This is a genomic window from Shewanella sp. 4t3-1-2LB, from assembly GCF_017368415.1.
In the GTDB taxonomy this organism is placed as follows: Bacteria; Pseudomonadota; Gammaproteobacteria; order Enterobacterales; family Shewanellaceae; genus Shewanella; species Shewanella fodinae.
Genome location: NZ_JAFNJD010000012.1, coordinates 1 through 57,671 on the forward strand (window position 1 = coordinate 1; position 57,671 = coordinate 57,671).

General features: G+C 50.3%; 40 protein-coding genes and 2 pseudogenes (1 of these 42 running past the window's edge). 16 read left to right on the forward strand and 26 right to left on the reverse strand.

Annotation, left to right across the window (positions count from 1 at the left end; genetic code table 11):
- The 4 genes from J3L11_RS06355 to J3L11_RS06370 form a co-directional block, all read right to left on the reverse strand.
- Positions 1 to 2,432, reverse strand: a 2,432-nt coding sequence (locus J3L11_RS06355; protein WP_207570514.1) for an ExeM/NucH family extracellular endonuclease, incomplete at its 3' end; no start/stop codon positions are given.
- Positions 2,433 to 2,824: 392 nt separating this feature from the next.
- Positions 2,825 to 4,513, reverse strand: a complete 1,689-nt coding sequence (locus J3L11_RS06360; protein ID WP_207570515.1) for an NAD-dependent malic enzyme — start codon at positions 4,511 to 4,513, stop codon at positions 2,825 to 2,827.
- A gap of 492 nt (positions 4,514 to 5,005) precedes the next feature.
- A complete protein-coding gene (locus J3L11_RS06365; protein ID WP_207570516.1) occupies positions 5,006 to 5,995 on the reverse strand; it encodes an LLM class flavin-dependent oxidoreductase in 990 nt (329 codons plus the stop codon).
- 109 nt (positions 5,996 to 6,104) lie between these two features.
- Positions 6,105 to 7,109, reverse strand: coding sequence for an aldo/keto reductase (locus J3L11_RS06370; protein WP_207570517.1), 1,005 nt, complete (start codon positions 7,107 to 7,109; stop codon positions 6,105 to 6,107).
- Positions 7,110 to 7,207: 98 nt separating this feature from the next.
- Here J3L11_RS06370 and J3L11_RS06375 point away from each other — a divergent pair, with 98 nt between their 5' ends.
- Entirely contained in the window at positions 7,208 to 8,125 is a 918-nt protein-coding gene (locus J3L11_RS06375) for a LysR family transcriptional regulator (protein ID WP_207570518.1), read from the forward strand.
- A 107-nt stretch (positions 8,126 to 8,232) separates the two neighbouring features.
- Here the strand turns inward: J3L11_RS06375 and J3L11_RS06380 are convergent, their stop codons facing one another.
- Positions 8,233 to 10,062, reverse strand: coding sequence for a diguanylate cyclase (locus J3L11_RS06380; RefSeq protein ID WP_207570519.1), 1,830 nt, complete (start codon positions 10,060 to 10,062; stop codon positions 8,233 to 8,235).
- A 367-nt stretch (positions 10,063 to 10,429) separates the two neighbouring features.
- Here J3L11_RS06380 and J3L11_RS06385 point away from each other — a divergent pair, with 367 nt between their 5' ends.
- On the forward strand, positions 10,430 to 12,712 hold the full coding sequence (locus J3L11_RS06385) for a DPP IV N-terminal domain-containing protein (RefSeq protein ID WP_133039261.1): 2,283 nt from the start codon (positions 10,430 to 10,432) through the stop codon (positions 12,710 to 12,712).
- Positions 12,713 to 12,785: 73 nt separating this feature from the next.
- On the opposite strand, the gene J3L11_RS06390 is transcribed toward J3L11_RS06385, so the two are convergent.
- The 4 genes from J3L11_RS06390 to J3L11_RS06405 form a co-directional block, all read right to left on the reverse strand.
- Positions 12,786 to 13,952 (reverse strand): DUF4340 domain-containing protein, encoded by a 1,167-nt coding sequence (locus J3L11_RS06390; RefSeq protein WP_133039260.1) that lies wholly within the window; start codon positions 13,950 to 13,952, stop codon positions 12,786 to 12,788.
- A 4-nt stretch (positions 13,953 to 13,956) separates the two neighbouring features.
- Positions 13,957 to 16,818, reverse strand: coding sequence for a Gldg family protein (locus J3L11_RS06395; RefSeq protein WP_207570520.1), 2,862 nt, complete (start codon positions 16,816 to 16,818; stop codon positions 13,957 to 13,959).
- Positions 16,811 to 17,725 carry an ABC transporter ATP-binding protein gene (locus J3L11_RS06400; protein WP_207570521.1) on the reverse strand — a complete coding sequence of 305 codons (915 nt, stop codon included), beginning with the start codon at positions 17,723 to 17,725 and terminating at the stop codon, positions 16,811 to 16,813. The genes J3L11_RS06395 and J3L11_RS06400 overlap by 8 nt, the downstream gene beginning before the upstream one ends.
- 540 nt (positions 17,726 to 18,265) lie before the next feature.
- A complete protein-coding gene (locus J3L11_RS06405) occupies positions 18,266 to 19,330 on the reverse strand; it encodes a GGDEF domain-containing protein (protein ID WP_133039257.1) in 1,065 nt (354 codons plus the stop codon).
- Between the two features lie 324 nt (positions 19,331 to 19,654).
- Here J3L11_RS06405 and J3L11_RS06410 point away from each other — a divergent pair.
- Positions 19,655 to 20,179 (forward strand): annotated as a pseudogene (locus J3L11_RS06410) (hypothetical protein); the annotation flags it as partial.
- Positions 20,180 to 20,200: 21 nt separating this feature from the next.
- A complete protein-coding gene (locus tag J3L11_RS06415) occupies positions 20,201 to 20,689 on the forward strand; it encodes a GGDEF domain-containing protein (RefSeq protein WP_347566503.1) in 489 nt (162 codons plus the stop codon).
- Positions 20,690 to 20,712: 23 nt separating this feature from the next.
- Here the strand turns inward: J3L11_RS06415 and J3L11_RS06420 are convergent, their stop codons facing one another.
- The 4 genes from J3L11_RS06420 to J3L11_RS06435 all read right to left on the reverse strand — a co-directional run bounded on the left by J3L11_RS06420 (position 20,713) and on the right by J3L11_RS06435 (position 27,495).
- Positions 20,713 to 22,611, reverse strand: coding sequence for a methyl-accepting chemotaxis protein (locus J3L11_RS06420; RefSeq protein ID WP_133039254.1), 1,899 nt, complete (start codon positions 22,609 to 22,611; stop codon positions 20,713 to 20,715).
- A gap of 275 nt (positions 22,612 to 22,886) precedes the next feature.
- Positions 22,887 to 24,275, reverse strand: a complete 1,389-nt coding sequence (locus J3L11_RS06425) for an efflux transporter outer membrane subunit (protein ID WP_133039253.1) — start codon at positions 24,273 to 24,275, stop codon at positions 22,887 to 22,889.
- Between the two features lie 4 nt (positions 24,276 to 24,279).
- Positions 24,280 to 26,223, reverse strand: coding sequence for a MacB family efflux pump subunit (locus tag J3L11_RS06430; protein ID WP_207570522.1), 1,944 nt, complete (start codon positions 26,221 to 26,223; stop codon positions 24,280 to 24,282).
- Positions 26,224 to 26,226: 3 nt separating this feature from the next.
- Positions 26,227 to 27,495: an efflux RND transporter periplasmic adaptor subunit gene (locus J3L11_RS06435; RefSeq protein ID WP_189618727.1), complete on the reverse strand. Its 1,269-nt coding sequence runs from the start codon at positions 27,493 to 27,495 to the stop codon at positions 26,227 to 26,229.
- 307 nt (positions 27,496 to 27,802) lie between these two features.
- On the opposite strand from J3L11_RS06435, the gene J3L11_RS06440 reads away from it, so the two are divergent.
- Both J3L11_RS06440 and J3L11_RS06445 read left to right on the forward strand, forming a co-directional pair.
- The gene (locus J3L11_RS06440) at positions 27,803 to 29,731 is read left to right on the forward strand and encodes a methyl-accepting chemotaxis protein (RefSeq protein WP_207570523.1); all 1,929 of its coding nucleotides are present in this window, start codon (positions 27,803 to 27,805) and stop codon (positions 29,729 to 29,731) included.
- Positions 29,732 to 29,856: 125 nt separating this feature from the next.
- Positions 29,857 to 32,304, forward strand: a complete 2,448-nt coding sequence (locus tag J3L11_RS06445; RefSeq protein ID WP_207570524.1) for a PepSY domain-containing protein — start codon at positions 29,857 to 29,859, stop codon at positions 32,302 to 32,304.
- A 396-nt stretch (positions 32,305 to 32,700) separates the two neighbouring features.
- Here the strand turns inward: J3L11_RS06445 and J3L11_RS19520 are convergent, their stop codons facing one another.
- On the reverse strand, positions 32,701 to 32,823 hold the full coding sequence (locus J3L11_RS19520) for a hypothetical protein (protein ID WP_278250717.1): 123 nt from the start codon (positions 32,821 to 32,823) through the stop codon (positions 32,701 to 32,703).
- 83 nt (positions 32,824 to 32,906) lie between these two features.
- Here J3L11_RS19520 and glyA point away from each other — a divergent pair, with 83 nt between their 5' ends.
- The 9 genes from glyA to J3L11_RS06490 all read left to right on the forward strand — a co-directional run bounded on the left by glyA (position 32,907) and on the right by J3L11_RS06490 (position 40,285).
- Entirely contained in the window at positions 32,907 to 34,160 is a 1,254-nt protein-coding gene (gene glyA / locus J3L11_RS06450; RefSeq protein WP_207570525.1) for a serine hydroxymethyltransferase, read from the forward strand.
- 105 nt (positions 34,161 to 34,265) lie between these two features.
- On the forward strand, positions 34,266 to 34,718 hold the full coding sequence (nrdR, locus tag J3L11_RS06455) for a transcriptional regulator NrdR (RefSeq protein ID WP_133039304.1): 453 nt from the start codon (positions 34,266 to 34,268) through the stop codon (positions 34,716 to 34,718).
- A gap of 2 nt (positions 34,719 to 34,720) precedes the next feature.
- A complete protein-coding gene (gene ribD, locus J3L11_RS06460) occupies positions 34,721 to 35,845 on the forward strand; it encodes a bifunctional diaminohydroxyphosphoribosylaminopyrimidine deaminase/5-amino-6-(5-phosphoribosylamino)uracil reductase RibD (RefSeq protein WP_133039246.1) in 1,125 nt (374 codons plus the stop codon).
- Between the two features lie 2 nt (positions 35,846 to 35,847).
- The gene (locus J3L11_RS06465; RefSeq protein WP_207570526.1) at positions 35,848 to 36,504 is read left to right on the forward strand and encodes a riboflavin synthase; all 657 of its coding nucleotides are present in this window, start codon (positions 35,848 to 35,850) and stop codon (positions 36,502 to 36,504) included.
- A 135-nt stretch (positions 36,505 to 36,639) separates the two neighbouring features.
- The gene (gene ribBA, locus J3L11_RS06470; protein WP_207570527.1) at positions 36,640 to 37,758 is read left to right on the forward strand and encodes a bifunctional 3,4-dihydroxy-2-butanone-4-phosphate synthase/GTP cyclohydrolase II; all 1,119 of its coding nucleotides are present in this window, start codon (positions 36,640 to 36,642) and stop codon (positions 37,756 to 37,758) included.
- A gap of 103 nt (positions 37,759 to 37,861) precedes the next feature.
- Entirely contained in the window at positions 37,862 to 38,338 is a 477-nt protein-coding gene (gene ribE, locus J3L11_RS06475) for a 6,7-dimethyl-8-ribityllumazine synthase (RefSeq protein WP_133039243.1), read from the forward strand.
- Positions 38,339 to 38,349: 11 nt separating this feature from the next.
- On the forward strand, positions 38,350 to 38,757 hold the full coding sequence (nusB, locus tag J3L11_RS06480; RefSeq protein WP_133039242.1) for a transcription antitermination factor NusB: 408 nt from the start codon (positions 38,350 to 38,352) through the stop codon (positions 38,755 to 38,757).
- Positions 38,758 to 38,837: 80 nt separating this feature from the next.
- Complete coding sequence (gene thiL, locus J3L11_RS06485; protein WP_207570528.1) at positions 38,838 to 39,797, forward strand: thiamine-phosphate kinase; 960 nt, start codon at positions 38,838 to 38,840, stop codon at positions 39,795 to 39,797.
- Complete coding sequence (locus J3L11_RS06490) at positions 39,794 to 40,285, forward strand: phosphatidylglycerophosphatase A (RefSeq protein ID WP_133039240.1); 492 nt, start codon at positions 39,794 to 39,796, stop codon at positions 40,283 to 40,285. Before thiL ends, J3L11_RS06490 begins: the two co-directional genes overlap by 4 nt.
- Before the next feature lie 133 nt (positions 40,286 to 40,418).
- On the opposite strand, the gene J3L11_RS06495 is transcribed toward J3L11_RS06490, so the two are convergent.
- From J3L11_RS06495 to nadK, 6 genes are all read right to left on the reverse strand, one after another.
- A complete protein-coding gene (locus tag J3L11_RS06495) occupies positions 40,419 to 40,988 on the reverse strand; it encodes an LUD domain-containing protein (RefSeq protein WP_133039239.1) in 570 nt (189 codons plus the stop codon).
- Position 40,989: 1 nt separating this feature from the next.
- The gene (locus J3L11_RS06500; RefSeq protein WP_207570529.1) at positions 40,990 to 42,369 is read right to left on the reverse strand and encodes a lactate utilization protein B; all 1,380 of its coding nucleotides are present in this window, start codon (positions 42,367 to 42,369) and stop codon (positions 40,990 to 40,992) included.
- 11 nt (positions 42,370 to 42,380) lie between these two features.
- Positions 42,381 to 43,124 carry a (Fe-S)-binding protein gene (locus J3L11_RS06505; RefSeq protein WP_133039237.1) on the reverse strand — a complete coding sequence of 248 codons (744 nt, stop codon included), beginning with the start codon at positions 43,122 to 43,124 and terminating at the stop codon, positions 42,381 to 42,383.
- A 301-nt stretch (positions 43,125 to 43,425) separates the two neighbouring features.
- A complete protein-coding gene (locus J3L11_RS06510; protein ID WP_133039236.1) occupies positions 43,426 to 46,230 on the reverse strand; it encodes an FAD-binding and (Fe-S)-binding domain-containing protein in 2,805 nt (934 codons plus the stop codon).
- 82 nt (positions 46,231 to 46,312) lie between these two features.
- Positions 46,313 to 47,953 (reverse strand): L-lactate permease, encoded by a 1,641-nt coding sequence (locus J3L11_RS06515; RefSeq protein WP_133039235.1) that lies wholly within the window; start codon positions 47,951 to 47,953, stop codon positions 46,313 to 46,315.
- Between the two features lie 582 nt (positions 47,954 to 48,535).
- Positions 48,536 to 49,417, reverse strand: a complete 882-nt coding sequence (gene nadK / locus J3L11_RS06520) for an NAD(+) kinase (RefSeq protein WP_133040606.1) — start codon at positions 49,415 to 49,417, stop codon at positions 48,536 to 48,538.
- Positions 49,418 to 49,518: 101 nt separating this feature from the next.
- On the opposite strand from nadK, the gene grpE reads away from it, so the two are divergent.
- Entirely contained in the window at positions 49,519 to 50,136 is a 618-nt protein-coding gene (grpE, locus tag J3L11_RS06525) for a nucleotide exchange factor GrpE (protein WP_133040607.1), read from the forward strand.
- 105 nt (positions 50,137 to 50,241) lie between these two features.
- Here the strand turns inward: grpE and J3L11_RS06530 are convergent, their stop codons facing one another.
- From J3L11_RS06530 to J3L11_RS06560, 6 genes and pseudogenes are all read right to left on the reverse strand, one after another.
- Positions 50,242 to 51,954 (reverse strand): proline--tRNA ligase, encoded by a 1,713-nt coding sequence (locus J3L11_RS06530; RefSeq protein ID WP_207570530.1) that lies wholly within the window; start codon positions 51,952 to 51,954, stop codon positions 50,242 to 50,244.
- A 96-nt stretch (positions 51,955 to 52,050) separates the two neighbouring features.
- Positions 52,051 to 52,706 (reverse strand): annotated as a pseudogene (locus tag J3L11_RS06540) (acyltransferase).
- The gene (tsaA, locus tag J3L11_RS06545) at positions 52,693 to 53,439 is read right to left on the reverse strand and encodes a tRNA (N6-threonylcarbamoyladenosine(37)-N6)-methyltransferase TrmO (RefSeq protein ID WP_207570532.1); all 747 of its coding nucleotides are present in this window, start codon (positions 53,437 to 53,439) and stop codon (positions 52,693 to 52,695) included. Before tsaA ends, J3L11_RS06540 begins: the two are co-directional and overlap by 14 nt.
- Before the next feature lie 10 nt (positions 53,440 to 53,449).
- Positions 53,450 to 53,827: an Rcs stress response system protein RcsF gene (gene rcsF, locus J3L11_RS06550; protein WP_207570533.1), complete on the reverse strand. Its 378-nt coding sequence runs from the start codon at positions 53,825 to 53,827 to the stop codon at positions 53,450 to 53,452.
- A 64-nt stretch (positions 53,828 to 53,891) separates the two neighbouring features.
- A complete protein-coding gene (locus J3L11_RS06555) occupies positions 53,892 to 55,169 on the reverse strand; it encodes an amidohydrolase (RefSeq protein WP_347566502.1) in 1,278 nt (425 codons plus the stop codon).
- Positions 55,166 to 57,671: the 3' portion of an amidohydrolase family protein gene (locus J3L11_RS06560; protein WP_207570534.1), read on the reverse strand. It continues 545 nt past the right edge of the window; only the last 2,506 of its 3,051 coding nucleotides appear in the window; its start codon lies off the right edge, out of view — the gene reads right to left on this strand; it ends in the stop codon at positions 55,166 to 55,168. Before J3L11_RS06560 ends, J3L11_RS06555 begins: the two co-directional genes overlap by 4 nt.

The following is a 57,671-nucleotide window of genomic DNA, read 5'->3' on the forward strand; positions in this document are numbered from 1 at the left end:
CGGTCATCATCATGGTTGGGGTTGGGGCTGGAGCCATGGCTCCAGCCCCAGCTATAGCCATGGCTCCAGCCCCAACCCCAACCATGATGATGACCGTGCGGGTGATGACCTACGCCATGGGGTTTACGCAGATCCAGTTCCATCACCACAGGATCATGATCAGAAGAACGGAACAGGCTGTCATCGGCGTAGCTGTTATCATATTCCAGTGACGATGTTTCATCGGCGTTAATGTGCCATTCGGTTACCGCAACCACGGCATTGGCCAATTTGTCGTTGGCAAGTGCGTGGTCCAGCTGACCACTCAATCCATCAAATACATAACTGTAGCTGTCGCTGTTACCCACAATATCGTCCACTCGCTCAAAGCCGCTATCTTCCAGCGTCAGGATCGGGTCTTCCTTAGCGTAGGCGTTAAAGTCGCCCATTAATAGCACTGGTTGATCAGCGTAGTTATCGGCAACCCATTGCGCAATTGCTGTGGTTGCGCGGGTACGGGTGCCATTACAGGCTCCAGAGCCGCCAGGACTATTGTCATCATCACCAGCACCACAGCTACCACCTTTAGAACGCAGGTGGTTAATCACTGTAGTCAAGATGGCCTTTTCATGGTTGAGTTTGAAGGTCTGGCCTAGTGATGGCCGCATTTTGTCGCTGTTAAACAGCGGTATGTCGTTTTCATCTACTATGGAGTTAGTTTTATCCAGATATTTAGCGGCACCGACAGGCGTCACCACATCTGCGCGATAAATAAAGGCACTGGTAATCACATCTGTACCCAACTGCTCCACACCAGGATTGACATAGGCCCAATGCTGCCCGGTGGCTTCAGACAACGCTGCAGTCAGTTCAGCAATGGCAGATTGCTCGCCATAACCATCATTTTCGATTTCCAGCAAGCCGATGACGTCGGCTTGCATATTGCTGAGTGCGGCGACAATTTTAGCTTTCTGTTTCAGAAAATCTTCATAGGTGGATGCGCCACGCGAGGTTGGGAACCCGGCACCTGCACCGTCACCGTTAAAGAAGTTCAATACGTTAAACGAGGCAACCCGTAAATTGCCTTCACTCGACAGTTCGGGGTAATCGCTGCGTGGGTTAACACTGCTATCAAATGTGACCGTATTTATCGGTGATACATGATACTGGTTGAACGAGTAATAGAGTGGCCCGGTGATATTGCTGACGGTATCACCAACTCGTAATGAGTTATCGGCGGAGAAACCAGGATAAGGATAGGGTGGTGTTGTGCCATTAATTTTGCCTGATACCCCCTCATCCAGCACAATCGCGTTACGACGGTTTTCATCATAAATTGCGGCAGCAGCCTCACCGGATTCGGCAACCTGAGTCGGAGTCATACGCCGACCGTTGCTCAGTGTCACCTCGCCATAGTTAGCCAGATCATTGACATCATTAATAGTGAGACTGTCAAAATGCACCAGCATGCCTTCCAGCGCTTCTAGGGTCGATAAGTCGCTGACGGGCAACGTCACGTTTACTGCGGCAGGCAAACTCCCAGTGCCACATTGTTTCCAGTCAGGATTCTTTAGCTGAGTATTATCGTAATACTCAGCTGCGATGCCGCGAACCACGTATACATCACCTACGGTGACATTATCCATGGCTTTTGCGCCAGCATAGATAAAGATACCGTCAGAGGTGGTCGCATCCGCATCTCCGGCATCCTGCACATAAAATCCACTTAACCCTGGAAATACAGACGTTACCACCCCGGCGATTTCTACTTGTTGGTCTGCCAGCGGTGTGGTTAAGCCGTTACCCTGCACACTGCCAATGGCAACGGTGTCATCGTCACAGCTGAGTTCAACAACTGGAGTGTCTCCGTTATCGTTACCAGAACCATTGTCACTGCCATAAATCCCCAGATCTGAAAAATCATCTTTAGCAAAACTGAACCATTGGGCAGCTGGATCGTATTCATCAGTAGGATCGATATCGGTTATAGCGCTGGCGCGGCGCAAGTCGTGATCCAAGGTGGTGATATCACCACTGCCCCAAGCTTTACCGGGATCGTTGCCAACCTGACCAATGCTGTCGATAACGGTGTCACCCTGCTTGAGCAGTACCGCATCGTTGCCGTTGTAATTCAGTGACCCGCTGGTTAGATCGGCGCTGTCAGCAAAAACGGCAGCGGAGTTGGCAATCACATAAGTCTTGCCTGCAGCCAGCGTGCCGCTCAGTTTAATGGTGGAACTGGCACTGGTTTTACCGTTGGCATAGATTTCCACACGGTAGTTATCCAGTAGCAAACTGCTGCTGGTGTTGTTGTAGAGTTCCAGCGCCTTATTGTTGCTAGCGCCTTCAAGATATTCGGAAATAAACAGTGTAGGGACTTCTGCATGTGCGGCGACCGTATAAAGACTGGCTATAGACCAGGCAACGGCCGAAAGTGATTTATTGAGTTTCATCCTTGTTCCTTATTGGGTTTTGCTTATTAAGCAATCAAGCATGTTATTGACGCTTCATGACTCTAGCAAGGATATATTGTGAAATTATTGCAAAATTATTGACCAGTAAATTAACAAATTGGTGATAAGAATTCTGTCTACTGTTTTCTTTTTTATCTATTAAAAACAATATTTTGAGTGATTATAATAATGACTTATTTTTATTTAAAACAATTGATGTAGAAATGTTAACGACGAGTTTGGATATAACAGATTGAAAGGAAAGGTTTTAAATGTTGGCTGCTCTTAGTTGAGTAGCATTATCATTTAATTAAAAAGCGGTAATACGGAAAATAAAAAACAGAACATCTGCCAATATGGCGCAGATGTTCTGTTTTTATAATAACGTTGACTCAGAATGATGTGCGACGATAGCGACGATATTCTGGATACCAGAAGTTACTTTCTATGGCCTGCAATAACAATTCATCGGTGGTTGGCAAGGCGTGGCCTTGTTCAATGGCGGTTTTACCGACGACAAACGCAATGTGCCTGCTGACGTTATGGATCTCTTCCAGTCGAGGTAATAGCGAACCTTCACCATTAATGGCGAGCGGTGAACATTCTGCCAGCGCCCGACTAGACGCCATCAACATTTCGTCAGTGACTCTTCTTGCGCCAGTCGCCAATACACCCAAACCAATACCGGGGAAAATATAGCTGTTGTTACACTGGGCAATTTCATAGGTCTGACCTTCCATTACCACAGGTTCAAACGGGCTGCCAGTGGCCACCAGTGCCTGACCTGAGGTCCAATGCAGAATATCTTTCGGCGTTGCTTCAACCCGGCTGGTGGGGTTTGACAGCGGGAAGATAATCGGCCGCGAACAGTGGCTGTGCATGGCGCGGATAATTTCTTCGGTAAACAGCCCCGGCGCGCCAGATACACCAATGAGTACGGTAGGTTTGGCATTATTGACCACATCCAACAGCGAGATGTTGTCACAGAAGTTCTGCCAATGTTCAATATCATCCCGTTTCTGCGCCAGTTTTTGCTGGAACGGCAACAGATTTGGCATGTTATCCTGCAGCAGACCCCAACGATCCACCATAAATACCTGCCGCCGCGCTTGTTCGTCGCTGATGCCTTCAGACACCATCTGCGCCACAATTGCTTCGGCAATACCGCAACCCGCACTGCCTGCACCCAAGAAGGCAATGCACTGTTCGCTGAGTTTACTGTGGGCGGCTTTACAGGCGGCCAGCAGTGAACCAACCGTAACCGCGGCCGTACCTTGAATGTCATCGTTGAAACAGCAGTACTTATCTTTGTAGCGTTCCAGGATTGGCATCGCATTTTTCTGGGCGAAGTCCTCAAACTGGATCAAGGTGTCAGGCCAGCGGCGGTGAATGGCCTGCATGACGGCTTCGATAAATTCGTAGTATTCGTCGCCACCGATGCGCTTATGGCGCCAGCCCATATACATGGGATCTTCCAGCAGATGCGGATTATCTGTGCCCACATCTAGCGTAATTGGCAAGGTATAAGCCGGGCTGATACCGCCACAACTGGTATATAGCGACAGTTTCCCGATAGGTATCCCCATACCACCAATCCCCTGGTCACCAAGACCCAGGATCCGTTCGCCATCGGTCATCACTATCACTTTTACCTTATGGCGGGTGGAGTTGTTGAGGATATCGTCGATACGATCTTTATAAGGATAAGACAGGAACAACCCACGGTTGCGGCGCCAGTTTTTAGAAAAGCGCTCACAGGCCAGACCTACCGTTGGTGTATAGATAACCGGCATCATTTCACTGATGTGGTTCTGTACCAGACGGTAGAACAGGGTTTCGTTGGTGTCTTGAATATTGCGCAGGTAAATGTGCTTATCGAGATCGTTATTGAAACTGCGGAACTGGTCATAGGCACGAGATGCCTGTTCCTCAATGGTTTCAATGTAGTAAGGCAGCAATCCATCCAGATTGAAGAACATCCGTTCCTCTTCGGTGAAAGCGCTGCCCTTGTTAATAAGTGGAGCTTCAAGAAGTGCAGGACCCGCAAATGGCAAATACAGCGGGCGTTTTTTATCGTCCATAGCGAACCTTCGATTGGCGTCTTGTTTGATTAGCTGGAATTCTGTGATCCAGGTCGCCATAGAGTAGCACGAAATGTGACCTTTGTTAGGCTTTAGTGTGTGAACTGGTGAGTTTTTAGTTCAAAACTAAGCGGTTGGCTTCGTAGGTGGCATAACCAACCCATGAAACTATCGGGTAGTGGCCGTGCCGGCGGGAAATGTGTCATGCTTAGCAATCTGTGTTATAGCGGTAATCAAACATTTGGATACCAGATATTGAAAAGCTTAAAAGGAACTTAGTTTGAAAAATCTGAAAGTAACCTTGTGTCTGTTAATTGCTTTTTTTCTCTGTTTGACCATCACATCAAAGCCGTATGACTATTCCAATAGACCTATATCGGTGCCACTCAATAGTTGATTGGGGCTTTAGTGCTCTTCAGAAAGCAAACGGCGCTTAACTGAGTATTGCCGCGTATGGTTTAAGCCCGGTGACGCTTTGTCATTGAACGTTGGCTAACCTAACGCTTGCATTACCTCTGCGCCAATGCTGAAAGAATGCAGTCGGGCCTGCTGCTCGACAATCGGTCCGTTAAACATCAGTTCGTCGGCCTGTGTTTCTGCTAGTAATGCTGCGATCCCTTGGCGAATATCATCGCTATTACCTACCAGTGACCGGGCTAAAGTACGTTCCATCGCGTTGATTTCATGTGGTTCCCAGTCATCTGCCAGTTTGGCTACCGGTAACGGAATTTTTCCGGCGGTGCCACGGTACAGGTGCAGGAATTGTTGCTGTACTGAGCTAAACAGGTAATGGGCGTGCTGTTTATCGTCTGCCGCCACCAGATTGACACACACCATAGCATAAGGCTTAGCCCAGCGGGTTGATGGGCGAAATTGACTGCGATACAGCGTTAATGCTCGTACCATCATTTCCGGGGCAAAGTGAGCAGCAAAAGCAAAAGGGAGCCCCATCTGCGCCGCTAATTGCGCGCTGTAAAGGCTGGAACCCAATAACCACAATGGCACTGGTAAACCTTTGCCGGGCACCGCTTGTACTGCACCGTTTTCCTCACTGAAATAATGCTGCAATTCGGCCACATCTTCCGGAAAACTGTCAACCGCGGCCTGAGGCTGACGCCGCAATGCGTGCATTGTCAGTTGATCGGTGCCGGGGGCGCGGCCCAGTCCCAGATCGATGCGGTCACCAAACAGCGTTGCCAGCGTACCGAACTGTTCGGCTATCACTAAGGGTGAATGATTGGGCAACATGATGCCGCCAGAGCCTAAACGGATATGGGAAGTACCGTTGCCCAGATGACATAACAGCACTGAGGTTGCGGCACTGGCAATGCCTGGCATGTTGTGATGTTCTGCCAGCCAGTAGCGGCTATAACCTAGGCTTTCGGCATGCTGTGCCAGTTGCAGTGACTGCGTAAACGCGGTGGCGATATCACTGTTTACCGCAACCGGGGCTAAATCCAGCACTGAATAGGGAAGTGTCATGTTAGCTCCAAAACATTCAATTTAGATGGCACTATAACACAGAGGCTATAACACAGAGATAGCAGCGGGCTCAGTCACCTGTTGACCGAACCCGTTGAGAAAATGCTGGCTATTTGTGTGCTGGCACCTGTGGTAACAGCGACATCATATTGGCGGCATAACGACTGCCAGCGACCTTGTCGGCGGGGAAAACCTTATCGATGGCAGCTAACTCTTCGGTTGACAAGTGCACCTCTGCCGCTTGGATGTTGTCTTGCAGATATTTCCGGCGTTTGGTGCCAAACAGTGGGATTAAATGCTGATCCTGCGCCAATAACCAAGCCAGTGCTAGTTGTGACGGGGTAATGCCTTTCGCCTGTGCCAATTCAGTCACTGCATCCACCAGTGCCAGATTGCGCTGGAAGTTTTCTCCCTGAAATCTGGGATTAAAGCGGCGATAGTCATCGGCATCAAAGTCATCCACGCTACGGATAGCTCCGCTGAGAAAACCTCGCCCCAGTGGACTGTAGGCCACAAAACCTATGCCGAGCTCGCGGCAGGTATCGAGGACACCGTATTCGGGGTCGCGAGTCCACAGTGAGTATTCACTTTGCACAGCGGTAATTGGGTGCACTTGATGGGCTCGGCGCAGGCGCTCTGGGTCAACTTCGCTCAGCCCCAGATAACGCACTTTCCCAGCTTTAACCAGTTCTGCCATGGCGCCAACGGTCTCTTCGACCGGCACATCTGGGTCCATCCGATGCTGATAATAAAGATCAATATGTTCGGTGCCGAGGCGTTTAAGACTGTCTTCAACTGCCTGTTTAACGTATTCAGGTCGGCCGCAAACACCGCGTTTTCGAGGGTTGGCAGCATCGCGCACAATACCAAACTTAGTGGCGAGGAAAATCTGTTGGCGGCGGCCTTTCAGCGCCTTGCTTAACAGGATTTCGTTGGTATGCGGACCATAAATATCTGCGGTATCCCAGAAGTTAACCCCTGATGCCAGCGCTAGGTCTAGCGTTGCCAATGATTCCTGTTCATCGGCGGCGCCGTAGAATTCACTCATTCCCATGCAGCCCAGTGCCAATGCTGAAACCTGTGGGCCATTGGCCCCTAACGTTCTATGTTGCATCTTGAATCTCCCTTATGTCGGTAGATATAGCATCTTTGTTTTTACTTTTAGGATAAAGATGCTTATAACAGTTTTAGAATTCATAAATCACGAACAATATGGATAGGCTGCAAACCCTGGCGATTTATCAACGTGTGTGTGAAAGTCACAGTTTTACCAAGGCGGCGGTGAGCCTCAATCTGCCGCGCTCGACCGTAACGCAGGCGGTACAACGCCTGGAACAGCAACTGAATATGCAGTTGTTGCAACGTACTACGCGCCAGGTACGGCTGACGGAATCCGGGACAGCCGTTCTGGAAAAAGCTCGGCAATTGCTGGCGGATTGGGATGAACTGGCAGGATTGTTTGCCGAAGATCACCAGCCAAGTGGGGTGTTGCGTATCAGTGTGCCAACGCATTTCGCGCGGATGCTGATTATCCCAGCCTTGGCGGAATTTCGACAGCGTTATCCAGGGATCGAGCTGAATATCGGCGTCACTGATAGCCGGGTGGATCTGCTCGAAAGCGGTGTCGACCTAGTGTTACGTGCTGGGCCTTTGAATGACAGCAATCTGATTGGGCGCGACCTTGGCGCTATTCCCATTGTTACTTTGGCGAGTCCAGGCTATTTGCAACAATTCGGTGTGCCGTTATGCCCAGATGATCTTAATGAACACCAGATGGTGGGGTATGTACTGCCTTCCTCTGGACGGGTGGAACCGCTGGAGTTTTTGGTAGAGGGCAAATATCAGAAGTTAATGTTGCCCCATCCCATTACCACCAATGGCTCGGATGCCTATATCGCCGCAGGATTGGCGGGCATGGGATTAGTGCAGGTGCCCGTTTATGGCATTGCACAATATCTGCAACAGGGATTACTGCAACGGGTGCTGGCGGATTATCCCCCATCGGCAATGCCAATCGCCATGTTGTACCCTAAAAATCGCAATACCAGCCAGCGCTTACAAGTGTTTATCGATTGGTTGTCGCAAACTATCCGAGAACAAGTGCCGTTGCAGCGTGGAGTCCCGCGATAAGTTATTACTGTGTCTGCTGCCTTGGCTGTTATAAGGCGCGACTAGACTACATCGCAGTGCACCTTGGTCATCAGCTGCTGACGGTTTGGATAAAATACGCCACAGGGTTAACTGTTAGCGCGACGTCGCATATCGTCGATGGCAACATCATTTTTTTCAAAATGTTTAATTAAGTACATGGCGCTGTCGGCGCGGCGCAATAGTGATGATGAGTCTACCAGATGGGGATCGCCAAAACAGATGCCGATACTGGTGCCAATTCTGACGGTGCAGCCGTTGGGTAACAATACCGCCTGAGTCAGTATCTGTTTCACTTTCTGCCCAAACTGCTGCAAGGTGGGCTTGTCGTGAAAACGGTCAGATAACAGCACAAATTCATCCCCACCTAAGCGGGCCACCATGTCGTTTTCAACGGCACAGCTATTGAGCCTTTGGGCAATGATTTGTAGTAGATGATCGCCCATGCTATGGCCGTGTTTGTCATTAATCAGCTTGAAATCATCAAGGTCGATCAGCAGTAGCGCCAATATCCGTTGCTGGCGGCGCGAATGCTGGTACACCTCATCCAGCATATGTTCGAGACCGTTGCGATTATAGAGTTTTGTCAGCGGATCCCGATAAACCATATTCTCTAACTCCAGCTTGGCTGCTTCCAGTTCGGCTGTGCGCTGTAACACTTTTTGTTCCAGTAGTGATTCCTGATGCATCAGGGTTTCGACCAGTGCTGCTTGCGCGGCTTCTTTCTGGCGTTTCATCTCATTGAAACGGGAGGCTAAACCCAACGACAACAGCAGCATTTCGATGGTGGAGCCAAGTTGCATACCGTAAAAGGTGATGAAATTGTCAGGCAACCAACCCATGTTACGCAGCGATACCATAGCGGTGCCGATTAACATACAGATCCATCCGACTAAAAAGTATCGGGCGGCAGGTATCTTACGATAGACGCCGAAAACACCACACCACATCATCAACGCGGCAATGGATACGCCTATTGCCGACATAATCTGTACGCCAATCTGCACCGGTAATATTACGGTTGCCAGCGCCGCTAACGTGCTTAGCCATATGGCCCATTTTAGAGTGCTGTCCACTATCGGTGCCCGTTGCTTGGTCGCCATGTAGTCCCGGGCAAACAGCAATGCCAGCACTACGGCGGTGGAATAGCCCGTGGGCACCACATGATTGATTATCGGCCCTAATAGCGGCCACAGATACAGGGAACCGTGCCCAATAGCGGTGACAGTAGTGATGCCAAATACCAGCAGATAAGCACTGTAGGACAGGTAAGGGCGCTGTTTCAGTACCAACCCCAGAAACATGTTGTAGCACCACAATGCCAAAAACATCCCCGCAAAGATCGTTTGAAACAAAAGGTTACGGTTGCTGTGTGCATGAAATGCCCACTGCGGATAGAGCGTGGCATTGAGTGTCATGCTGCCGTAGGCTTTGACTCGAATATAGACGGTAACAATTTCATTAGCGGGTAACGTTAACCAAAATGCCGGGGTACCATTAGCGATAGCACGGTCAACCGGTGGCACCGCAAAGCCGTTGCGCTGGTGTACTGTTCGGCCATCCGAGTATTCGATATAAGCATCTAGTTGATCCAGATACCCATAATGGAAATCCATTACCCAGGGGGCTGGAGCGTTTGCAGTGGCACTAAGTTGTAGTTTCAGCCAGACGGCATCAGTGGTGTAACCAATATGCAATGCTTCACTATTGCCATACTGGTGAAATGTGCGTTGCTTGACCTCGGATAGTGATAACTTACCCGATGGATCCCGTAACATCGCGAAGGCATTGTCTAACAATTTCGGGGTGTTGAGATCTTGCAGCTGTAGCGGTGAAGCTTGAGCCGTTGCGAGCGTCAGCAGTAGCCAAATGCACAACTGCAGTCCACGACGGTAAAAAATATGTAAAACAACGCTCATATTACGGACGGCCTACCGAACAGCGAGAAAGGCGCATTGTAACGAGTTCGGCCCGGTAATACAGCTACAGAGTGACGTAAAAATGTAAGTTGGCATTAATCGAATTACAGTCAATACCATAAACTCACTTTATGAAATGGCATTCTATATCATCATGATTAATAAGATAAATATCATATGGTATTCGCTTTTGGTATATTTTATTCATATTGAATAAACAGTTAGCACACCAATTATCATGGCCAGAATGATATTGATTGTATATTGCACTGGTTTGCAATTATATATATTTGGTATACGGTATTCAAAATAATTAATAACAGTACCACTGTTTGCGGGTGGCTTTTGAGGGAAAGAAAATATCACTATGACACATGCTTTATTACCGAGATTTCTGGCGAGTGCGCTGTTATTAATGATTACGTCTGTGTCAGTAATGGCCGCAACCGCTGCAGATATTCGAGCCAGTGTTGAGCTACGCCAGAATTGGCAGGTACTGACACGCAATCTGGCATTCCCGGCCCACTGGCTGCCAGGAACTCATGAATTCTATTACCGCGTGACGGTTGCGGGTGGCTTTGCTTTTATCAAAGAAAATGCCGACAACGGACAAAAAGGCCCGGCCTTTGACCAAACGCTGGTAGCCAACGGGTTAAGCAAGGCACAGGCTGAAAATGTAACGGCGTTGGCGCTGCCATTTGATGACTTCTGGTATGAGGATGACGGCATCGGCTTTTACCTGCACTATGAGCCTTGGCATTGTAGTTTGACTCAGGCGAATTGTGCCAAGAAACCTGAGACTTCGCAGCCGATGGCTGATGATGAAGTGCGCGATCTTCGCGTGCCTGCGGACAATCATTTACGGCCATCGCCGGATGGCAAGCTGCAAGCGCATGTGGTTGATCATAACCTGCAGGTTGTTGATCAACATGGCAAAATTGTGTTGCTAAGTCAGGAGGGGACGGCGGGCAATTTTTACGATCCGCAAACCATTCAGTGGTCGCCGGATTCCCGTTATTTAGTGATTTTCCGGGTAACTCCAGGCTATGCGCGTTATGTGACTCGGGTCTTGTCATCGCCGCAGACGCAATTGCAGCCTGAGGTGATCCAACAGCTCTATCCTAAGCCCGGCGATGCTATCGATATGGAGCAACCCGTCCTGTTTGACCTGCACACTGGCAAACATACCGATATTGATGCCAGCTTGTTCCCGAATGCCTATGATCTGGCCAATTTATACTGGCGAGCTGATAGCAAAACCTTTGCTTTTGAATATACCCGCCGAGGTCATCAGCAGGCGCGTTTAATTGAAGTGGATGCCGCCAGTGGCAAGGGGCGGGTGGTGATTGATGAGACCAGCAACACCTTTATCTATCAATGGCGGGGCTATCGCCATGACGTCAGTCAGCTTGGCAAGGAAGTGATCTGGCTGTCGGAGCGCGATGGTTGGGCGCATCTGTATCTGTATGACGGCAAGCGCGGCAAGGTGAAAAACCTGATAACTCAGGGTAACTGGCCAGTGCGCGAAGTAGTGCATGTCGATGATGAAAAACGGCAAATCTGGTTTGCCGCCAGCGGTGTCAACGCGGGAGAAGACCCTTACTTTGTGCACTATTACCGGGTGAATTTTGATGGCTCAGGACTGACGGAAATCACCCAAACTGCAGCCAATCATCACGTCAGTTTCTCTGACGATATGCAGTATTTTGTCGACAACTATTCACGGGTTGATCTGCCCAATGTCGCCGAGTTGAAAAAAGCTGATGGCACTTTAGTGCGGGTGATTGCTAAAGCCGATATCTCCCAATTGACGGCGGCGGGATTCAAAGCGCCGCAGGTGTTTGTGGCAAAAGGCCGTGATGGCAAGAGTGATATCTGGGGATTGATAGTAAAACCGCAGCATTTCGACCCCAGTAAACACTACCCGGTGATTGAAAATATCTATGCCGGGCCACACGACAGCTTTGTGCCAAAAGATTTCTGGCCGTTTGGTTATCACTCGGGTGGCGACAAAGTCATCGGTATGCAGGCGCTGGCAAATTTGGGGTTTATTGTGGTGCAAATGGACGGCATGGGCACCGCCAATCGCTCCAAAGCATTTCATGATGTGGCCTGGAAAAATCTGGGGGATTCAGGTTTCCCAGATCGTATCTTGTGGCATCAGGCGGCTGCCAAGAAGTTCCCCTGGTATGACATCAGCAACGGTGTGGGCATTTATGGTGCTTCTGCGGGCGGCCAGAGTACGCTGAGTGCCTTGTTGTTCCATCCAGAATTTTACAGCGTCGGGGTCGCTTTTGCCGGTTGCTATGACAATCGCATGGATAAAATGAGCTGGAATGAACAGTGGATGGGCTGGCCAGTCGATGATAGCTATCTGCGCAGTTCGGCGGTGGTGAATGCGGCCAAGTTGCAAGGGCAACTGCTGATCATCTTCGGCGAGCAGGACAGTAACGTCGATCCCTCTTCGTCCTTGCAGCTGGTGAATGCGCTTATTAATGCCAATAAAGATTTTGAGCTGCTGGAAGTGCCGGGCGGCGAGCACTCGGTTGGTCGTTCTACCGGGCCGATTGACTATGTGCAGCGGCGGCAGTTTATGTTCTTTATTAAGCATCTGTTACAGCAACCAACCCCGAACTGGAATAAGCAGTAATAGCGCGGCTTTATTATAAAAAGGCCACCATGAACGGTGGCCTCTGGCGGCTTTGGTTGGGGGGAAGAAAGCCTTACTTAGTCTGAGTAGTCTGAGCCTTCTGGCCAGTGCTTGGCTCGGCAACGGGGTTGATGGAATTGCTACCGACCTTAACCTTATCCGTTTTGGCGGGCGTTAGTGGTTCACTGAAGGCGCTGGCGTTAAACGCAGTGGCAAAAGCGGCACCTTGCGCTTGCGGCAGACGGAAATACTGCTGACTCAGTGAAGATTTGAGTACATAGTCTTTACTGTCACTCATTTGCCCTAGGCGGTAGCTGACATCATCGCCCTGGTTACGTTGTACCGTAAGCTGCAATAGGGGGGTATCCAAACCAAAATTGGCTTTTTGCTCCACCCCGAGCAGGTCACTGACACGCAGGGAGGTCAGTTGCTGTAGCGCTTGATTGACGGCACCCAGATTGACGCGATTACCGGCAGCTAACGGTGTCAACTGCCAACCTGAGTTCTCAGGGGGTGTTGATGCTGCATTTTTCAGGTCTTTGCTATTGCCGTTATCATCAATCAGTTTATCTACCATTTTCTGTACTTTGCCATTGTCGGCAATGGTTGCTGGCAACGGCTGCTGGGACGCTGAGGTTTGGGCATGGTCTATTTTCCGGCTCAACGTCATATCGCCTATTTTTAACGCTTTGATGTTAGTGGTTTTCAACTGCAGTAAATCCTGCTGCATCCACTCCTTATTGGTGACAGGCAAGCGGTAAACCGGCAGATTGGCCAGATACACTTGCGCTTCACCTTCCAGCCGCAAATGGGTTTCCCGCATACTTGCCGAAGTGCCCAAATACAGGGTTGCCATATCGACGTGCTGCTGCGACAACACCACTTTTCGTTCAAAATTGTCTTTTGCCACTTTGAAACGGTGGGCGGCGTTGTCACTGTCAGCAACGGCCAGACCGTGTTTCAGTGATAGGATCTGCGTCAGCAGAGAGGTTACCTGCTGCTGATTAGCCGGAAAATCTGACTGGTCGGACAGCAGCCATTTGCCGTTGGTTCTGGCGAGGTTAACGACTTTGCCATCGTTACCACTGATGCTGATATGGTCAATATCATTGTCTTGCAGTGCCAGTAACGCCTTGGGTTTTGCGGCACCTTGAATGCCACTGTGCTGTGCATTCAGGACCACGGTTAGCAACAGTTGCAATACCAGCAGACCACTCAGAATATATATGAGTTTTTTCATCTTGTTATACCTCCGCCAGGATCTGCTGATAACGGCGCAGATCGCTGATTTTCACCTGTCGGCGCCACAGCCAGATCAGTGCCAGTCCCAATAACACCAGACCATAGTTGAGATATTCCCAGTACTGCTGTTGCTCCAGTTTCATCCCTAATAGGGTTCTGGCTAGCTGGGTACGTCCACGCAAGGCCAGCAATGCCGGGTCTTCCAGTGACCAGTCAATACTGTTCTGGATGAAGTCCAGCGGTTTGGTGTAGTAAGTGCTCAGCCCCTGAGATTCCAGTTGCAGCGTCGCATCACTGGCAAAGCCGTTACTGGCCACCAGGATTAACCGTGCAGACTCAGGCGAGTGCTCGATGACACCATCAAAACTGTTATCGGGCTGCGTTTTTGCCGGGGGATTCGCATTGGCGGTTGTGGTGGTGCTGTTATCTGCGAGTAACGGCGACGGTTTGCCGGCAAAGAAGGAATCAAAACTTCCGGTTTCAGCGACTGCCAGTGGATATGACTGCTGTTTGCCTTCCAGCTTGAAGCCATTACTTGGATAACCGCGGTAATCCGGGACTAGGTTCATGCTGGCAGAACTCCAGCTATCGGCAGAACTGGTGAGTAGTTTGCTGATATCGCGGTTACCGGCTTTGTTGCTGTCGATAGTCACCGGTGAGGCCCAGTTCAATGTCAGCTGGCCCAGTTGCGCGGTGACCGGATTGTCTGGTGACAACTGATTACCACGTAAGTCCGGGAAATACGGATAAGGCAGCATGCGTACTTCTCTTAAGGTGATGCCGCCAACATTACGCTCTACTGGCAGTGGTAACGCCGCATTGCGCGGATCGAGCACCATGCGTGGCGCGATGCTCAAGCCATAATGTGCCAGCCATTTATCCAGACCACTCTGTTGCTGTTGGGCTGTGAGTGACTGGCCGATGTTAACGGCAAAGGGGGAGGTTGCCATCATCACACTGCCGCCACGCATCAGGAACTGATCAATGGCAAACAACGCTTTATTGCTGAGGTTTTCTGGGGCCATGACCAGCAGGAAGTCGGCATCTTGGGACACTTTGCCATCGCTAAGATCTTCGTCAACTACCCGCAGATTTTTACTCAACACTTCCCGCAGCATACTGTAGCTGGCGCCACCTTGCTGCATGTAGTTGGGCTTGGGGGCCACTAAGGCCACAGTCTTCATAAAACCAGGCGCTAACCGTTGCAATGCCGACTGAATGCTGCGTTTCAAAGCGTCCTTCTCCAGCTTCTCTGGTAGTGGGATCTGCACATGGCTGCCACCATTTTCTAGTGTCATATAGAACCAGAATGGATGACGATCTGTTAACCCCATCACTTGTGGCGCAAAGCCGTATTGTTGCTTCAGCGTTTTTGCTAATTCACTGTTGTTTTGCGGATCATCAAATTGGGTCAGCAGTTTGCCATCGGCATTTTTGCCAAGCTGTTTGAGCACTTCGTCCAGTTCTGCACGTAACTTTTGTAATGGTTGTGGCAACTGCGTCGTGGCAGACATATAACCGTGGAAGGTCACTTTGCCATTGATTGCCGCAAACGGGCTGCCACCATCCTGCCACTTGTGCTGGACATTACGAATGGCGCTGGTGATAGCGTATTCTGGATTTTTCAACAGTACATCCAAGTGGTCGCCGCGACCTTTTACTTCAATTAGATCCTGATAATTCAATACCTTGTATTGATCGCCATAGGCAATTACCACGTTAAAGTAGGAACTCATGACGCCCGCGGAATATTTGCTGGCGGTTTCAAACGACAGTGGCTGGATGCCATAACGAGCGGCGGCTTCCTGCTCGGCTTTCTGGTTTGCCTGCGGATCGACAAACTCTACCCGGACTTTGTTACCTGAGGCGACTGCGTATTCCTGCAATAGGTCCTTTATCTGCGGTACTAAGGGTTCCAGCAATGGGTGGGTTTTGGCTGAAAAATAACCACGGATCAGTAACGGTTCTTGCAGCTGTTGCAGGTAGTGCTTGCTGGCATCTGAGAGAGTGTATTGCTGCCCTTGGGTCATATCCAGTCGTGCCCAGCCTATGGGAGTCAACCACAGATTAGCCACCACCAAGTTGATAATGGCTAATGCACACAGTAGTCGCCACTCGCGGTGATGACGGTTATCTGGATTACTGGCCCAGCGTAAACGCTCCAGTCGCAGCAGATTCAGAGTGATAAAAATTCCCACCAGCGACAGGTAATAGTAAAGATCCCGCAGATCCAGTACCCCGCGAGTGATTGACTGGAAGTGGGCATCGGTGCTGAGGGCGCGCAGCATATCGCCGGTTTCGTAGCCAAACAGGTTGGTCAGCTGTGGTGTGCCAATAAGGTAAAACAGACCACAGACCACTACGGTCAGGATCAATGCCACAATTGCATTATCGGTACGGGAACTCATATATAAACCGATAGCGATATAGGCTGCCGCCAGAAACAACGAGGCAACATAACCGCCGATCACTGGCCCCCAGTCCAAGGGGCCCATAAAAGAAACGGTAATCGGCAGTGGCAACGTCAGCAGTAACGCCAGTGCCACTAACGACAGCATAGCGACAAATTTACCGCCCACCAGCTTTAGCGGGGTGACCGGGCTGGTCAGCAATGATTCCAGCGTGCCACTGCGTTGTTCTTCTGACCAACTGCGCATGGTCAATGCTGCTACCAGAAAGATCATCAACAGCGGCATCCATTGAAACAGCGGTCTGATATCGGCGATGTTACGGGCAAAGAAGCCCGCAACCCAGAACACCACAAACAGACAAATTGCGAGAAATGCACCTAAAAACAGGAATGCGGCCGGGGAATTGAAAAAGCCACGAAACTCTTTACGAGCGATTTGACGGATCTCAGCCATGAGCAACCTCCCGGTTAACATCCGCGAACACACTTTCCAGATTACGTTTTTGGATTTCTAGGGTATACAGTTGTAAGCCTGCGTTGCAGATGGCACTGGCAATCTGTGGCGCAAGTGTTATTTCTGCCTCAACATGGCAGTGCCATAGACCATCATTTGCTGCATGTGGGGTGATGGTGGTAATGCCGTGCAGTTGCTGCAAGGTCTGGCTAGCATCGTGATTGACGGCTAGATGCAGACCATGAGCTGTCTGCAATTCATCAATTCTGGCATCCACGACTAACTGTCCTTGGCGCATAATCAGTACCCGTTCACACACGGCCTGCACCTCCTGCAGAATATGGGTCGATACAATAACCGTGGCCGTTTCTGCCAGTTCTTTGATCAATTGCCGCATCTGTAAGATCTGTGTGGGATCAAGACCATTTGTCGGCTCGTCCAGAATGATAATATCTGGCTGGTGCAGCAGTGCTTGCGCCACGCCAACGCGCTGGCGATAGCCTCGAGACAGGGTCTGAATGGTGGCAGTTGCTTTTTCTTTGAGGGCGCAGCGACGGATCACCTCGGCTACGCGGCGGGGGATGAGTAGTGGTGCCACACCATGCAACGCCGCCTGATACTCCAGGTAATCAATCACGGTCATTTCCGGCCATACCGGACAGTTTTCCGGCAGGTAACCAATGCGCGCCTGGATCGCCTGAGTGTCTTTACCTATCTGGAGTTTATCGATGTAAATATTACCGGCGGTAGGTTCAAGAAAGCCGGTCAGCATTTTCATGATGGTGGATTTACCGGCACCGTTATGGCCCAGCAAACCGACCACTTCGCCTTGGCCGATTTGGAAACTCACGTCATTCACTGCGGTAAATGCGTCGTATCGGCGGGTCAGGTGTTCAACCTGTATCATATTGTTCTCCGGTGTTTGGGTAACAATTTCCGCGAAAACAAATCGCGGCATTAAACGAATAAGAAAAGACCCGCTTGGGGGTTAGCGGGTGTCGGGCCAAGGAGAGCCCGTAGGAAGCCGCCGATAAAGGGGGGTAGCGGCCTTGATGGAAGCTGTATTTGTTAAACGATGCAGAGGCAAAATAGCTGGCGCTGTCATCATTCCGTTCTCCATAGGAATAGATCTTTGTTAATGTTGTTGTTGACCTTTATGAGGTCCTCTCTGCAAGACTCCGAAATTTTCATGCAAGTTCCAGAAATTAACGGATGTTAATCTGACGGAAATATTGCGTTTGCTAAAATAAAATTAATATTTTGATTTAATTGTATTTTTATGAGTTGTGTGCGCAGAAATGTTAAACGGGATCTAACGACTTTGGCCGCATTGGCAACGACTTTGGCCCGCATTGGCGGGCTGGATGGTATAAGTTAGGCGAGTCTTGGTGATAGACGCCAGCGCAGCCAGCTAAGTGAATCGACATTCACGCTGATCAGCGCGGAATTAACCGCGGCCAGTCACAATTTGGTTGCGGCCTTGGCGCTTGGCTTCATAGAGATGCATATCTGCTTGACGATACAACCCGTCAAAATCACCGCCATCGACAGGCCATTGTGCTAAACCGATGCTCACAGTGAAATGAATCGGGTGTTGATGGAACATGGGATGCAGTTGCTCGACATCGGTGCGCAGCCGTTCTGCCAGTTCTATGGCTTTGGCTTTAGGGGTTTTAGGTAATAGGATGCAGAATTCCTCACCGCCAACGCGGAACAGCCAGTCGCTTTCACGGGTATGGTGTGTCATGCATTGACTGAGTTGGCGCAACACCATATCGCCTGCCTCATGGCCGTTTTCATCATTGATGTGTTTAAAGTGATCAATATCTAGCAGCAACAGGGTAAATGGGGTGCTCTCTTTGGCATGCAATGCCGCGATCTGAGCAAATATGTTCTCCAGATGCAGACGATTGTGTAATCCGGTCATGGGGTCTCGCGCTGCCATTTCCCGTAATTGACGCACCATCTGGCTGCGTTTTAATTCGAAAATATGGCTCATTCCCCACAGGAATAGATAACTGACGCTGGCATTGATTAACAGCGCTATATCCAGACTGCCATCGAGTGCTGGTTGTGCCCATACCATTACAGCAACGCCCAGTATCCCAAAGCAGAGCGTGAACACGCCGCCTAGAAGCAGTCCCAGCAGTAGCAAATTGGCGGGGGGCATCAGCAGCAGCCAGTAAAAACCATCGGTATAGAGCCCTTTGCTATACATACCATAAATGATGACACTGCCGATGATCAGCATCAGGCCGGAGGTCCAGCAGAGCAGATAAGGTGTCTGTTGCACCCGTAATAGAAACACTAAGCAATACAGTGCAATGCAGGACTCCATCACAGAGACTGTTTTCACATCGTGGTGCAGATTACTCAGTGACAAAGCGAAAGCCACCAGTGCTATCACCCACAGAATGATACGCAGCAATGTACGGCGATATGCCATTTCATCTTCCCACATTGCTGGGGAACGCATAATCGCTGGGGAACGCATAAATGAACGCGGTGGCATTCAATCACCTTCGACCTCTGTCCACGACAGTAAGCCGCTAAATCGGATATTTACTGGCGGACAAAATACCTTGCTTAACAGTAGATTTCCATGATTCGCTCACTGATATGATGAGTTGTATCAATAATTAAAATCTTGCGGATAAATAAACGGTTTGTTAGGCATCTATGCATAGCCTGTGCCGAAAAACAACCGTCAGCCACGAGATGCGGCATTGAATGAGAATTTTTTATGGTTTTACAGGGAGTTTACAGTTAAGGTTTGTGGCCTGTTTCATAATTATTAGGTCGCTACCGTTCCTGTGAAGGGTCTATCACCATGTCGATGCTACAACATGATGTTTATTTTCAACAATCTCCTGAACAGGAAGATGATAATCGTCGGGCAATTTTGCGCATCGTTCTGTGGATCATTGCCGCGCTTGGCCTCATCCTTTGTCTCTCTAACCTGCATCACGGATCTGTAGTCGTTGCCTGGCTGGAGTTAGGGATCGTACTGTTTTGTAGTGTTTTTTTATATAAGTTGAAGCGGACACCCAAGCTGAAGTTATGGACTACAGCGTTACTGATACTGGTATTTGTGGTGGTGGTCTATAGCATGCAGATACGAGCACTCAGCGCTGGCAGTTATTACTGGATCCTTGTTATGCCGCCGCTGTCATTACTGTTATTAGGGTTGCACTGGGGCAGTTGGCTGTAGTTGCTGTTTGGCATTGGGGCCATGCTGCAGATGCTGTATACCCAGGCGACACAATTGCAGCAGTTTAATGTGTCTCTGACTAATAACGCACTATTCAGTTACCTGACAATTTGGGCTGTTAGCCATGTTTATGAATACAAACGTAGTTATGTCGTTCAACAACTGCAGAAGCTGGCATCGGTGGACCCGTTGACCGGACTCTATAACCGACGGCAATTGACAGCAGTATTTGAGCACTGTTTAGTCACGCATCGGCGTAGCGAAGAGCAGTTTGGTCTGCTGCTGTTGGACGTTGATCATTTCAAAACTATCAACGATAGATACGGCCATGATGCTGGCGATCTGATGCTGACACACCTCGCTAGCCTGATGAAAGTTCACAGTCGTCATGATGACTGGGCATTCCGTGTCGGCGGTGAAGAGTTTTGTTTACTGGTTGTTCGGTCAAATCAACAACTATTACAACAAGTTGCAGAACGCTTACGGCAGGATATTGAACAACATCCTGGACAGTACAACGACCAAAAGATCTCTTTTACCGTTAGCATCGGTATCGCCGTGTGGCCGGAAGATGGCAGTACCTTTGCCAGCCTCTATCGCCAAGCAGATCGCCGATTGTATCAAGCAAAAAAAGACGGTCGTAATACAGTCGTGGCGTGAGAAAACTGTTCAGATAAACGTTTTCAAATGCGGAACTGCCCCACTTCGGTCGCTAGTTGCTTTGCCAAAGACTCTAAGGTTTGTGCCTGTCGGGCCGATTGTTCCACTTCCGCTGACAGACCGCCTGACACTTCGCGGATAGACTCGGTATTGCGGTTTATTTCGGCCGTAACGGATGTTTGTTCTTCCGCCGCGGTTGCAATCTGCCGAGCCATATCCGAAATCTGATTGATGGCCGCGCTGATCTGTTGCAGGCTGACATTGGCCGCTTCGACATCGGTTACCGATACTTCTGTCATCTGCTGACTCTTGTTCATGGTGGTGACCGCGTTGCTGGCGATCTGCTGCAATGTGGTGATCATGGTTTGGATCTCTTGAGTGGAGGCATGTGTGCGTTGGGATAACACCCGTACCTCGTCCGCAACTACGGCAAATCCTCGACCTTGATCGCCAGCGCGAGCGGCTTCAATCGCCGCATTCAATGCCAGCAGGTTAGTCTGTTCTGCAATATCACTGATAGTCAGCAAGATACTATTGATCTTGCGGGAATGCTGATCCAATTCGGCAATAATCTGACTGGCGTTACCAACTTCAGAGGCTAATTGGAGGATAGAATTACGTGACTTGCCCGCCTGCTGTTGGACTGAGGCCGTTAGAGCTACGGTTTCTTCGGCAGTATGGGCTGTCGTTTCGGCGTTACCGGAGATCTCCTGTGTTGCAGAGGCCATTTCGGTCACCGCGGTAGCCACCATAGTGACATCATCAAGCTGTGTTGCGATGGCGGCGCTGTTGTTGTCGGCAACCTTGCGGGTATCACTGGCCTCGGTCGTCAGCCGAGTGGCGATAGTCTCTAGGCGTCCAACCATTTGCGCTAGCATGGCGACAAAACGGTTGAATCCCTGCGCTAACTGACCGATTTCATCATGCTGATTGCGCGTATGAATACGTACAGTCAGATCGCCTCCGCCGTTGGAAATGGATTCCAGCGCTTGAGAGACATTCTCCAGATCGCGGAACTGACTGCGGAAGATAAATATCAACACTACGGCAAAAAGTAATAAAGCCGTTATCGCCGTGGCTATCATGGTGACGGTCAACTGATTGGCCTGTGCTGTGATAACGTTCTTGTCCATCACAAACAGTAAAGACCAGTCGGTGCCGGGAACCTGAGTGAGATAGAACAAGTTCTGCCGCCCCTTGAAACTGTCCTCATGCAATGAATCCTGCGCCGTCAGCTGTTGTAGCCATTGGGTGGTGAACATGGGATCAATGTCAGTCAATGACTTGTTATTAAAAGCTGTATCGGGATAACTGAGCACATTGCCATGGTTGTCTATCAATGTGGCAAAACCATTGCCCGGTACTTTAAGTTGTCCAATTTTATCAGTTATTTGGGTTAGCGTCATATTGCTGCCAACCACACCTCTCAGCTTGCCGTTATCATCCATGACGGGTGCACAAAAGGTGACGACTATTTTTTTGAGCGAGGAACTCATGTGTGGGGGTTCGATAGTCAGCTGTCCAGATGCTTTAGTTTTTTTGTACCAACCACGGACTCTAGGATCAAACCCGGGCACGTATAGCGCCGGATCATGACGATACATTTCCCCTTGTTCGTTGCCATACATAGATAAACTGTAGTTAAGCGCACTTTGGGCAAAAGCTAACATGAATGTCGGATCTTGATCGGCTGGCAGACGTTCTATCGCGCGCTGTAAACTCAGCAAGCCATTTTTCTTGCCTTCAAACCAACTGCTTATATTCGATGCGAACAGTTCGCCAGTCTGTTGTACTTGTTTTTTTGTCAAACTCAGGGACATCTGATGGATAGCGCTGAAAGATAATGCGCTGAGGATGACAGATACAATCAATACGGCTGACAGGCTGGCACCTAACAGGCGGGTTTTAAGCGTAATTTTCATATACGTCATCACACAGATATTATAAATATAATTCGTCATTATAATGATTAATTATATTTAATTCATATTTCTTCACAAACTTTGAAAGTTACTTTTACATTTTTTAAATTCATCATTGCTAAATAGTCCTGTGTTAAGGGCGCCTGTTTGTCTTATTAGCACAGTCGAAAGATGCTCTTAATGGTCGAGTTGAGTTGGATGAGATTTTTATGGGGCTAAGAGTAACGGCTTATAAGTAAAAAACGGTGTTTGCACACCGTTTTTCATTGCTACACCTAGTTTTTTTCGGGGGCCACTTCGCTTCCGCCAAGCGCTTGATACAGGGTCGCTTGGGCGGTTAGCTGGTTGTAATGGTTCTGCAATAGCGACTCTTCTGCGCTACGTCGAGTCTCCTGTGCGTCCAGCCAGTTCTGTACGGCGATGGCGCCGTGGCGATATTGGCTTTCATAGATTTTTTCTGCTGCGGCTGCTGCATCGTATTGTAATTGCAACTTCTCGCCTTGGTAGGCATATTGGCGTCTGGCTGAAATAGCGTTGTTTACATCTTCAAACGCTTGGTACAAGGTTTTACGGTAAGTCACCACCGCCGTTTGATAATCAACATCGGCAATCTTGTTGTTGATTTTCATCTGCTGCCACTGCAAAAATGGCAAAGTCAGTTCGGCGCCAAGTGTGCCGATAGGGTTGCGTAGCAGTTCTTTAAGTTCATTAGATGAATCCCCGACGCTGCCTGTCAGACTTAAACTCGGAAAATAACTGGCGAAGGTGGCATCCTTACTGGCAAGCGCTGCGCGCAATGAGTACAACGCCGCTTTGACATCCGGACGACGAACCAGTAAATCTGCAGGTATACCTGCCGCAATTTGCGGCACGGCACCCTCCGGCAGTTTTGCTATCTGCAACGGTAGTTGCTCTGGTGGTCGGTTAAACAGTATTGCCATCGCATTCTGCGCTTCGGTCAACTGCTGCAGTAGTTCGCTATGGCTAGACTCCTGTCCCGCGAGGTTACGTTGGGCTTCGAGGACATTAAGCTTAGAAACGGCACCTGCGGCATATTGGTTTTGCGTTAGTTGCAGTGTCTGTTTGGCATAATCAATGCTGTTTTGACTGAGGGCAATGCGTTGTTTCAAATAACCAATCTGCCAGTATAGTGACGCGGTTGTTGCCACCAGACTCTGGGCGGTACTTTCCCGATCTTCAGCGCTGGCCATAGCATTCCAACTGGCTGCATCCACATCGGCAGAAACTTTGCCCCACAGATCCACTTCGTAGCTCACTGACAGGTTGGCTTGGTAGCTACTACTGCTGTCACCGCCGTCTAATGGCTTACTCTTGCTGGCAGAGCCGTTTGCCGATAATTGCGGCCACATGTCGGTACGGGTTAAACCGGCCTGTAATCGTGCTTTTTGCAGTGTCAATGTCGCCAATGCCAGGTCGTTGTTGGTGTTTAAGACCTCAGTGATCAGTTGGTTGAGTTCTGGGGTATTGAACTTTTGCCACCAGGGATCGAGGCTGACTTGCTGATTAACACTGGTCTGTTGCCAACTGGTGGGAATGATAACCTCAGGAGCCTGAAAGTTACTGCGGGTAAACATCCCACAACCACCGAGTGCGCCGATGCTGAGCGCGATGGCTGAAATACGAAATATGTTTTTATGTTTCATTGCATTACTCCCGGGCCAAGGCTTCTACCGGATCCAACTGGGCAGCATTACGTGCCGGCAGAAAGCCGAACAGGATGCCAATCAAGGTAGAGCAGGCGAAGGCCGCCACAATCGACGTGGTGGAATAGATCATTTTGAAATCTGTGCTGGCTGAAGAAAACGCGGCACCTATTAGGAATGAAAGGGCAATTCCCAGAACGCCACCACATAAGCACACCAGCACGGCTTCAATCAAAAATTGTCGCAGAATATCTCCCTGGCGGGCACCGACGGCCATGCGAACGCCAATTTCCCGTGTGCGTTCTGTGACGGATACCAGCATGATATTCATCACCCCTATGCCCCCCACAACCAGTGAAATCACCGCAATAGCGGAGATCAGCAAGGTCATGGTCGCCGTTGTCTTCTCGATACTCTGGCGGATGGTATCGGTATTAATGGTGAAAAAGTCCTGCGTGCCGTGGCGCATTTTTAGTAGCGTGATAATTCCTTGTTCCGCGGCATTGCTGGGGGCAGACTGGTTAATACGCACCGTGATGCCGCCAAGATAGTGTTGGCCCACCATTCGTCCGCCAACCGTGGTATAGGGCACCCAGATGGTCAGTGCATCATTATTGCCAAAAGCACTCTCTTTTTTCTGGGTGACGCCGATAATCCGTATCGGCAATTTACCAAGAAACACCACTTGTCCGAGGGCATCGTGATCAGGAAACAGTTCTTTTTCCGTGTTGTAATCAATGACCGCTTCCTGCGCCAGCGCATCGACACTAGCATCATCGAAGTATTGTCCTTCTGCCAGTTCATAGCCCCGTACCCGGAAATATTCCGGGCCAACACCTGAAACAGAAGCCGACACGGCCTGATTGCCATAACGGATGGTGACGCTGGTACTGATGGTCGGCGTAACGCTGTCAACAAATGGCAGATTTTTCAGCGATTGTGCATCGTTGGCCGTCAGGGTTCGAATACGCCCAGCGCGTCTGTCACCAAAACCACTGCCGGGGCGGATATCAATAGTATTGGTCCCCATTGAACTGATGTTTTTGAGAATTGCTTGTCGCGATCCTTCCCCCAGAGCTACAACTGACACCACTGAGGCAATGCCAATAATGATCCCCAGCATGGTTAGAAAAGTACGCAGCCGATGTGATGACATTGCCAATAGTGCCATTTTCAGCGCTTCGCCGTAACGATCCAACCCGCCAAACCAGCTACGTTTTGGCTTGGTGTCTGGTTTTACATCGGCAATGTCTGGGCGCTGTTGCTTGCGATGGTCGGCAATAATCACCCCATCTTTGATTTCAATGATGCGGTCGGCGTACTGCGCTACATGCATATCGTGCGTTACGATGATGATGGTATGGCCGTCGTGGTGTAGCTCTTGCAGCAGTTTCATCATCTCTTCGCCGCTGTGGCTGTCGAGCGCGCCAGTGGGCTCATCGGCTAGGATAACATCGCCGCCGTTCATCAATGCACGGGCCACGCTTACTCGCTGTTGCTGACCGCCACTGAGCTGACTGGGTTTGTGATCCAGCCGGTCTCCCAAACCTAGACGACTGAGCAGCAGTTCTGCGCGATCGCGTCGTTGCTGTCGATCTTTGGCCGCATAAACTGCCGGAACTTCGACATTGCCCACCGCTGTAAGATCGCCTAAGAGATGATAGCGCTGGAAGATAAAACCGAAATGTTCACGGCGTAGTTCGGCCAGTTCATCAGCTTCCATCGCCGAGGTATCCTGGCCATTGATGAAATATTTGCCTTGGCTAGGTTTATCCAGACAACCCAAAATATTCATCAGCGTTGATTTGCCGGAACCCGAGGCGCCAACGATTGCCACCATTTCACCGCGCGCGATGCTGAGATTGACATCTTGTAGCACCGTCAGTTGCTGGTCGCCTGCGGGAAACGAGCGGTAGACTCCGGCGACTTCAAGTAATGCTGTACTCATCAATTAGAATCCCATCGGTGAGCGGCGAAAGCGATTGTTACTGCCTGAGGATGGCATGCCAATGATCACTTCTTCACCTTCCTTGAGGCCCTCGGTGATTTCTGCATTGATTTTGTTATTAATGCCGACTTTGACATCGCGATATTCTACCTGCCCGTTGACCAGCACAGGGACTTGATAGTGCGCCTGTTCCTCACTGTTAATTCGCGGGCGTTTAGCCCCTGCGTTTGGCGCTTGTGCCGAGGCAGAAGCAGTAGGTTTAGCCGCCATTTTCGCTGGTCGACCACTCTTTTGGACGAGGATCTGCGATGGAACCAGTAACACGTCTTTGGCTTGCTTCAAAATAATAGAGACTTGCGCCGTCATGCCGATGCGCAATATCCGATCGGGATTTTCGACATCAAACAGACCGTTGAAATAGATTGCATCAGAATCACTGGAGGTCATGTCCTTATCGTTACCATCCATAGAGGTTGGCCCGGGTTCGATAGCCCGCAACTTGGCGCGGTATTTATGGTACGGTTTGCCTAGAATGGTGAAATACACCTCTTGGCCTGGGTGAACGTTCACAACGTCGGCTTCAGAGATCTGTGCCTTGATGGTCATGGTGTCCAACTGGGCAATCTCAACGATGGTTGGTGTGGTCTGATTGGCGTTGACGGTCTGGCCGACTTCCACGGCGGTGTACACCACGGTACCGTCTAATGGCGCGGTAATGGTGGTATAGCCCAGATTGACCTTGGCGCTGTCTACCTGGATCTCTGCCTGTTGCCGCTGTGCCTGTAACTGTTTCAACTCGGCTTTATATACAGTGAGGTTGGCTTCGGCACTTTCATAATCGGCGCGAGAACTGGCGTTATCCACCAACATGGCCTTCTGGCGGTCATACTCCAGCTGTGCTTGGCGGATTTGCGCTTGTTTGGCGTCATATTGGGCATTAATGCTGTTCAGCGATGCCTGTGCCTCTTTCAGACTATTTTGCTGATTCAGACTGTCGATCTGCGCAATCAGCTCGCCTTTTTTAATTTGTTGCCCCAAGGTTACCGGCAGGTTTTTGATCTGACCGGATACCTGCGCACCCACACTCACCAGTTTGTAGGCTTGCAACATGCCGTTGGCCAGCACCGTATTTTCAATGTTGCCACGGTGTACCGCTTCGGTCGCGTAGCTTGGCGCTGGTGCCTTACGCATAGCAAAGAACAGCACCGTAGCCAGCACAACCAGAGCGATGATCACCAGGAACACCCATTTGCGTTTGGAGGACTTTTTCATTTTGGCAGTTTTACCCTGATGCCTGTCGGACTTGTGAGGCCGAAAATTAGTAATGTCGGCAGTATATCGACATGGTGGGCGCAGCAAATGGGAAAAGTGTAAGGATTGCGTAAATTTCTTCAAAAATGTGTACGAATCCCCATGACACCGTTGCGACAGACACATCTCCTTATAAATATTAACTTTTTGAAATATTTTTGATTGCCAATTGCTAACAGGTTGGCGTCGGCATTGTCATCTGAGTGTCATCAAAACGTCTTAAACTCCGCCATTGTCCAGGGTGCCGGTTGCGGGAGAACAGTTGTATATGGCCAGACCGCTGTCATATGTGTCAAAACCGCTGCAATTACTGTTTGCGCGAATGAAATTGTCGCTTACCCAAAAAGTCATGCTCGGGTTGCTATTGCTGGTGTTGTGTCTGCTAATGGGCAGCGTCACCAATATGCTGGCCTCAGCCCAAGTACGACATCAGGTCGCGACCATGACCGATAAAACTACCCCTTTGGTGCTGAACGCTAATGCGCTGGCGCAAGTGCTACTCAATGCTGATCGCCAGTTAAAAACAGTACCGGGTCTGCAGGATGAGCATTTAACCATAACCACCATCAATAATTTTGCCGAGTTGCAGCAACATTTTGCTGAGGCTCTGGCACGTTTAAAGCAAACCGCTGGCGATAGCGAAGAGTTGCAATCGCTGATTTCACCGCTGGATAGCTTGGATGAAGATTACTTTGCCCAAGGCAAAGCGCTGGGACAGCAACATTTGGCGCAGTTAACGGCGCGCGCACAGCTGGATGAGTTGCGCCATCAATGGCGCGAAGCGGCGGTTACTACTGCTGCGCAGGGTATCGATATTGGCCATTGGCAAAGTGCCATGTTGCAACTGTTAGAGGCCGAAGATGATTTTGCGCTGTCACGGGCGACTGACGCAGTAGAACAGGCTCAGGGAGATACGGCTACCCATCCACAAGCGGCAGCTTTAGCCGCGCTGTTAAGCAAAATGTTGCAAACGCAGCAGCAATATATTGCGGCAACTACCGAATTGGCGTCTCTGACTGAACTGACCGGGGGCAGTATTGACTACGCCACCGCAGTATTGGGTACGGTTGATCAGGTGGCTCATGATCGGGTGGGGCAAGGAGCTGATAAGATCCATCGGTCGCTAGATCTGGGGTTCTGGTTGTCGATCGGGCTACTCGGGGGGTCATTAGTCCTAGCGTTATTGGTGTCCATCAATATTTACCGCTCTATCAAACGCCCTTTATCAGAACTTCTAGCCGTGCAACGAGCCGCGGTTGATGGCGATGTGACCCGCAATGTCGCTTACCAAAGTCACAACGAGTTTGGTTTGCTGGCTGACAGTACCAATCAGTTGCTGGCACATATCCGCCAGTTGTTGACGCAGCTGAATCATGGGGCCGCGCAGTTGGCGCAAGTCGCCACTGAGAATCGGCGTCAGGCTGGCAATGCCCATCGGTCGTTGGAGCAGCAGCGGCAGCAAACTATGCAGGTTACGGTTGCCATGGGGCAGATGGGCTCGGCGGTTCAAGAGGTCGCACAAGCTGCAGCGGCATCGCTGGAAAGTGTCCTGACGATGGAACAGGCGGTGCATGTTGGTCGTGAGCAGGTGCGGGAAACGATTACCGGTAGTCGCAAGCTGGCGGCACAGTTGCAACAGGCGGCGGTATCACTGCAAAGTGTGGATCACTCTTCACAGCAGATAGGGGGCGTGTTGGATGTTATCCGCGGGGTGGCGGAGCAGACTAATTTGCTGGCGCTGAACGCCGCTATTGAAGCGGCCAGAGCCGGAGATCATGGGCGCGGTTTTGCAGTGGTTGCCACTGAAGTACGGACGCTTGCCCAGCAAACGGCAGAATCAGCGAATACTATCAAGAGCATTATCGAGCAACTGCAATTAGGCGCGCAAAGCACGGTAAAGTTGATGCAGCAATGTCAGCAGCAAATGGATACTGATTTACAACAAAGCGCCAAAGCAGAAGCCTGTATGGACGATATTCGGCAGTTGATTGTTACGGTCAGCCGCAATAGCGAACAGATTGCTAGCGCGGCCACGGAGCAGCAAAGTACCACTGAACATATCGCCGAGAACCTGCAACAAATTGCCGCAATCACCGAAGACAATTATCAGGGGATCAGTGGTTTTGTCAGTGCCAGCCAGCATCTGGAACAGCTAGTACAAGCTCAGGGGGAGCAGGTACAACAATTCCGTTATTGAATCGCTTAATCCGTTGTTAATTATTTCCTGCCATTCTCTTTCGCCTTAATTGACAATGCGCGGGGTTGCCAGCCATTGTTTTATCGGTATTATATACATTAATGAAAATCATTCTCATATAAATTATGTCAGGAAGTTGGCGTCAGCGGATTAGTTTTCGCATTCATCAGTGGCTGGGGCTTGCCAGTGCGCTAGTGTTGCTGATTGTGGGAGCAACCGGGGGGTTATTAGCGCTAGAGGATGATATCACCGCTATTTTGCCCGGGCCGGAAATAGCCGCTGGGCAGTTGTTACCTATGCCAGTGCTTGCCCCAAAGCTGCAATTACCGGGTAAAACACTGCAACGTATTTATCTGGAGCCGCAGGTGCAACGTCCAGGGCGGGCACTTTATCAGGATCGCCAAAGTAAACAGCGGGAATGGCGCATTTTTAATCCTTATACTGGCGAAATCCTTGGGGCACGCCCGGCTATCAGTGAATTTTTTGCCGATGTTATGGCATTACATCGTTGGTTGCTGCTGCCCAATTCTATCGGCAGTGTGATTACAGGCACTGCGGCATTGATGGCAATTATTCTGTTAATTGCCGGCTTTATCCGGCGAGCGCCGGATCGGCTCAGCAGTATCAAGGACTGGCTGTGGTGGAAACGTGGTAGCAAAGGTCGCCTAGCGCTGTGGCAATTTCACGCGCTCTTAGGCACTTGGCTGTTTATTCCTATCTTTATCATGGCAGTGACGGGGCCGTGGTTTGCTTTTGATTGGTACCGTAGCGGCCTCAAGCAGATGCTGGGCTCACCGGAACCACCAACTATCAAGGCCGATGCGAACATAAGCGCCGATGCCGATGCGGTCTGGCGCAGCTTTTTGACCGTCAAACCTGATGGCCGTTATGCCCGTTGGTATCTGCCCCGTGAAGCCAATGGCGAAGTGCGGGTGCGTTATCTGGAGCCGGATGCACCTCATTCCAGAGCGTATTCTGCGCTGACATTTGATGCGGCTGGTCATCTGTTACAGCAGCAACGTTATGCCGATCTCCGTGGTGGCGATTACCTGTTAGCTAACATGTATGCCTTCCATACCGGCAGTTATTTTGGGCTGCCGGGGCGGGTGATTTGGTCTTTGTCAGGGTTAGCTTTCGGCTCTTTTGCAATTACCGGTATCTGGCTGTTTTTTAATCGGCGGGCGCGTCCTAAAGAACAGGCCAGTGGCACGGCGTCGACCCTGATCGCCTATGCCAGCCAGAGTGGTACTGCGGCAGCGTACGGTCAGCGACTTAAGCTCTGGTTAGAACAGCAAGGACAGGGTGTACATCTGCGTGCTATGGCAAATATGCAACCTCAGGAGTTCGCTGCCTATCGTCAGGTGCTGCTTTTGGCCGCCACTTATGGCGAAGGGCAAGCGCCTGACAGTGCCTTGCTGTTCCAACAGCAGTTAGCGGCCGCTGCCGTGAAACTCAACCATGTCAACGTCGCGGTGCTGGCCTTTGGGGACCGCCAATATCAGCAGTTCTGTGCGTTTGGCCACTGGTTAGCACGGCGTTTCAGTGAACTCGGAGCCGGTACTCTGTTGCCGCTTCAGGAAGTGGACCGTGGTGCAGAGCAAGCGTTGCAGCATTGGAGTGATGCGTTGGCCCAGACGCTAAAGTTGGAGCATGCGTCATTGGCTGCAGATAGCTGGCAATCTGCTACGCTGCTACAAAATCGCTGTCTCAATCCCGGCAGCGACAGGCCCGTGCACCAGGTGCAATTAGCACTGCAAGGTAACTGGCAGGCGGGCGATATTCTGGAGGTTTTACCGGTATGGTCAGAATCCCAGAGTCGCGATTATCTGCAACAGCAAGGGCTGGACGGCGATGTTATGGTCAGTACCCACGCTGGGGTTATGCCGTTATGGCAGGCTCAGGCACAATATCTAGAAGCCCCAGTGGTGACGGTGACTAAGCGCGAGTTAACTCCCCAGGCATATGTCAATGCGGCAACACCACTGGGGGCCCGCAGTTATTCGATTGCCAGTATCGAAAATCCGTTACAGCTGATGGTGCGACATGTGCGCAATGCTGATGGTATTGATGGCCGTGCGTCTGGAGCGCTGGCGACAGCACCCGTTGGCAGTGAGTGGCAGGTACGCTTGAAACCTCATAGTAATTTTCATTTACCTCCGGCCGATGTGCCTTTGATATTACTGGGCGCAGGTACCGGACTCGCGCCTTATTTAGGCTTTTTAGCGCAGCGGCGTAAACAAGGTTTTAAAACACCAGTATGGTTGCTATTTGGTGAGCGTTACGCCGAACAGGATAACTACTATGGTGCTGAATTACAGGCATTTAGGGCGGAAGGGCTGCTGACCCATCTGGACTTTGCCTGGTCACGGCCTAATGGACGATATATACAGCAGTGTTTATTGGCAGAGGAAGACAGGTTGCAGCGCTATTTGGCGGCGGGGGCTCATCTTTATGTTTGTGGTGCCATAGCAGGGGTTGGTGCCGGGGTACAACAAACACTGGTGCAACTGCTGGGTGAGCCGCAACTATTGCGGTTGCAGCAGCAAGGCCGTTATCACCGCGATCTCTATTGAAATATCTCAGTTGCTAACGGCATTACTGCACGGTGGCTGTTGGCACCCACCGTGCAGCACTGTTCTGAGCCATAAATCCATTAACTGTTGTTTTTGCTTACCCGGTTTTAGCACGGCTATGTGATTGCCTTGTTGCTGATATTGTTGCATTTGCAGACTATGTAATTGCGCTGGTCAGCTACGCGAAATCACCTCGAATACAGGGAGATTGGCGGTCGTCATGCAGTTGCAGTTTCATCGCACGATAAAATGCCTGGGGTGCTGCTATCACCGCGGGGGGCGTTTCGGCTCAGCTATCCGATTGGCCACATAACTGGCGCAGCCGGTAAGCAGTGTCAGTAGCAACAATGGTGATAATAACGCTTTCATATCTGATGTTTATCTTTAAACGGTATCTCAGGGTTTCCTGATACAGGCATTGCTGTTAGGGTATTGCAAGCCATTGGCTGACGCGTTAAAAAACGACTGTTGCTGTTCGCAAAGTGAAACACTGTCATCTTCCAGCAGAAGGATTTTCATCACCCTCTGCGCTGGGATTGTGATGCAGAGCAGAGTAGAATACGCGCAACCCTACCGATAAGACTGTCCAGCTGGAGTAACCAATGCTGAAGAAGAGTATGAACATCGCCGATTATGATGCGGAGCTGTTCCAGGCTATTGAAGATGAGAACCGTCGTCAGGAACAACACATTGAGCTGATTGCTTCTGAAAACTACACCAGTCCGCGGGTCATGCAGGCCCAAGGCTCGCAGTTGACCAACAAGTATGCCGAAGGCTACCCCGCCAAGCGTTACTATGGTGGTTGTGAGTATGTGGATGTAGTAGAAAACCTCGCGATTGATCGCGCTAAACAGCTGTTTGATGCCACTTACGCCAATGTGCAGCCGCATTCAGGTTCGCAGGCTAACTATGCCGTTTATATGGCGCTGTTGCAGCCTGGCGACACCGTATTGGGGATGAATCTGGCCCACGGCGGTCATCTGACACATGGTTCTCCGGTTAACTTTTCTGGCAAGCTGTTCAACATTATCCCTTACGGTGTGGATGCACAGGGCAAGATTGATTACGCCGAACTGGAAACGTTAGCCTTAGAACATAAACCTAAGATGATCATCGGTGGTTTCTCGGCTTATTCTGGTATCGTTGACTGGGCCAAATTGCGTGAAATTGCCGATAAAGTCAGTGCATTCCTGTTTGTGGATATGGCACACGTTGCTGGTCTGGTGGCCGCGGGTGTTTACCCAAGCCCAATCCCACACGCACACGTGGTGACTACTACTACCCACAAAACATTGGCGGGGCCGCGCGGTGGTTTGATCCTGTCTGCTGCCGATGATGAAGATCTGTATAAGAAACTTAACTCCGCGGTATTCCCAGGATGCCAGGGTGGCCCTCTGATGCACGTGATTGCCGGTAAAGCGGTGGCCTTCAAAGAAGCGTTGGAACCTGAATTCAAAGCTTATCAGCAGCAGGTCGTGACCAACGCCAAGGCGATGGTAGAAGTGTTCCTGGAACGTGGCTACAAGATCGTGTCTGGTGGCACTGACAACCATCTGATGCTGGTGGATCTCATCGGTCGTGAACTGACCGGTAAAGAAGCCGATGCAGCCCTTGGTCGTGCCAATATCACCGTTAACAAAAACTCTGTGCCTAATGACCCACGTTCACCTTTCGTGACTTCCGGTATCCGCATTGGTACTCCCGCCATTACTCGCCGTGGTTTCAAAGAAGCAGAAGCCAAGCAGTTGACTGGCTGGATCTGTGATGTGCTGGACAACGCCAGTGATGAAACTGTTATCGACACAGTGAAAGCCAAAGTGCTGGAACTGTGCGCCCGCTTCCCTGTTTACGGTTAACCTTTTCAGGGAGATCGATTAAACTGGCATGGCCGCTGCATTCAGCGGCCATTTTTGTTTATGTTCCGTTAAAAAACGGTCCCGTTGACTTGCGCAGGAGGCATGATGCATTGTCCATTTTGCAGTGCGACCGATACCAAAGTGATTGATTCAAGGTTAGTGGCTGATGGTCATCAGGTTCGCCGTCGGCGCGAGTGCACCCTATGCCACGAACGTTTCACCACCTTTGAAAGTGCAGAGTTAGTCATGCCTCGTGTCATCAAACGCGATGGTTCCCGCCAACCGTTTGATGAAGACAAACTGCGGGGCGGCATGTTACGTGCGGCCGAAAAGCGCCCGGTGTCCATCGATAAAATCGAAGAGGCTATCAACAAGATTAAATCAGCATTGCGCGCTACGGGTGAGCGCGAAGTGACCTCCGAGATGATTGGTAACCTGATGATGGATCAACTGATTGAACTAGATAAAGTCGCTTATATCCGTTTTGCGTCTGTGTATCGCGCGTTTGAGGATGTCTCGGAGTTCGGCGAAGCTATCGCTAGTCTGCAGAAGAAGTAATCATGTGGTCAACTACTGATATTGCCATGATGAGCCGTGCCATTATGTTGGCACGCCGTGGCCGCTATACCACGCGCCCCAATCCCAATGTTGGCTGCGTTATCATTGATAGTCACGGTGCAATTGTCGGTGAAGGCTGGCACCAACGTGCGGGTGGTCCGCATGCCGAAGTGCACGCTTGGCGCATGGCAGGTGATAAAGCCCGAGGAGCCACCGCCTATGTCACGCTGGAACCTTGCAGCCATTACGGACGTACGCCGCCCTGTGCCAAAGGCTTAATTGAACATGGTCTGCAACGGGTGGTGATTGCCATGACCGATCCCAACCCGCAAGTCGCTGGGCGTGGAATTTTCATGCTGCAAGATGCCGGTATAGAAGTCGTCAGTGGTCTGATGGCGGATGAAGCTAGACAGCTGAATCCAGGATTTTTGTCACGAATGGAACGCGGTCGTCCTTATGTCACGCTGAAGTTGGCGGCAAGTCTTGATGGTAAAACTGCCTTGGCTAACGGTGAGTCAAAGTGGATTACCGGCCCGGCAGCCCGGCAGGATGTGCAGCGGCTGCGGGCATTAAACTGCGCCGTTATTACCGGGATTGAGACAGTATTGGCGGATGATCCGTCAATGAACGTGCGTTACCAGGAGTTGGGATATTTACAGCAGCAACTTGGCGAAGATGAGCTTATACAGCCCTTGCGCGTGGTGCTGGATAGCGCGTGTCGGATGCCGCTCAATGCCCGTCTACTGCAGTTATCTGGCGCGGTGCTGCTGGTCAGCTGCCAGCCATATCCTGCGGAATTTTGCGAGGCGCTACCAGCACATGTGCAGTGTGTGCAGCTCCCCGGTATCGATGGCCGTGTGGACTTAGCTGCATTGTTGCAATATCTGGGTAAAAGCTGCAATTCGGTACTCGTCGAAGCAGGCGCAACCTTGTCTGGTGCTTTTGTGAGTTGTGGCTTGGCTGATCAACTCATCCTGTATCAAGCGCCCAAAATACTTGGGGCGGCAGGCCGTAATCTGTTGCAGTTGCCGCCATACCAACAGTTGTCGCAAATCCCAGCCTTACAATTAATTGAACAACGGAAAGTCGGCGTTGATAATCGTCTGACGCTGAAAATAGGGTACTAATCATGTTTACCGGGATCATTGAAGCTGTCGGGCATCTTCGGCGTATCGAACGTCGTGGTGATGATATTCGTTTGACCGTAGCCAGCGGCAAGTTGGATTTAAGCGATGTGCAGTTAGGTGACAGTATTGCCACCAATGGCGTGTGTTTGACCGTGGTGGAACGTTTAACCGACGGCTATGTTGCCGATATTTCGGCGGAAACTGTTAGCCTCACTGGCTTCAATCATTACCAGGTCGGCCAGGTGGTAAATCTGGAAAAAGCGGTGACCCCCAGCACCCGCTTAGGCGGACATCTGGTCAGTGGGCATGTGGATGGACAGGCGCGGGTAGTGGAAGTGACTGCTCGCGGTCAGGCTACTGAATACTGGCTGGAGGCGCCACAGGCGTTGGCGCGTTATATTGCTCACAAAGGTTCAATTGCCATTGATGGCGTTAGTCTGACGGTTAATGAAGTTAACGGTGAGCGTTTCCGGCTGACCATCGTGCCGCACACGTCTGGCGAAACTACATTGCCACTATTGAAAGTCGGCGATAGCGTGAATCTGGAAGTGGATCAGATTGCGCGCTATCTGGAGCGGTTGATGCAACAGACTGCAACCGTGCAATCGACAGCGGGCGTTTCGTTAGCGCAACTCGCCAGAGCCGGATTTATCCGCTAGCAAGTCGCATTTTTCTGGTTATGCACTGGAGCTTGGCCGAATACCGGTTAGAATTCATCACACTTAATTACCGCAAAGCCGTGCCGTGCATGGCTTTTCGGAATGTAACCTGAAGTTTGTACATGGGGTTGTATCATGGCGTTACACAGTATTGAAGAGATCGTCGAAGATATTCGTCAGGGCAAAATGGTGATCCTGATGGATGATGAAGACCGGGAAAACGAAGGTGACATTATCATTGCCGCTGAGAAGATCACCCCGGAAGCCATTAATTTTATGGCCCGCTATGGCCGAGGGCTTATCTGCCTGACCTTGACCAAGGCACGCTGTCAGCAGTTGCATCTGCCTTTGATGGTTCGCGATAATGGTGCCCCTTTTGCCACCAACTTTACCGTTTCCATTGAAGCAGCCGAAGGCGTTACCACTGGCATCAGTGCTCATGACCGTGCCGTAACTGTGCAAAAAGCGGTTGCCAAACATGCCAAACCTTCAGATGTAGTGCAGCCAGGTCATATCTTCCCGTTGATGGCGCAAGATGGTGGTGTATTAGTGCGCGCGGGTCATACCGAAGCCGGATGTGACTTAGCGCGTCTGGCAGGATTAGAACCTGCCGCGGTGATTGTGGAAGTGCTTAATGAAGATGGCACTATGGCTCGGCGGCCTCAGTTAGAGGTGTTTGCTCAGACGCATGGCATTAAAGTCGGCACCATTGCGGATTTGATTGAATACCGCAACAACACCGAAACCACCGTGATCCTAGAAGGTAAATGCCAGTTGCCCACCCGTTTTGGTGAGTTTGAACTGCACGCTTTCCGCGACACCATTGATAACCAACTCCACTATGCGATGGTGCGTGGCGACATCCAGGATAACCTGCTGGTGCGGGTACATCTGCAAAATACCTTCCATGACCTGCTGTATTCCGAACGCGATGAGGCTCGCAGTTGGCCGCTGGATAAGGCGATGTCGCTGATTGGCAAAGAGGGCGGCGTGATGTTGCTGCTAGGCAATCAGGAACCGATGGCCGATATTATTGCCAAGGTGAAAGCCTTTGAGGCCGAAGACAAAGGTGAACAACTGCTGCCTCCACGCCTCAAAAAAACCTCACAACGGGTCGGGGTCGGTTCTCAGATCTTGGCAACCCTTGGCGTTAAACGCATGCGTTTACTGAGTTCAGTGAAGCGTTATCACTCTTTGGGTGGTTTTGGACTGGAAGTAACGGAATATATTCCGGACGACACCGACGGTAATTAAACGATATTTCGTAAATCTCAGCGGCGCAGGTGGGGATTGCATGCTATCATAGCGCCAATTTTTGCCCTTAGCTGGGTGCTCTTTAGTTTAGTTAGGTAACGACATGAACGTGGTTCAAGGTAATATCGAAGCAAAAAATGCCAAAGTGGCAATTGTAGTGTCCCGCTTTAACAGCTTTATCGTGGACAGCCTGTTGGAAGGGGCACTGGATACACTGAAACGTTTTGGTCAGGTGAACGAAGACAACATCACTGTGGTGCGAGTTCCTGGTGCTTATGAGTTGCCGTTGACCGCGCGTCGTGTTGCTGCCAGCGGTAAGTTTGATGGCATTATTGCACTGGGTGCGGTGATCCGGGGTGGTACACCACATTTTGACTTTGTTGCCGGTGAATGCAACAAAGGTCTGGCGCATGTAGCTCTGGAATTTGACGTGCCGGTCTCTTTCGGCGTGTTGACCACTGACACCATCGAACAAGCGATTGACCGTGCTGGCGTCAAAGTTGGGAACAAAGGCGGAGAAGCTGCGCTGAGTTTGCTGGAAATGATCAACGTGCTGCAACAGCTTGAGCAACATCTGTAACGGGAAATAGCATGAAACCTTCTGAGCGCCGCAGAGCCCGCCGTTTAGCGGTACAGGCCATGTACTCATGGCAGTTGAGCGGGAACAATATTGCAGACGTTGAACACGAGTTTCTGACCGAGCAGAACATTGATGGGGTTGATGTGCCCTATTTTCGCGAGTTATTTGTTGGTACAGCTGGCAAACAGGCTGAGTTGGATAAGCTGGTGACGCCTTATCTGGAACAGCGTCCGTTGGATGAAGTTGATCCGATCGAAAAAGCGATTTTGCGACTGGCTGCGTTTGAACTGAAGTACCGCAAGGATACCCCGTTCAAAGTAGTGATTAACGAAGCCATCGAACTGGCGAAGACCTTTGGTGCGGAAGACAGCCATAAGTTCGTTAACGGTATTCTGGATAAGCTAGTTAATAGCAAGTAATTGCGGGACTCGATAAACGGTATCTTCGGGTACCGTTTTTTTCATTGCCAGACGGGAGGTCGGCGACGGCCAGAGTAACAATGAAAGAATTCCAACTGATAGAACATTACTTTACCGGCCAGAGTCAGCATCGCAAAGATGTGAAACTAGGCATCGGTGACGATTGTGCGCTGGTAAAACCAGCAGAAAATAAACTGCTGGCGATCTCCACTGATACGCTGGTGGAAAATGTACACTTTTTACCACAAATGCCACCGCAGGCGTTGGGCTATAAAGCGCTAGCGGTCAATCTGTCAGATCTGGCGGCGATGGGTGCAGAACCCGCTTGGATGACACTCGCGCTTACCATGCCAAGCGCCGATGATGTGTGGTTGCAGGGCTTTGCTGCAGGCTTATTTGAAGCGGCTGATTACTATATGATTTCGCTGGTAGGTGGTGATACTACTCGAGGCCCGAAATCCATCACCATTACCGTACATGGGCAGGTGCCGGAAGGTAAAGCACTGACCCGTAAAGGCGCTAAACCCGGCGACTGGATCTATGTCACCGGGACTTTGGGTGATTCTGCTTTGGGGCTGGATATTCTACAGGGCAGGCAAAGCACTAGTAATGAGCACCGCGAATTTCTGATTAATCGGCACTACCATCCGTCACCACGAGTGTTAGCTGGGCAATCGCTACGTGGCCTGGCGTCCAGCGCCATTGATCTTTCTGACGGGCTTAATTCCGATATCCGTCATGTACTGAAGGCATCCGGTGTCGGGGCGGTGATCGATGTGGAGAAATTACCGTTATCACCAGCAATGCGTGATAGCGTGACGCTGGAAACGGCACTTAATTATGCGTTGTGTGGCGGTGAAGACTATGAGCTGCTGTTTACTGTGCCAGAAGCCCAGCGGGGAGCTTTGGATACAGCGTTGAGTCATGCCGGGGTACGTTTTACCCAAATAGGTCAGATCCAGCCAATTAACAAACTCAAATTGCAGTTTAAGGGTGAAGAGTTTGTACCAACGCAACGTGGGTTCGAGCATTTCCAATGAGTTTTTTTTCTAAAGACAAGACACTGGCAGCGCTTAGTCTGCGCAACCCTATCCATTTTCTGGCACTGGGTTTTGGCAGTGGTCTGGCGGCCATCGCTCCTGGCACTTTTGGTACCTTGGCTGCCGTGCCCTTGTATCTGTTGCTTAGCTTGTTGCCATTATCGACCTATGTCATTGTCACCCTTATTGTTTGTGTCGCAGGGATTTATATCTGCGACAAAACCTGTCGTGATCTCGGTGTGCATGACCACAAGGCGATTGTCTGGGATGAAGTCGCAGGTTATCTATTGACCATGCTGGCGGCTCCTGTCGGCTGGCAGTGGCCGTTAGTCGGTTTTGTGCTGTTCCGCTTTTTCGACATCGTCAAACCCTGGCCGATCCGCTGGTTGGATAGAAACGTAAAAGGCGGTCTTGGCGTTATGGCCGATGATATTCTCGCTGGTGTAGTTGCTTGTCTGGTATTACAGCTGCTTGTGTTGTGCTTCTGAAAATAAGGGTTAGTCCCTTTGGTGACTGTTGCCGTAATTCTCTATGACATGTTAACCGCTGTAGGTATCAGAATTTCCTAGCTGCAGTTAGCAAAAAGCCGCATTGCTGCGGCTTTCTTGACAGGTTTGGCTGTTAAACCAGATACACGTTCAAGGTACAGGCACCGTGGGCACCAATGACCAGGGCTTGTTCAATGTCGGCGGTTTTTGATGGACCAGCAATGAACACGCCAAAACCGGTATTATCCAGACTGATTTTTGCCAACGCTTGGTGCATGTTGGCGACGATATCTTCGGCTTTCAGTACCAGCATCAGGTTTTCACAGATGAACGGGGCAATGCGGATCCCCGCAAGATCTTCTGTTACCCAGATGGAACCATTCTCTGCAACACCCAATTGCCCTGGGATCACCGCATAGTTGATATCTTTCAGCTCATGGGGATCGCTTGGCACCTCACGGTTACCGGTGACGGCATCCACTCTGGAGATTACCTGTTTACCTTCGGCAATCAGCGCATCGACTTGGCTTTGCAGCGCAGCTAACGCATTGTCTCTAATGAGCGTGCCGCCACAGGCCTTAAGACCGGCTTCATACTGACCGATGAGATCATCCAGACGGGGGGCAATCTCAACTTTGGGCATCGGATGTTCAGGCAGAGCCACTGATTTAAGCGCTGCCAGTATTTCGGCTTTACTGGACATGTTATTTGCTCCTGTTCTTTTTGTACCATGCCTCAAAACTGGAGGCGGGCGCTTTTGGCAATTCACGGTATTTACCCCATGCTCCGGCGAAAGGCTTGAGCAGGCTCCCCGGCAGATAGCGCAGACTGAAGCGCGCCACACTCATGGCACAGTTGAGCAGGGTGGGGCTGGACATCATTTTGCCGACCATTGGCATATAGCCAGCTTTGCCATAAGGCAGCTTGCCAGCCTCGGCTTTTAGACGCCGCTGGTAGGCAATAATGTTGTGTAGTGGTACTTTTGTCGGGCAGACATAGGTACAGGAACCACACAAGGTACAAGCCCAAGGAATAGTGTTGGTGTCGTCTTGATTAGAACCAACGGCAATACCGATAGGGCCAGGAATAAAATAGTTATAGCTGTAGCCACCACTGCGGCGATAAACCGGGCAGGTGTTCATGCAGCCGCCACAGCGGATACATTTCAGGCTTTCAGCCAAGAGTTTGTCTTTCAGCATTTCACTGCGACCATTGTCGACGATGATCACATGCATTTCGCCACCGGGTTTAGGCCCGTTATAGAAACTGCTGTAAGTGGTGATCAACTGACCAATGGCGTTGCGTGCCAAGGTACGTAACAGTACTGATGCCGCTTCGTTGTTGGGGATCAGTTTGTCAATCCCCATGGAGTGCAGGGTCAACTTTGGCAGATTGCAACCCATGTCAGCATTACCTTCGTTGGTACAAACCACGATGGCGCCGTCTTCGGCAATTGCCATGTTGACCCCGGTCATCCCCGCATCTGCTGTTAGGAAGTGCTCACGCAAGTGAGCTCGAGCCGAACGGGTCAGATAGGTTGGGTCACTGGCACCTTTTTCGGTGCCGATTTTGTTGTGGAACAGCTCACCCACTTCCTCTTTTTTCAGATGGATCGCGGGCACCACGATATGTGATGGCGGCTGCTTGTTGAGCTGGATAATACGCTCACCCAAGTCGGTATCGATGACTTCAATCCCTTTACTTTCCAGATAAGGATTGAGATGACACTCTTCAGTCAGCATCGACTTGGATTTCACCAGTTTTTTCACCTGGTGTTTACTGAGGATTTCATGGACGATGCGGTTGTGTTCCTGACCGTCTTTGGCCCAGTGCACAATAATGCCATTCTTCTGGCAATTGGCTTCAAACTGCTCCAGATATTGTGGCAGATGGGTCAGGGTATGCAGTTTGATTTCGGAGCCAAGTGTCCGCAGCTCTTCCCATTCTGGGATGGCCGCTGCAGCACGGTCGCGTTTCTGACGCAATAACCACAGGGCTTTGGAGTGCCAGTCTACACGGGCTTCATCTTTGCAAAATATATCGGCCTTTTCGGCGTGGCCAACGCTGGTTTGTGCTTGTGACATCACGTGGCTCCCTAGATAGCGTCGTTGAGGATCTGCGCCAGATGGCGGATTTCAATCGGCAGTTTGTGGCGGCGGATCAGCCCATCCAGATGCATCAGGCAGGAAGGGTCAAAGCCGACGATATATTCTGCCCCAGTTTTGGCATGGGCCTGCGCTTTGTCATTGCCCATTTTCGCCGATACTGCGCCTTCATCCATGGCAAACGTACCACCAAAACCACAGCATTCATCACGCGGTTCCGGATAGAGGATCTCAACCCCAGGGACTTTTTCCAGCAATGCTGCCATTTTGTTGAACCCAGGCTTCATGGATTCACTGGCATTGGCTAATTCCAACATACGCAGCCCGTGGCAGGATAACTGCAGGCTGACTTTATGTGGGAACGCTCGTGGGAAGCTGTCTACTGGTGACACATCATGCAGGAATTCGGTCAGTTCGTAGAGTTTGTCGATGACCGCCTTGGCTTCAGGGCTATTGTCATATTCGTGGAAATTTTCTTTTGCAGCCACCAAACAAGAGGCTGCCGGGCAGACGATGGCGTCACATTCAACGCCCTTAAAGGCGTTAAGCAGTTTCATCACGGTACTGCGGGCTTCGTTAAAACAGCCTGAGTTGGTCATGGGTTGACCACAGCAGGTCTGTCCTTCCGGCAGTATCACGTCATGGCCCAGTTTTTCTAGTAACTCCGTTGTGGCAATCGCTACCTGTGGCAGCAGCTGATTGACCAGACAAGGAATAAATAAAGCTATCTTCATGGCGTTTCCTTAGTGCTTTTATCAAGGTTGCTCACATTCGGACCGGTGGCAGTTTGGCTCACTGCTTCAGCTTATGTTGATTGCCGATTACCGTATGCGCTAGCGAATATATACCTTCGGCTAGCAGAGCAACAGTGTCTATTCAGTAAATGACAAAATGTATTTTCTCAAAAATGATAAAATATAACTATTTGATTATTATTGTTTATTTTTGATTTATTATTGGTATCTATCCAACGAAATTTTATTACATCGCATAAATGAAAAAAGGGGAGTAAATACTCCCCTTATTTTCTGCTTATCAGCGGCTGCATTCTTCCAGCAGGTACGCCAGATGGCGGTACGACACACCACTGTGGTGGCTCAAACCCACTTCACACATGCGGTTGGCGTAGTAGCCCTCATTGACCTCCGCTGGCAACAATTTCTTAATGTTACGCAGGGCGGTAGCATTGATTTCTGGCTTGTACAGACCTTTTTCGCCAGCATAGCCACAGCAGTCAATACCTGCGGGTTTTACAATGCTGTCGGCACAGGCCGCAGTGATCGCTTCCATTTTCGGTTCGATATGCATCTTGCGGGCTGAACATCCCAGGTGCAGTGCCACCTTAGGTTTCTTGGTCAGCTTCAGCTTAGGCATCACTTCATCGTGGAGGAAGTCCACCAGATCGAGGATCTTGAAGTCTGGGTTGCCTGTCAATGTACGGTAGGTGCACGACAGCGCATCAATCACAATTGGTATTTCACCATTGTTGGAGATCTTCCGCAGTACTTCAATCAGCTCGTCACGTTTACCGTTAGCGTTTTTGAAGTCGCCTTTGGATTCCCACATCTGACCACAACATAGGCTGCGGGTCTTTGGTGGCGTGATGATGTTGTAACCGGCGCGTTCCAGCAGCGTAACCACTACATCTGGCAAGGTACGGTCATCTGGGTCTACTGGTGTCGGGCCAAAGGTACGACCGCCACAAGCAGCAAAGTAAACAACGGTGGGCTGGCCTGGTTTTGGCGTGGATGGCTGTGGCAGATTACCGCCTTTCGGGAAATCTGGATTCCAATATGGCACTTCAGCTGAAAGCGCTCGGCCAGCTTTCATCATACCGCCAGTGATGCTGTCACCAGTCACTTTATGGATGATGTTGAGAATGTTGAAGCCACTGCTTAGCACAGTATTCACGGCGCCCCAGTTCTTTGCTTGGAAATCCAAGACCTTCTGCTGGGTGCTGGTGATATAAGGGGTACGCAGTTTACGCACCAACTGTCCCATGCTGTTGTCGACCGGACAGGCGATAGTACAAAGTTGGCATGCGGCGCAGGTATCAACCACATCATACTTGGCCGCAACCCGCATTTTTTCCGCAGCTTCTTTGTCACCGCTTTGTTCTAAGCGGGCAATTTCACGCAGGGTGGCAATACGTTGTCTAGGGGTCAGATTCAGTGCTGAAGTCGGACAGGTTTTTTCACAGAAACCACATTCAATGCAGCGGTCTACGAAATCATCAACCACCGGGCATGGCTTGATGTTCTTTACGTGAACTTGTTTGTCATCATTGAGGATTACGCCAGGGTTCAGCAGTCCTTGTGGATCGAAGATCTGCTTGATGCTCTTCATCAGTGTGTAAGCTTCATGACCCCACTCCAGTTCCACAAACGGCGCTACCGCACGGCCTGTACCGTGTTCGGCCTTCATTGAACCATCGTACTTGTTGATCACCATATCAGCGACAGCGTCCATGAAGTCATGGAAACGGGTGATATCGGCTTCAGAATGGAAGGTCGGTGTAATGATGAAGTGGAAGTTACCCGCTAGTGCATGGCCGTAGATAACCCCTTCATGATAACCAAACTGGTGGAACAGCGCGGTCAGATCATGGGCACAGCTCGCCAGATGCTCTACTTCTACCGCAATGTCTTCAATGATAACCGAGGTGCCTTTTGGACGCGCACCACCGATAATCGGGAACAGGCCTGAGCGCATTGCCCAATATTTACCATATACCGCAGGATCGGTACTGAAGGTGATAGGGCGTTCAGTCTCAATGTGTGACAGTTTTTGGATCACGTCCTGTGTGTATTTTTCCAGTGTTTCTTTGTCGTTGGCACGAGACTCAATCAGCAGAATTGCAGAACCTTCCGGCAACTGGCTGAGCCAGTCTGGCATCCCAGGCTTACCGGTCACCGCTTTGATTGAGGCCCAGTCCAGCAGCTCGCCTGCGGCCACACTTTCGCCCTGGATGGGCGGAATGGCGCGAGCGGCATCTTCCATATTGAAGAATACGGCTAGTGCAGAGGCTTTAAATTTGGCTTCATCAACGGTGTGGTAGGTCACTTCGTTAACAAAGGCCAGTGTCCCTTCGGCGCCGACTAATACATGGTTGATAATGTCAAACGGGTCTTCAAAATCTACCAGTGAATTCAGGCTGTAACCTGTGGTGTTTTTAATTGCATATTTTTTGCGAATGCGCGCTGCCAACGCCTCATTGGCACGCGCCATTTCGCCCAAATTCTTCAGCGATTCCAACAATTCGCCGTGCGATTTGCGGAACGCTGCTTTTGATGCGTCAGAGCCGGTGTCCAACTCAGTACCATCTGCCAAAACCAGTTTAACAGAGGAGATTGTCTGGTAACTGTTTTGTGCAGTACCACAACACATACCAGAAGCATTGTTAGAAACGATACCGCCCACCATGGCTGATGTCAGCGTTGCTGGGTCCGGGCCAATCTTTTTATTCAGGGGTTTCAATGCCGCATTAGCATCGGCACCAATGACGGCAGCGCCCAGCGTCACCTTATTGGCGTCGGCACTGATATTAATGGTACGGAAACCATCAAATCCCAGCATTAGCAAAATACCTTCGCCGATCGCTTGACCGGAAAGACTCGTCCCAGCAGCCCGGAAGGTCACCGGTGCTTGATACTGGCGGGCAACTTCTAGGGTCTTTTTCACATCATCGAGCGATTCAGCGTGAACAACCACTTCCGGCACAATGCGGAAATAACTGGCATCAGTCGACCAGGCAAAGCGTCGTACTGGGTCATTACTGACGGCGCGTTCCCCGAGTAGCTGGCGCAGACTTTCAGTTACAGCTTGATAATTGATTGACATAAGACATCTCTTTTGAACATTAACCCACATGAGTTGGCAGGGGCTACGTCGGCCCCTGCTTCCGGTCTGTTATATGTTGTGTTTAAAAACCGCCCCATACAAAGGCGATTGTGCCAGCTAGTAGGGCATAACCCAGTGCTACCGGCATGGTTTTACGAATAATTTCTGATTCACGGCCTGCCATACCTACCACTGTTGCCGCAGCAACCACGTTCATCACACACATCATATTACCAGCATTTGCGCCCATACCCTGCAACGCAAGGATGAGAGTGTGATTACCGTTGATATTTTCGGCAACACTGTACTGCAGACCTGAGAACATCATGTTAGAGAAGGTGGCACTACCTGAGAGGAATGCCCCGAAAATACCCACAATTGGTGCCACCCATTCCCAGATGGAACCGAGGCTAGAACCCAACAGGTTGGCCAGGGCGACTGGCATGGAGGATAAGCCAGCTTCGTTGGCTCCCGAGTTCAGGAAGATTTTCACCATAGGTACTGATGCACCGAGGGAAATGATGGTTGGGATCATCGATTTGCAGGAAACGGTGACAGAGTTTTTGATGGCATTACCGTTCATACGGAACAGGAAGAACCCCAAAATACATACGGCAACGAAGAATGCGCCAGGCGCATACAAGGTGGCAAAACTGGCCTTCAAGCTGGTGCCCATAATGCCGGTAATGCTGATGTTAAAGCCAGCCAACCAAGCTTTCAGCGGTGCCACAGTACGGGACAATACCAGCAAGGCAGCCATAATCAGATAGGGTGTCCAAGCCGCAAATTGACTGAAGTGGGCTTCAGCATGAGCAACGGCTGCACCTTCTTCATTTTCCGCAAAATCATGCCAGGGTTGTTTCGGCAGCAGCCAGCCTTTACGAGCCACTGGGATCACCAGTGCCATACCGACAAGCGCCCCAATCACTGATGGGAATTCTGGACCCGCAAAGTAGTTAATCAGCCATGCCGGTACGGTAAAGGCTAACCCAGCAAACAAGGCAAATTTCCAGATGGCCAGACCTTCTTTAAAGGACTTTTTGCGACCAAAGAATCCGGTCAGAATCGCTACCATTACCAGCGGGATGAGTGAACCGACAATCAGGTCCATAGAGATCATGTGCATGGCGATGAAGCGACCATAGCCAGCATAGGTTCCACCATGTTCAGCAATCTGAGCTGCCGCCATACTGGTGCCCCCCTGCAGCAGGCCCTGTTCCATACCGAACAGTACCGGCAGACCGATAGCGCCGAATGATACGCAAACTGAGTCAGCGATCAGCGCTACCACTGCAGCGGCTACCGGCGGAATACCCAACAGCACTAACAGTGGTGCCGCAATTGCCGCTGGTGTACCAAAACCTGCTGAACCTTCGATAAAAGAACCGAAAAGCCAGCAGATAATAATGACCTGTACCCGCGCGTCGGCACTGATGTTAGTAAAACCTGCGCGGATAGTGTCCATTGCCCCCGAATATTTCAATGTGTTCAACAGGAATACCGCACCAAAGATGATGGTCAGCGGAGTGATGGCGGCCAACAGGCCTTCCACTACTGAAGCTGCCAGCAGATTGGTATCCATGTGCCAGATAAACGCCGCCGCCAAACCAGTGATTACCATAGAGATGGGCATCGCTTTGGACGCTGGCATACGTAACAACACCAGGAACAGCATGACGCTGATTACTGGGCTAAGACTAGCTAGAAGTTGCAGAAAGGTCATGTTTGCCTCTTGTTTTCATGTTGCTTGTAGTTGTTGTCATTATTCCGGTCTGCTCCCCCAAATGGATGACAGCCGGTTATTTAGTTATGTGTGGATAATCTTTGCTAATTCTTGCAGCATCAACATGATCTGGATCATCTAGAAGCAGCTGAAGAAAGGCATTTTGCGGCTATGAGAACTTACGCAGGAAAGCAATTGTATTATTTGTGATTAATATCACAAGTATTTTTAATAGATAATGCTGTAAAGGAATGATGTTTTGATTATTTATGTGGCATTTTCATTTATAAGCATTATTTCATCTGTTTTTGAAAGTTATTGATCTGATTTTTTCACCATTGATTAAAAGCTCGGTTTTGTTAAGTAAAAACTAATGTGATGGTTGTCACATTAGGTGACGCTAAATAAGTATAAAACATAGGCAAATGTAAATGTGGCTTTAAAAACAGATGGTTAACAACAGGTTAAAAAGACGGAGCGAGATGTCGATGATTGGCGTATGAAACTTTAAAAAAAGTCACTTTATGAAATAAAGTATCAAAAGTGTTAGTAACTGTCAGATTTTCTATCGGAAAACAGCAATTAAAATAGCTTACTGCCCCAACCAAGTTTATGTCGTAACACATGGAAATAGTTATACCCCTTCGGATGGATCAGTTTCAGTTGCTCACTCGTATTGCGCCGAATGATAATTTCATCGCCGGGCATGACTGCCAGCGTCACATGACCATCACAGCCTACTTCCAGTGTTTCGCCATTATCGGGTGATACCAATAGTTTAATGGTACTAGAGGCATCGACAACAATGGGACGACAGGACAGTGTATGTGGGAACATGGGTACAAGGATTAGCGCTTCTAAATTGGGGGTAAGGATAGCGCCGCCAGCAGACAACGCATAAGCGGTTGACCCGGTGGGGGTGGAGACAATCATACCGTCAGCGCGTTGGCTGTACATGAATTGATCGTCGATATACACCTCGTATTCAATCATATGCGCGATTTTACCTGGGTGCAGTACCGCCTCGTTTACGGCGGTGTTAGACGCTTTCAGTTCCCCATGACGGTGAACTTCCGCTTCTAACAAAAAACGGTGTTCAGTTTCATATTCGCCTTTTAAAACTTTGGCGAGTGATTCCTCAAAGGCATCTGGCGGCAAGTCAGTCAGAAACCCCAAATGCCCACGGTTGACACCGATAACACCGATATCATATTTGGCCAGCACCCGTGCCGCGCCCAGCATATTGCCATCGCCACCGACCACAATTGCCAGATCACAGCGTTCGCCAATTTCCAGTAAATCGACGGCTTCTACCCCTTGACCAAGTTCGGACGCGACACGTTCTTCAACCAATACTTGATGATGGCGAGCTTGCAGCCAGTGCAACAAACGTTTGAGTGTCTGGGTCGTGCCTTGATGATGTGGTTTGCCTATCAGACCGATAGTGTGGAATTCGGAGAGCATACTTTTTGGGAGCCCAGGGTTGAAACAGCGAAATTGATCCCCATAATATGCGCAGAGTATGCAGAAACAAAGCATTTAAAGCATTTTTAGCCGGAGTGAAAATGAGCAACGAATCACATAAAGCAGAACCAGTGCAGATGGATGAAACAGTCGCTGCGCCAAGTCATGCCGCAGACGCACAGGCGGCAGATGCCAGTGTGGTGGATGAACTGACCCAGGCCAACTTCCGTATTGAAGAACTGGAAAAAGCATTAGCTGAAGCCCAGGCAAAAGTTCTGGAGCAGCAAGACTCAGTGATACGCGCTGCTGCCGAAGCCGACAATGTCCGTCGCCGTGCGGCACAGGATGTAGAAAAAGCCCATAAGTTTGCTCTGGAAAAATTCGTTAACGAGCTGCTGCCAGTGATCGACAATATGGAACGTGCCTTGGTGGGGGCGGATAAAGCCGATGAGACCACCAAAGCCATGTTTGAAGGGGTGGAATTGACCCAGAAAACGCTGTTGGCCGCTGTGGAAAAATTTGGGGTGAAGCAGGTGGACCCGTTAGGCCAACCGTTTAACCCAGAACAGCATCAGGCCATTGGCATGCAGCCCAGCGCAGAGCATCCTGCTAATAGCGTGATGCTGGTGATGCAGAAAGGTTATCTGTTGAATGATCGGCTGTTGCGTCCAGCCATGGTGATGGTGTCTCAAGGCGGTGGGGTTGATACCCAAGCTTGATGCTTGTCGTCGAATAAAAAAACGCAGCCAAAGCTGCGTTTTTTTATGAGTAAAACCCGTATTCGCGCTTAGGGTTCCCCGGCAAAGCGGGGAACGGTATTTGGCTTACATTGTCGTGTTTTTGATGAAATCGACAATCTCCGCCATCGAGATTTCTTGCTTTTCTCCGGTACGGCGATTTTTGTATTCAAATACCCCGGCGTCAATATTGCGGTCACCAATCACGATAGTGTGTGGGATACCCAGCAGTTCCATATCGGCAAACATCACCCCTGGACGCTCTTTACGATCATCAAACAGCACTTCAATCCCTGCAGCCTGCAGATCTTTATAAAGCTGTTCGGCGATGTCTGTGACTCGATGAGACTTGTGCATGTTCATCGGCAGAATGCCGACTTTGAACGGCGCAATCGCATCCGGCCAAATAATGCCGCGATCGTCATGATTCTGTTCAATCGCAGCCGCTACGATACGACTAACGCCGACACCATAACAGCCCATCAGCATGATTTGTGATTTGCCATTTTCATCAAGCACGGTAGCGTTCATCGCTTGTGAATAGCGGGTGCCTAGCTGGAAGATATGGCCTACTTCAATACCACGGGCAAAAGCATAAGTGCCTTTACCATCTGGGGTGGCTTCACCTTCAACCACGTTACGAATATCAAATGCCTGTGGCAGGGCGACATCCCGTTCCCAGTTGATGTTAAAATAGTGCTTACCATCAAGGTTGGCTCCTGCGCCAAAATCACTCATCACGGCAACCGCGTGATCAATATACAGTGGCATTTTCAGGCCAACCGGGCCTAAAGAACCTGGACCGGCGCCAATAGCCGCTCGGATTTCCGCTTCAGTGGCAAATTCCAGTGGCGCCAAAACACCCGGCAATTTGCTGGCCTTCACTTCGTTCAGCTCGTGATCGCCACGCACCATCACCGCGATCAATGGGGTTTCTTCACTGTCACCACGGACGATCAATGTTTTAGCGGTTTTTTCGATGGCTAGGCCAAACTGATTAACCAGCTCTTCAATCGTTTTGGCACTGGGGGTATCCACCAATTGCATTGCTGCTGTGGCGGCTGCGCGAGTGGTGGTAGGCAACGGTGCTTCGGCCTTCTCAATATTGGCGGCGTAATCGCTGCCGGTTGAGTAGGCAATCAGGTCTTCACCGCTCTGCGCCAGCACATGGAACTCATGGGACATGCTGCCACCGATAGAACCGGTATCGGCCAGCACCGGACGAAACTCTAAGCCCATGCGTGACATGATGTTGCAGTAGGCGGTGTACATGGCGTGGTAGGTATTATCCATGGTCTGCTGATCCAGATGGAAAGAGTAGGCATCTTTCATCAGGAATTCACGGGCACGCATCACCCCAAAACGTGGTCGCACTTCGTCACGGAATTTGGTCTGGATCTGGAACAGGGTCAGTGGCAACTGCTTATATGAACTGATCTCTTTGCGGATCAGGTCAGTGATCACTTCTTCGTGTGTCGGGCCGAGGACAAAATCACGGTTATTACGGTCAACAAAACGCAGCAGTTCTGGACCAAACTTATCCCAACGACCACTTTCGACCCACAGGTCGCCCGGCTGCACCATTGGCATCAGGATTTCGATGGCTCCGGCTTTTTCCATCTCTTCGCGCACGATGGCTTCGACTTTGCGCAGTACGCGCAAACCTGATGGTAACCAGCTGTATAGGCCAGAAGCGTTACGGCGGATCATCCCGGCGCGCAGCATAAGTTGATGACTAACCACTTCTGCGTTGGCAGGAGTTTCCTTTTGAGTTGATAGTAGGTATTGGCTGATTCGCATTTACCCAGGACCCCATGAAATTGAATGGCCGACATTTTATCACCTGCTTTGATGATGTCACGCTACCGCAGCGGGTAAATCCACAATTTTATGCTTTCAGTCCAGTGGTGAATCGATATTACTGCCCGTCAGGGGCTTTTGCCGCCGATCGCCTATGATAACCGCCGGGTTGCCAGCAACAATGGCCCAAGCAGGTACATCTTTGGTGACGATAGCACCCATACCGATAACCGCACCATCACCAATGGTCACGCCATCGACAATCCCTACTTGCGCGCCCACCCAGACGTCTGACCAATAACGATGCCGCGGGATTGGCTGCTTTGGCGGTATATTGGCATATCTGGCGCCATGCCGTGATTAAAGGCATAGAGAGTGACATTGTTGGCAATACGGGTCTGGTTGCCGATCACAATGCCTTTGCTGCCGCCATCCAGTGAGCAGCTGTGATTGATACTGACTTCGTCACCTAAAGCGACAGGTCCATGAATAAAACAGTTAGCGGCGATCATGCACTGCTTGCCAATGGTTACGGGGCGACCGGGTTCAGCAAACAGTGCTGCCTCGGGGGCAATGAAACAGTTGTCGCCAATGGTGATAGTTTCCAGAGCCGTGAGTTGTTGCTGAACTTGTTGTTGCCACGGTGCAGCCCACAGCAGGTGTTTGGGTTTTAGCCGATACCAAAGCCAGGGCATCCATGACAATCGCTTTTTATGCTGTGCCTGCATGGCTTCAGCGCTAGACGGTAGCATCGCAGTTTTGTTCCTGTCGCTTGGCGGGGGCCGGTTGTAGTGCCACCACTTCAATCCCCACGGCGGTGGCATACCAGAAGATATCCAGATCGTATAATGCCACCTGATAGCGTTTCGGGTCGTCTTTCGCCTTTTTGTAGGCGGGCCGTGGATCTTGTGCTAACACCGCAATAATTAACTGTTTAAGGCCAGGATACTGCGCGCTGATGCTAGCGATTTGGGCATCTGCGTCTGCGGTAAAACTGACATTCACTTGTTCTGGAGCTTGCTGGGCCATGCCGCCTAAAGCGTTAGGAATCGCATCGGAAAATGGAATATAGGGTTTGATGTCAATAACTGGCGTGCCATCCAACAGGTCCATGCCGGAAATTTCCAATATCACTTTGCCTTTTTGCTGATGCACTGCGTGTAATTTCACTACCGATTGACCAATCCCGTTCGGGCGGAACGTGGAGCGAGTGGCGAATACGCCGAGTTTCTCATTGCCGCCAAGTCGTGGCGGCCGCACCGTGGTTTTCCAGCCTTGCGCCAGATTTTCGTGGAAACAAAACAGCAGCCACAGATGGGAATATTGTTCGAGTCCTCTTACGGCATCGATATGGTTATAGGGCGGCACCAGCTCCACATAACCCCGGACAAAGTCCACCAGCCCAGGTTGTCTGGGAATGCCAAACTTTTGCTTATAAGGTGTTCGGCACACGGCAACGGCTGCGATTTTGTTTTCAAACTGCATAAAGGAAAGATCAGTTCTTTTGGTGTAGACGGATAGCCTGGCCAACACAAATGGCGCTGCTGTAACACCCTTTCCCAGGCTCTTTCAGTTCGGTGCAGCTTTTGATAATCAGTCCGTTAGCTTTAATATCAGCGGCTTTACGGCGCGCATCGGTGCGTGCATCCGCTAAACTGGCAGGCACACCATTTTCTTCCATCTGACAAACACTGCCTTCTACCAGCCCTAAAGTATCGTAAGCCACCGTTGGTTGGGTATGATCAAACAGTTGCACTTCGGAAGGTTTGAAGTATTCCTTGAACGCCTTACGATCGAGATTGGAATTGAAGGTATAATCGCTGCCACAGGCGCATAACAATGCTGCCAGTGGAAAAATAACCAGTTGTTTCATGGTCGTACCTTATGGGTAGAGGGCGGATTACGTCCTGCAATGGTGCAGGACGATTAGGCTGATTCTATCGCTTGAGGTACTTTTGATAAAGCTGACGATGACGATTATTCAGATCAACTTGCCGTCCATCGATATATAACGCTTCAATTTTACTGGTCATCGGGTCGAGAATGTCGCCATCACTTACCACTAAACTGGCATCATAGCCTTCCACGATGGCACCAAGCTCTGTGGCACCGACTATTTGAGCTGCATCATAAGTAATCGCTTTTAAAGCCTCTTCTTGGGTTAATCCCCATGCGACCGTTTGTGCTGCTGCTAACGGTAAATTGCGGCTATCCCAGTCATCGCTAAAGCCAATGGCAAACGGGATGCCTACCTTTTTCAGCAGTCCCGGAATTTTAAAGGCTTGCCCTATTGGGTCATCGGCTTGTTGTGGCAGATCCAGACAATGGGTGTAGATAACGGCAGCATGGAGTTCGTTCAGCACATCGGCCAGACGCCAGGCATCGTAGCCGCCTACAATAACCAGTGGTAACTGGTATTGGCGGGCCAGAGCTGCTGCAGCTTCAATAGCCTGCTGCTGATCGGCATGGACAAACAGTTTGCCATTCCCCTTGAACAGCGGCGCAAGTGCCTGCCAGCGAATATCCTCTTTTTGATGTTGTTTACCGGTAATGCCTAGCTGATAGCGGTACGCCGCATTAAAGTGTTGTTTAATGCGTTTGACGGCTTGTTGATAGGCATCGGCTGCTTTCTTAGTCCGCTCGCTATCGGCATAAACCCTAGGTAATTCAGGCCAGTACAAGTGATATTGCGCAGTCGCGGCGTGTGTGGCGTCTTCAATGGTCCAGGCGTCTAGGTTGACCAATACTGATTGCCCTGCCAAGCCGTCACCACGTGGAGTACTTTGGACATGGGTGATACCGTTGGCCCTGACAGTTGGCAGCAGTTCTGAATCGGGATTGTAGGCTGCCGCGGCCAGTAATTGCGGATTATCATCACCGACATCACTGGTATCGTTGGTGGAACGAACCATAGAGATTTCGGTGAGTCCTAACGTGGTATCAAGGGCTATCAGCCCCGGATAGACATGCTTACCAGTCAGATCTACTACGGTGGCGCTAGCGTCTGTTAAGTGACTGCCAATGGCTTTGATTTTTCCGTTTTCCAGTAATAAGTCTGTGTGTGGCAAGGTGCCATTCAGCACTGTGTGTACCGTGGCGTTTTTCAGCAAGGTGGCAGCTTGTGGCTTCGCTGCCGGTACCATGTCATAGGCAAACGCCATACTGCAACAAGTGCCTAAGAGCGTCAGGAACAGCGTACGTTGAATAATGTTCACAGGGCGTGCTCCTTCTGACTGTTCCAAGCGTTGTATTCTGTATCACAGTGCCACATCGGTTCCTGTTCTAGCGCTGATTGTTCACCTAGCTTGCGCTCTTCACTGCTGTGCAACACTTTCTGGATCAGCGCTTCGCGTTCTTCTGCAATGGCTTGCGTTTTCTGGGCATCCTGTTGCCGGTCAAAGTAGCGTTTACCGTTAATCCACACCGCCTCAGTCTTGGCGTAGGCAGACAGTGGATTATGATCCCACAGCACTAAATCCGCCTGTTTGCCGACTTCTATTGAACCGGTGACATCATCCACACCCAGTTGCTTGGCTGGGTTGATGGTGACCATCTTCCAGGCGTCTTCTACTGACATGTTGCAATACTTAATCGATTTGGCAGCCTCTTGATTCAGCCGTCGTTGCATCTCATTGTCGTCTGAGTTAATGGATGTGAGCACTCCATGCTGTTGTAGCAAGCAGGCATTTTGTGGAATGGCGTCATAGACTTCAAATTTATAGGCCCACCAATCCGCAAAGGTGGATGCTCCGGCTCCATGCGCCGCAAGTTCTGGCGCAACTTTGTAGCCTTCCAGTACATGGGTGAAAGTTTTTACTTTGAAGTCATAGGCTTCTGCCAGACGCATAAACATCAGAATTTCAGACTGGACGTAGGAGTGAATGTGCACATCGCGCTCACCCTTTACCACTTCAGCAACTGTCTCCATGCGGTAGTCTGGTCGAGGCTCCAGTGTTTTACGCTTATCGCGAGAACGCAGTTCGGCATATTCCTGGCGTCTGGCATCGTAATCAAGCGCCGCGTTAAAGGTATCCGTAAACAGGGTTTGTACCCCCATGCGGCTCTGCGGGAACCGTTTGTTATAATTTTCACCCCAGTTGCTTTGTTTGACGTTTTCTCCTAATGCAAACTTGATCCCTTTATTTGCGTCCTTAAATTTCAGACCTTCAGCCGTTTCGCCCCAACGTAATTGGATCACTTGCGCTTGCCCACCGATAGGATTAGCACTGCCATGCAGCAGATTAGCAGTAGTGACTCCTCCCGCTAAGGACCGATATATCGCAATGGCATTGGGATCGATAACATCGCCGATGCGCACTTCGGCGGTGACGGCTTCAGAGCCTTCATTAACGCCGCCGTTGATGGCAATATGCGAGTGCTCGTCAATGATACCGGCTGTTAGATACTTACCATTGGCATCAATCACTTGATAATGCGACGGGGTTGCCAACTGTTGGCCGATGCGTTCAATTTTGCCGTTGGCAATCAAGACATCGGTGTGTTGTAAAATCCCTGCGGCAGCAGAGGTCCAAACGGTGGCATTCTGGATGTGCAGCTTTTCCGTGACAGGCAGAGAGTCTATGCCAAATGCCTGTATCGGCGTCACTTGATGGCCTATGTAGTTGACATCTTTCGGTGTCTCATGCGCAGTGGCCGGTGTTGGCATGGCAACTATTTGGCCGTTCACTAGTTCTACTTTGCCATCGGCTAATAACAAACGGCCTCGAATACCTTCGTTATCGCGCCACAGCGTAAAGCGACTGATGCCCGGCAAGCCGGCGCTACTGAGATCTGACGTGAAATTCAGCCGCTGCTCATCGGCATCAATTGCGGTGATCGCGAGTTCTTTATCACCGCTAATGAAACTGCCACGGGATTTATCCGCCGTGCTATCTGGCATTGTCAGCGACAGATCCAGCTCCATCTGCGCAAAACGCAGTTTGTAATCCCCGTGCCAGCGGTAGCTTTTCGGGCGTAAAGCGTGTTCTTTTCCTTGTAACCAGACACTGACGATTTTGCCGTCCACAAAGGGATTGCCTTGGGTAATGACCAAGTCCGCCATATATCCGGGTGCTAGCTTTCCGGCAACATTCGCAATACCGGCAAGTTCAGCAGCCTGAGTGGTTAGGGCGGTGAGGGCTTGTTTCTCAGTTAATCCGGCGGCTACCGCCATTTTTAAACGTGGCCAGAACGCTTTAGCTTCAATGCCGTGTTGTGTCATCGCAAACGGAATATTCGCCGCGGCTACCGCCACAGGATTAGCTGGTGCGCGTTCCCAATGACGTAGTTCAGACAGCGTCACATTAGCGGCGGCCGTTTCGTTGCTGACATCAGGGGCTGCTGGAAAATTTAGTGGCAGTATTAACTGCGGATGATAGGCGGCAAGTTCACTGATACGGGCGTACTCTTCACCGCTACCCAACAATTGCACCTTTAGCCCTTGCTGTTTCAATAGCTTGGCCGCACGTAATTCACTATTAAGATTGCCGCTATTAAATATCACACCCTGTTCTTTAATACTGCGTAAGCGTTCTAATGCAATATTAAAATCTGGAGCTTTAACATCATCGGGATAATCTTTTACTTTGGCGAGGCTGTCATTATACCAGCGTGCATCGCTGAAGGTTTGACGGATAAGCGCGATACTCCCCATCAATGATGTGGGGTAATCTTGGGGAGAACTTCCCTTATTGAACGCCATAAACTGTTTGCCACGA

Coding starts and splice junctions, on each gene's coding strand:
- J3L11_RS06360 (WP_207570515.1), bottom strand. CDS start 4,513: ATGGACGATAAAAAACGCCCGCTGTATTTGCCATTTGCGGGTCCTGCA.
- J3L11_RS06365 (WP_207570516.1), bottom strand. CDS start 5,995: ATGACACTTCCCTATTCAGTGCTGGATTTAGCCCCGGTTGCGGTAAAC.
- J3L11_RS06370 (WP_207570517.1), bottom strand. CDS start 7,109: ATGCAACATAGAACGTTAGGGGCCAATGGCCCACAGGTTTCAGCATTG.
- J3L11_RS06375 (WP_207570518.1), top strand. CDS start 7,208: ATGGATAGGCTGCAAACCCTGGCGATTTATCAACGTGTGTGTGAAAGT.
- J3L11_RS06380 (WP_207570519.1), bottom strand. CDS start 10,062: ATGAGCGTTGTTTTACATATTTTTTACCGTCGTGGACTGCAGTTGTGC.
- J3L11_RS06385 (WP_133039261.1), top strand. CDS start 10,430: ATGACACATGCTTTATTACCGAGATTTCTGGCGAGTGCGCTGTTATTA.
- J3L11_RS06390 (WP_133039260.1), bottom strand. CDS start 13,952: ATGAAAAAACTCATATATATTCTGAGTGGTCTGCTGGTATTGCAACTG.
- J3L11_RS06395 (WP_207570520.1), bottom strand. CDS start 16,818: ATGGCTGAGATCCGTCAAATCGCTCGTAAAGAGTTTCGTGGCTTTTTC.
- J3L11_RS06400 (WP_207570521.1), bottom strand. CDS start 17,725: ATGATACAGGTTGAACACCTGACCCGCCGATACGACGCATTTACCGCA.
- J3L11_RS06405 (WP_133039257.1), bottom strand. CDS start 19,330: ATGCCACCGCGTTCATTTATGCGTTCCCCAGCGATTATGCGTTCCCCA.
- J3L11_RS06420 (WP_133039254.1), bottom strand. CDS start 22,611: ATGAAAATTACGCTTAAAACCCGCCTGTTAGGTGCCAGCCTGTCAGCC.
- J3L11_RS06425 (WP_133039253.1), bottom strand. CDS start 24,275: ATGAAACATAAAAACATATTTCGTATTTCAGCCATCGCGCTCAGCATC.
- J3L11_RS06430 (WP_207570522.1), bottom strand. CDS start 26,223: ATGAGTACAGCATTACTTGAAGTCGCCGGAGTCTACCGCTCGTTTCCC.
- J3L11_RS06435 (WP_189618727.1), bottom strand. CDS start 27,495: ATGAAAAAGTCCTCCAAACGCAAATGGGTGTTCCTGGTGATCATCGCT.
- J3L11_RS06440 (WP_207570523.1), top strand. CDS start 27,803: ATGGCCAGACCGCTGTCATATGTGTCAAAACCGCTGCAATTACTGTTT.
- J3L11_RS06445 (WP_207570524.1), top strand. CDS start 29,857: ATGTCAGGAAGTTGGCGTCAGCGGATTAGTTTTCGCATTCATCAGTGG.
- J3L11_RS19520 (WP_278250717.1), bottom strand. CDS start 32,823: ATGAAAATCCTTCTGCTGGAAGATGACAGTGTTTCACTTTGCGAACAG.
- glyA (WP_207570525.1), top strand. CDS start 32,907: ATGCTGAAGAAGAGTATGAACATCGCCGATTATGATGCGGAGCTGTTC.
- nrdR (WP_133039304.1), top strand. CDS start 34,266: ATGCATTGTCCATTTTGCAGTGCGACCGATACCAAAGTGATTGATTCA.
- ribD (WP_133039246.1), top strand. CDS start 34,721: ATGTGGTCAACTACTGATATTGCCATGATGAGCCGTGCCATTATGTTG.
- J3L11_RS06465 (WP_207570526.1), top strand. CDS start 35,848: ATGTTTACCGGGATCATTGAAGCTGTCGGGCATCTTCGGCGTATCGAA.
- ribBA (WP_207570527.1), top strand. CDS start 36,640: ATGGCGTTACACAGTATTGAAGAGATCGTCGAAGATATTCGTCAGGGC.
- ribE (WP_133039243.1), top strand. CDS start 37,862: ATGAACGTGGTTCAAGGTAATATCGAAGCAAAAAATGCCAAAGTGGCA.
- nusB (WP_133039242.1), top strand. CDS start 38,350: ATGAAACCTTCTGAGCGCCGCAGAGCCCGCCGTTTAGCGGTACAGGCC.
- thiL (WP_207570528.1), top strand. CDS start 38,838: ATGAAAGAATTCCAACTGATAGAACATTACTTTACCGGCCAGAGTCAG.
- J3L11_RS06490 (WP_133039240.1), top strand. CDS start 39,794: ATGAGTTTTTTTTCTAAAGACAAGACACTGGCAGCGCTTAGTCTGCGC.
- J3L11_RS06495 (WP_133039239.1), bottom strand. CDS start 40,988: ATGTCCAGTAAAGCCGAAATACTGGCAGCGCTTAAATCAGTGGCTCTG.
- J3L11_RS06500 (WP_207570529.1), bottom strand. CDS start 42,369: ATGTCACAAGCACAAACCAGCGTTGGCCACGCCGAAAAGGCCGATATA.
- J3L11_RS06505 (WP_133039237.1), bottom strand. CDS start 43,124: ATGAAGATAGCTTTATTTATTCCTTGTCTGGTCAATCAGCTGCTGCCA.
- J3L11_RS06510 (WP_133039236.1), bottom strand. CDS start 46,230: ATGTCAATCAATTATCAAGCTGTAACTGAAAGTCTGCGCCAGCTACTC.
- J3L11_RS06515 (WP_133039235.1), bottom strand. CDS start 47,953: ATGACCTTTCTGCAACTTCTAGCTAGTCTTAGCCCAGTAATCAGCGTC.
- nadK (WP_133040606.1), bottom strand. CDS start 49,417: ATGCTCTCCGAATTCCACACTATCGGTCTGATAGGCAAACCACATCAT.
- grpE (WP_133040607.1), top strand. CDS start 49,519: ATGAGCAACGAATCACATAAAGCAGAACCAGTGCAGATGGATGAAACA.
- J3L11_RS06530 (WP_207570530.1), bottom strand. CDS start 51,954: ATGCGAATCAGCCAATACCTACTATCAACTCAAAAGGAAACTCCTGCC.
- tsaA (WP_207570532.1), bottom strand. CDS start 53,439: ATGCAGTTTGAAAACAAAATCGCAGCCGTTGCCGTGTGCCGAACACCT.
- rcsF (WP_207570533.1), bottom strand. CDS start 53,827: ATGAAACAACTGGTTATTTTTCCACTGGCAGCATTGTTATGCGCCTGT.